The organism is Stenotrophomonas sp. SMYL20 (assembly GCF_036320045.1).
Taxonomy (GTDB): Bacteria; Pseudomonadota; Gammaproteobacteria; order Xanthomonadales; family Xanthomonadaceae; genus Stenotrophomonas; species Stenotrophomonas maltophilia_A.
Genome location: NZ_JAWIRT010000021.1, coordinates 1 through 56011 on the forward strand (window position 1 = coordinate 1; position 56011 = coordinate 56011).

The 56011-nt window shown below is 64.0% G+C and carries 56 protein-coding genes and 3 pseudogenes (1 of these 59 cut by a window edge); 20 read left to right on the top strand and 39 right to left on the bottom strand.

Annotated elements, in window-relative coordinates:
- Positions 1-233, top strand: a pseudogene (locus tag V3B48_RS15960) (IS110 family transposase); the annotation flags it as partial.
- Between the two features lie 45 nt (positions 234-278).
- On the opposite strand, the gene phaC reads toward V3B48_RS15960, so the two are convergent.
- Genes phaC through V3B48_RS15975 form a run of 3 tightly spaced genes read right to left on the bottom strand, consistent with a single transcriptional unit; the run spans position 279 to position 3056 of the window.
- Complete coding sequence (gene phaC, locus V3B48_RS15965) at positions 279-1346, bottom strand: class III poly(R)-hydroxyalkanoic acid synthase subunit PhaC (RefSeq protein ID WP_329894058.1); 1068 nt, start codon at positions 1344-1346, stop codon at positions 279-281.
- Positions 1343-2419 (bottom strand): class III poly(R)-hydroxyalkanoic acid synthase subunit PhaE, encoded by a 1077-nt coding sequence (phaE, locus tag V3B48_RS15970; RefSeq protein ID WP_049398210.1) that lies wholly within the window; start codon positions 2417-2419, stop codon positions 1343-1345. The genes phaC and phaE overlap by 4 nt, the downstream gene beginning before the upstream one ends.
- A 22-nt stretch (positions 2420-2441) precedes the next feature.
- A complete protein-coding gene (locus V3B48_RS15975) occupies positions 2442-3056 on the bottom strand; it encodes a CDP-alcohol phosphatidyltransferase family protein (protein WP_032130352.1) in 615 nt (204 codons plus the stop codon).
- A gap of 344 nt (positions 3057-3400) precedes the next feature.
- Between V3B48_RS15975 and V3B48_RS15980 the strand changes: the two genes are divergently transcribed.
- Complete coding sequence (locus V3B48_RS15980) at positions 3401-4051, top strand: class I SAM-dependent methyltransferase (RefSeq protein WP_049398211.1); 651 nt, start codon at positions 3401-3403, stop codon at positions 4049-4051.
- 343 nt (positions 4052-4394) lie between these two features.
- Here the strand turns inward: V3B48_RS15980 and V3B48_RS15985 are convergent, their stop codons facing one another.
- From V3B48_RS15985 to V3B48_RS16005, 5 genes are all read right to left on the bottom strand, one after another.
- The gene (locus V3B48_RS15985) at positions 4395-5759 is read right to left on the bottom strand and encodes an MATE family efflux transporter (RefSeq protein ID WP_329894059.1); all 1365 of its coding nucleotides are present in this window, start codon (positions 5757-5759) and stop codon (positions 4395-4397) included.
- A 118-nt stretch (positions 5760-5877) separates the two neighbouring features.
- Complete coding sequence (locus V3B48_RS15990; protein ID WP_125893944.1) at positions 5878-6507, bottom strand: DUF2239 family protein; 630 nt, start codon at positions 6505-6507, stop codon at positions 5878-5880.
- A gap of 125 nt (positions 6508-6632) precedes the next feature.
- Positions 6633-7121 carry an 8-oxo-dGTP diphosphatase gene (locus V3B48_RS15995; protein ID WP_049462146.1) on the bottom strand — a complete coding sequence of 163 codons (489 nt, stop codon included), beginning with the start codon at positions 7119-7121 and terminating at the stop codon, positions 6633-6635.
- Between the two features lie 42 nt (positions 7122-7163).
- Positions 7164-7673, bottom strand: coding sequence for a DUF1249 domain-containing protein (locus tag V3B48_RS16000; RefSeq protein WP_032130357.1), 510 nt, complete (start codon positions 7671-7673; stop codon positions 7164-7166).
- 148 nt (positions 7674-7821) lie between these two features.
- A complete protein-coding gene (locus V3B48_RS16005; RefSeq protein ID WP_006452040.1) occupies positions 7822-8643 on the bottom strand; it encodes a pyruvate, water dikinase regulatory protein in 822 nt (273 codons plus the stop codon).
- A gap of 145 nt (positions 8644-8788) precedes the next feature.
- On the opposite strand from V3B48_RS16005, the gene ppsA reads away from it, so the two are divergent.
- The 3 genes from ppsA to V3B48_RS16020 all read left to right on the top strand — a co-directional run bounded on the left by ppsA (position 8789) and on the right by V3B48_RS16020 (position 13106).
- Positions 8789-11167, top strand: coding sequence for a phosphoenolpyruvate synthase (gene ppsA / locus V3B48_RS16010; RefSeq protein ID WP_049422443.1), 2379 nt, complete (start codon positions 8789-8791; stop codon positions 11165-11167).
- A 160-nt stretch (positions 11168-11327) separates the two neighbouring features.
- Complete coding sequence (locus tag V3B48_RS16015; protein WP_049462144.1) at positions 11328-12101, top strand: hypothetical protein; 774 nt, start codon at positions 11328-11330, stop codon at positions 12099-12101.
- A gap of 111 nt (positions 12102-12212) precedes the next feature.
- Positions 12213-13106, top strand: a complete 894-nt coding sequence (locus V3B48_RS16020; RefSeq protein WP_049462143.1) for a mechanosensitive ion channel domain-containing protein — start codon at positions 12213-12215, stop codon at positions 13104-13106.
- A gap of 109 nt (positions 13107-13215) precedes the next feature.
- Here V3B48_RS16020 and V3B48_RS16025 read toward each other — a convergent pair whose 3' ends face one another.
- From V3B48_RS16025 to V3B48_RS16045, 5 genes are all read right to left on the bottom strand, one after another.
- Positions 13216-14331 (bottom strand): alkene reductase, encoded by a 1116-nt coding sequence (locus V3B48_RS16025; protein WP_329894060.1) that lies wholly within the window; start codon positions 14329-14331, stop codon positions 13216-13218.
- 139 nt (positions 14332-14470) lie between these two features.
- Positions 14471-15346, bottom strand: a complete 876-nt coding sequence (locus V3B48_RS16030) for an EcsC family protein (RefSeq protein ID WP_049398216.1) — start codon at positions 15344-15346, stop codon at positions 14471-14473.
- 159 nt (positions 15347-15505) lie between these two features.
- Positions 15506-16078, bottom strand: coding sequence for an oligoribonuclease (gene orn, locus V3B48_RS16035; RefSeq protein WP_107431636.1), 573 nt, complete (start codon positions 16076-16078; stop codon positions 15506-15508).
- A gap of 74 nt (positions 16079-16152) precedes the next feature.
- On the bottom strand, positions 16153-16677 hold the full coding sequence (gene tadA / locus V3B48_RS16040; protein ID WP_032129512.1) for a tRNA adenosine(34) deaminase TadA: 525 nt from the start codon (positions 16675-16677) through the stop codon (positions 16153-16155).
- Between the two features lie 75 nt (positions 16678-16752).
- Positions 16753-17112 (bottom strand): helix-turn-helix domain-containing protein, encoded by a 360-nt coding sequence (locus tag V3B48_RS16045; protein ID WP_121503573.1) that lies wholly within the window; start codon positions 17110-17112, stop codon positions 16753-16755.
- A gap of 78 nt (positions 17113-17190) precedes the next feature.
- On the opposite strand from V3B48_RS16045, the gene V3B48_RS16050 reads away from it, so the two are divergent.
- The 3 genes from V3B48_RS16050 (at position 17191) to V3B48_RS16060 (ending at position 18728) form a co-directional block, all read left to right on the top strand.
- A complete protein-coding gene (locus tag V3B48_RS16050) occupies positions 17191-17958 on the top strand; it encodes an NAD(P)H-dependent oxidoreductase (RefSeq protein ID WP_329894061.1) in 768 nt (255 codons plus the stop codon).
- 67 nt (positions 17959-18025) lie between these two features.
- The gene (locus V3B48_RS16055; protein ID WP_329894062.1) at positions 18026-18463 is read left to right on the top strand and encodes an acetyltransferase; all 438 of its coding nucleotides are present in this window, start codon (positions 18026-18028) and stop codon (positions 18461-18463) included.
- A gap of 58 nt (positions 18464-18521) precedes the next feature.
- Positions 18522-18728, top strand: coding sequence for a hypothetical protein (locus V3B48_RS16060; protein ID WP_005410107.1), 207 nt, complete (start codon positions 18522-18524; stop codon positions 18726-18728).
- 22 nt (positions 18729-18750) lie between these two features.
- On the opposite strand, the gene V3B48_RS16065 is transcribed toward V3B48_RS16060, so the two are convergent.
- Positions 18751-19248 (bottom strand): N-acetyltransferase, encoded by a 498-nt coding sequence (locus V3B48_RS16065; protein WP_100437636.1) that lies wholly within the window; start codon positions 19246-19248, stop codon positions 18751-18753.
- Between the two features lie 252 nt (positions 19249-19500).
- On the opposite strand from V3B48_RS16065, the gene V3B48_RS16070 reads away from it, so the two are divergent.
- From V3B48_RS16070 to V3B48_RS16080, 3 genes are read left to right on the top strand one after another with little or no spacing between them, the layout of a single operon-like run.
- The gene (locus V3B48_RS16070) at positions 19501-20172 is read left to right on the top strand and encodes a hypothetical protein (RefSeq protein WP_329894063.1); all 672 of its coding nucleotides are present in this window, start codon (positions 19501-19503) and stop codon (positions 20170-20172) included.
- 40 nt (positions 20173-20212) lie between these two features.
- Positions 20213-20866: a hypothetical protein gene (locus V3B48_RS16075; protein ID WP_329894064.1), complete on the top strand. Its 654-nt coding sequence runs from the start codon at positions 20213-20215 to the stop codon at positions 20864-20866.
- Positions 20863-22191: an XVIPCD domain-containing protein gene (locus V3B48_RS16080; RefSeq protein ID WP_329894065.1), complete on the top strand. Its 1329-nt coding sequence runs from the start codon at positions 20863-20865 to the stop codon at positions 22189-22191. The genes V3B48_RS16075 and V3B48_RS16080 overlap by 4 nt, the downstream gene beginning before the upstream one ends.
- A 54-nt stretch (positions 22192-22245) precedes the next feature.
- Here V3B48_RS16080 and V3B48_RS16085 read toward each other — a convergent pair whose 3' ends face one another.
- The 22 genes and pseudogenes from V3B48_RS16085 to V3B48_RS16190 all read right to left on the bottom strand — a co-directional run bounded on the left by V3B48_RS16085 (position 22246) and on the right by V3B48_RS16190 (position 44865).
- On the bottom strand, positions 22246-23100 hold the full coding sequence (locus tag V3B48_RS16085) for a hypothetical protein (RefSeq protein WP_329894066.1): 855 nt from the start codon (positions 23098-23100) through the stop codon (positions 22246-22248).
- Positions 23101-23542: 442 nt separating this feature from the next.
- Positions 23543-24550, bottom strand: a complete 1008-nt coding sequence (locus V3B48_RS16090; RefSeq protein ID WP_182266331.1) for an XVIPCD domain-containing protein — start codon at positions 24548-24550, stop codon at positions 23543-23545.
- Positions 24551-24607: 57 nt separating this feature from the next.
- Positions 24608-25144, bottom strand: a complete 537-nt coding sequence (locus V3B48_RS16095; RefSeq protein ID WP_032129521.1) for a hypothetical protein — start codon at positions 25142-25144, stop codon at positions 24608-24610.
- Between the two features lie 1503 nt (positions 25145-26647).
- Positions 26648-27160 carry a DUF4189 domain-containing protein gene (locus V3B48_RS16100; RefSeq protein ID WP_182266333.1) on the bottom strand — a complete coding sequence of 171 codons (513 nt, stop codon included), beginning with the start codon at positions 27158-27160 and terminating at the stop codon, positions 26648-26650.
- Positions 27161-27218: 58 nt separating this feature from the next.
- Positions 27219-27971: pseudogene (locus V3B48_RS16105) on the bottom strand (type IV secretion system protein); the annotation flags it as partial.
- A 50-nt stretch (positions 27972-28021) separates the two neighbouring features.
- Positions 28022-28558 (bottom strand): DUF4189 domain-containing protein, encoded by a 537-nt coding sequence (locus V3B48_RS16110; RefSeq protein WP_223276932.1) that lies wholly within the window; start codon positions 28556-28558, stop codon positions 28022-28024.
- 697 nt (positions 28559-29255) lie between these two features.
- Positions 29256-29771, bottom strand: a complete 516-nt coding sequence (locus tag V3B48_RS16115; protein ID WP_197615133.1) for a DUF4189 domain-containing protein — start codon at positions 29769-29771, stop codon at positions 29256-29258.
- Positions 29772-29996: 225 nt separating this feature from the next.
- A complete protein-coding gene (locus V3B48_RS16120; protein WP_329894067.1) occupies positions 29997-30368 on the bottom strand; it encodes a hypothetical protein in 372 nt (123 codons plus the stop codon).
- A gap of 471 nt (positions 30369-30839) precedes the next feature.
- A complete protein-coding gene (locus V3B48_RS16125) occupies positions 30840-31355 on the bottom strand; it encodes a DUF4189 domain-containing protein (RefSeq protein ID WP_182266334.1) in 516 nt (171 codons plus the stop codon).
- Between the two features lie 41 nt (positions 31356-31396).
- Positions 31397-32548: a type IV secretion system protein gene (locus tag V3B48_RS16130; RefSeq protein WP_229298144.1), complete on the bottom strand. Its 1152-nt coding sequence runs from the start codon at positions 32546-32548 to the stop codon at positions 31397-31399.
- A gap of 79 nt (positions 32549-32627) precedes the next feature.
- A complete protein-coding gene (locus tag V3B48_RS16135; protein WP_049398226.1) occupies positions 32628-33425 on the bottom strand; it encodes a hypothetical protein in 798 nt (265 codons plus the stop codon).
- 59 nt (positions 33426-33484) lie between these two features.
- Positions 33485-35923, bottom strand: a complete 2439-nt coding sequence (locus V3B48_RS16140; RefSeq protein ID WP_032129524.1) for a VirB4 family type IV secretion/conjugal transfer ATPase — start codon at positions 35921-35923, stop codon at positions 33485-33487.
- Positions 35924-36004: 81 nt separating this feature from the next.
- Positions 36005-36313, bottom strand: coding sequence for a VirB3 family type IV secretion system protein (locus tag V3B48_RS16145; protein WP_006374695.1), 309 nt, complete (start codon positions 36311-36313; stop codon positions 36005-36007).
- Positions 36306-36716, bottom strand: a complete 411-nt coding sequence (locus V3B48_RS16150; protein WP_006374697.1) for a TrbC/VirB2 family protein — start codon at positions 36714-36716, stop codon at positions 36306-36308. Before V3B48_RS16150 ends, V3B48_RS16145 begins: the two co-directional genes overlap by 8 nt.
- Before the next feature lie 580 nt (positions 36717-37296).
- A pseudogene (locus V3B48_RS16155) lies at positions 37297-37761 on the bottom strand (lytic transglycosylase domain-containing protein); the annotation flags it as partial.
- A 15-nt stretch (positions 37762-37776) separates the two neighbouring features.
- Positions 37777-38820, bottom strand: a complete 1044-nt coding sequence (gene virB11, locus V3B48_RS16160) for a P-type DNA transfer ATPase VirB11 (protein ID WP_032129526.1) — start codon at positions 38818-38820, stop codon at positions 37777-37779.
- A gap of 14 nt (positions 38821-38834) precedes the next feature.
- A complete protein-coding gene (locus tag V3B48_RS16165) occupies positions 38835-40100 on the bottom strand; it encodes a TrbI/VirB10 family protein (protein ID WP_032129527.1) in 1266 nt (421 codons plus the stop codon).
- Positions 40097-40876: a TrbG/VirB9 family P-type conjugative transfer protein gene (locus tag V3B48_RS16170; protein WP_006374751.1), complete on the bottom strand. Its 780-nt coding sequence runs from the start codon at positions 40874-40876 to the stop codon at positions 40097-40099. The genes V3B48_RS16165 and V3B48_RS16170 overlap by 4 nt, the downstream gene beginning before the upstream one ends.
- Positions 40873-41928 carry a type IV secretion system protein gene (locus V3B48_RS16175; protein WP_032129528.1) on the bottom strand — a complete coding sequence of 352 codons (1056 nt, stop codon included), beginning with the start codon at positions 41926-41928 and terminating at the stop codon, positions 40873-40875. Before V3B48_RS16175 ends, V3B48_RS16170 begins: the two co-directional genes overlap by 4 nt.
- An 89-nt stretch (positions 41929-42017) precedes the next feature.
- A complete protein-coding gene (locus V3B48_RS16180) occupies positions 42018-42464 on the bottom strand; it encodes a hypothetical protein (RefSeq protein WP_032129529.1) in 447 nt (148 codons plus the stop codon).
- Positions 42465-42891: 427 nt separating this feature from the next.
- On the bottom strand, positions 42892-44571 hold the full coding sequence (locus tag V3B48_RS16185) for a type IV secretory system conjugative DNA transfer family protein (protein WP_049463033.1): 1680 nt from the start codon (positions 44569-44571) through the stop codon (positions 42892-42894).
- Positions 44572-44607: 36 nt separating this feature from the next.
- Positions 44608-44865, bottom strand: coding sequence for a hypothetical protein (locus V3B48_RS16190; protein WP_006374755.1), 258 nt, complete (start codon positions 44863-44865; stop codon positions 44608-44610).
- Positions 44866-45100: 235 nt separating this feature from the next.
- Between V3B48_RS16190 and V3B48_RS16195 the strand changes: the two genes are divergently transcribed.
- Entirely contained in the window at positions 45101-46312 is a 1212-nt protein-coding gene (locus V3B48_RS16195) for an MFS transporter (protein ID WP_032128597.1), read from the top strand.
- Positions 46313-46328: 16 nt separating this feature from the next.
- Here the strand turns inward: V3B48_RS16195 and V3B48_RS16200 are convergent, their stop codons facing one another.
- Complete coding sequence (locus V3B48_RS16200; protein WP_197615118.1) at positions 46329-46808, bottom strand: MerR family transcriptional regulator; 480 nt, start codon at positions 46806-46808, stop codon at positions 46329-46331.
- A gap of 89 nt (positions 46809-46897) precedes the next feature.
- On the opposite strand from V3B48_RS16200, the gene V3B48_RS16205 reads away from it, so the two are divergent.
- From V3B48_RS16205 to V3B48_RS16220, 4 genes are all read left to right on the top strand, one after another.
- Positions 46898-48136, top strand: coding sequence for an NADH:flavin oxidoreductase/NADH oxidase family protein (locus V3B48_RS16205; protein ID WP_329894068.1), 1239 nt, complete (start codon positions 46898-46900; stop codon positions 48134-48136).
- Between the two features lie 93 nt (positions 48137-48229).
- Positions 48230-48706, top strand: a complete 477-nt coding sequence (locus tag V3B48_RS16210; protein ID WP_032128600.1) for a hypothetical protein — start codon at positions 48230-48232, stop codon at positions 48704-48706.
- A gap of 103 nt (positions 48707-48809) precedes the next feature.
- Positions 48810-49079 (top strand): hypothetical protein, encoded by a 270-nt coding sequence (locus tag V3B48_RS16215; RefSeq protein WP_032128601.1) that lies wholly within the window; start codon positions 48810-48812, stop codon positions 49077-49079.
- A 125-nt stretch (positions 49080-49204) separates the two neighbouring features.
- Positions 49205-49450: a hypothetical protein gene (locus V3B48_RS16220; RefSeq protein ID WP_197615117.1), complete on the top strand. Its 246-nt coding sequence runs from the start codon at positions 49205-49207 to the stop codon at positions 49448-49450.
- Positions 49451-49495: 45 nt separating this feature from the next.
- Here the strand turns inward: V3B48_RS16220 and V3B48_RS16225 are convergent, their stop codons facing one another.
- Complete coding sequence (locus V3B48_RS16225; RefSeq protein ID WP_197615116.1) at positions 49496-51025, bottom strand: FAD-dependent monooxygenase; 1530 nt, start codon at positions 51023-51025, stop codon at positions 49496-49498.
- Between the two features lie 82 nt (positions 51026-51107).
- Between V3B48_RS16225 and V3B48_RS16230 the strand changes: the two genes are divergently transcribed.
- Both V3B48_RS16230 and V3B48_RS16235 read left to right on the top strand, forming a co-directional pair.
- Positions 51108-51752 carry a TetR/AcrR family transcriptional regulator gene (locus tag V3B48_RS16230; protein WP_049398239.1) on the top strand — a complete coding sequence of 215 codons (645 nt, stop codon included), beginning with the start codon at positions 51108-51110 and terminating at the stop codon, positions 51750-51752.
- 73 nt (positions 51753-51825) lie between these two features.
- Positions 51826-53967: a TonB-dependent siderophore receptor gene (locus tag V3B48_RS16235; RefSeq protein WP_197615115.1), complete on the top strand. Its 2142-nt coding sequence runs from the start codon at positions 51826-51828 to the stop codon at positions 53965-53967.
- Between the two features lie 56 nt (positions 53968-54023).
- Here V3B48_RS16235 and V3B48_RS16240 read toward each other — a convergent pair whose 3' ends face one another.
- On the bottom strand, positions 54024-54305 hold the full coding sequence (locus V3B48_RS16240; protein WP_049398241.1) for a hypothetical protein: 282 nt from the start codon (positions 54303-54305) through the stop codon (positions 54024-54026).
- Between the two features lie 208 nt (positions 54306-54513).
- Between V3B48_RS16240 and V3B48_RS16245 the strand changes: the two genes are divergently transcribed.
- Positions 54514-55188 (top strand): response regulator transcription factor, encoded by a 675-nt coding sequence (locus V3B48_RS16245; protein ID WP_049398287.1) that lies wholly within the window; start codon positions 54514-54516, stop codon positions 55186-55188.
- Positions 55188-56011, top strand: the 5' portion of a protein-coding gene (locus V3B48_RS16250) for a HAMP domain-containing sensor histidine kinase (RefSeq protein ID WP_049463026.1). It continues 526 nt past the right edge of the window; 824 of the gene's 1350 nt are visible here — the first part of the coding sequence; the start codon lies at positions 55188-55190; its stop codon lies off the right edge, out of view. Before V3B48_RS16245 ends, V3B48_RS16250 begins: the two co-directional genes overlap by 1 nt.

Consider the following 56011-nt stretch of genomic DNA (forward strand, 5'->3'; position numbering starts at 1 on the left):
AGGGCGCGCCAGTGCTGCGCCAGATGCTCTACATGGCCGCCATGGGGCTCAAGCGGTGTCGTCGGGGGCAACCGCTCTACGACGAGCTGTCAAAACGCGGTCACCCCAGCACCGCCGTCTTCAACATCCTGGCCAGAAAGCTGGCCAGGATCGCCTGGGGTGTCTTCAAAAGCGGCCGGGACTTCGATCCGGCCATGCTGAAGGTGGGTCAAGCCTGCTTCCAGCAGGCTTGACCACGAACATAGGATCTCGACTCTACAAAAAAAAAGAAACCGGCTTTACGCGTCGCGCGCTTTCAGCCAGCCATCGATCGTGGCCGGCACTTCGCGCTGCGCGCGACCGGACACGTAGATGCCGATATGGCCGCCACGGAAACTGGACTCAGTGTAATCCTCGGTGCCCAGGCGTCCACGCATCGCGCGCGAGGCATCCGGCGGCACCAGATGGTCCTGCTCGGCGTAGATGTTCAGTACCGGCAGGGTCACCTTCGACAGATCCACCGCCTCTTCGCCGATCCGCACCGTGCCGTTCATCAGCCCGTTGCCCTGGTAGAACTGCTTGATGAAGTCGCGGAACGCCTCGCCGGCCAGGTCCGGTGAATCGAAGATCCACTTCTCCATCCGCAGGAAATCCTCCAGCGCAGCCTTGTCATCGAGGATGTCGAGCAGGCCGAAGTACTTCTGCACGTTCAGGCGGAACGGCTTGAGCATCAGGTAACTGGCATTCATCAGGTCGGCCGGGATGTTGCCCAGCGTGTCAACCAACAGGTCCACATCCACCTGCCGCGCCCAGTGCGAGAGCATGTTGTCGGCGGTGTGGAAATCGACCGGGGTGACCATGGTGATCAGCTTGCCCAGCTTCTGCCGGCGCAGCGCGGCGTAGCACAGCGCGAACACGCCGCCCTGGCAGATGCCGAGCAGGTCGACCGGTCCACCAATGCGCGCGCGCAGCGCATCGACCGCGCCATCGATGTAGCGCAGCAGATAGTCCTCCAGGGTCTGGAAGCGCTCCGAGCGATCCGGGTAACCCCAGTCCAGCACGTAGACGTCCTGCCCCAGCGCCAGCAGCTTCTGCACCAGTGAGCGATCGGCCTGCAGGTCGACCATGTACGGCCGGTTGACCAGCGCGTAGACGATCAGCAACGGCGTGCGCCGGGTCGGTGCCTGTTCGCCGACGAAGCGGTACAGCACCACCTTGCCGTCGCGCCAGACTTCCTCGCGGGCGGTGACGCCATAGTCCACGTCTTCCACCTGCGGCAGCAGCTTCAGCCCTTCCATCAGCTTGCGCTGCATGGCCAGGGTTTCCTGCATCAGGTCATCGGCGTTGAAGCCCAGCGGTCCTTTCATCGGTCACGCGTCCGCGTGGAAGTACGGGGCGCTGCCTTTGGTGCAGCCCTTTTCGCAGGCGCCTTTTTCGCAGCCGCCTTCTTTGCCGGCGCGGCCTTCTTCGCGGCCTTGCGCGCGACCGGCTTCACCTTCGCCGGCGCCGGCTGTGCCACCGGATCGACCTCGCCCGTACCGGCCATGGCCACCACCTGTGCCTGCAGGCGGCGCAGGCTGCGCTCCAGCTCGGCGATGCGGCGGTGCGCGGCGTCCATCTCACTGCGGGTCGGCAGGCCGATCCGTTCACTCATCTGTTCCACCTCGCGCTGCAGGCCGGCGCGCAGCCGCATCTGCGCGTTGCCCAGCGCGGCGTATACCTGCTGGAACGGCTCGGACATGGCGACCTTGGCGTAGGCCTCCTCGGCCACTTCGATCCACAGGTCGAACATCGCGCGGGCGCTGGTCAGCTGGCTGCCGGGCTGCTCGTGCTCGGCCAGACGCTGCTCGAACAGCGCGAAGGCCTCGTCCAGTGCCTGCTTGATCTGATCGACGTAGGCGCGTGAATGCTGCTGGTATTCCTCCTGCGCCCGCAGCAGCGCCTGCCAGCGCGCCTGGTGCTCGCGGCCGGGCCCGAACGCCGGGCTCTGCAGCCACGGACCGGCCTGCAGCTGGAACTGCTGCAGCCAGGCGGCAAACTCCGGTACAGCGGCGCCAGCGTGGGTGCTGCCACGGGCGCCCTGCAGCATCCACTGCAGCATGCCGTCGCCCTGCCCCTGCACCGCCTCGCGCCAGGCTTGTGCCACGTCGGCACTGCTGGCGTCGCGGCCGGCGAAACGCGCGGCCACTTCCTGCATGGTTCCGTACCAGCTGCCCGCCTGTTCGCGGAAGCGGCGCACGGCATCTTCCGGCGCGCCCTGCCCCTGCTCGGGCAACAGCTGGCCCCACCAGTCGAACAGCCGTTGCCAGCTGCCGGGGTCGTCACCTGCCGGCGCACCGGGCGTGCTGGCGTGGCGCAGGGCATCGCCCCAGGCGCCGAAGTACTGCCGGGCCAGGGTCTCGAAATCGCTGCTGCCGGCGTCGTGGGCCGAGCTGGTCATCGCAGGCCTCCGCAGGGCTGGCTCATGGCTTGGGAATGCGCAGGGTCTTGCTGATCATCAGCGACCCGGACAAGGCGAACAACAACACCATCGGGTGCAGCTGCCACGGGCCGATCTGCCACTGGCCGAACCAGATGTTCTGGCCGATGGCATCGGTACCGGCGGCGATCGCCAGCACGATCACCAGCACCAGGCTGGTCGGGATCGGGGTGCCCTCGAAATACGCGACCTTGCCCTCGTCGCCGGCCAGCGCCTCTGCGGTGACGTTGTAGCGCGCCAGGCGGCTGACGCCGCAGCAGACGAAATAGCTCAGCACCAGCCAGTCCCAGCCGCCCTGCATGCCGCAGGCGTAGGCCAGCGCCGCCGGGGCCACACCGAAGGAGATCACGTCGGACAGCGAGTCCAGCTCGCGGCCCAGGGTGGAGCTGGACTTGCGCCAGCGCGCGATGCGCCCGTCGAGGGCGTCGAAAATGAAAGCCAGCGGGATCAACGCCATGCCGAACAGCAGGTAGCCGCGCTCGCCGTCCTGCAGGAAGCGCATTGCGGCAAAGACCGCACCGGTGCCGCAGAAAGCATTGGCCAGGGTGAACCAGTCGGCCAGCTGGAATTCGCGCAGCATCGAGAAGTGACGTTTCATGGAGTCTCACGGAGCATCAAGGCCCACAGGTTACCGCGAGCGCCGCCGCTGGCGACAGCGTTGGCAGGCCCCAGCCTTCACCGCTCCCTCACCTGTCCTCACCGGCGGTGAATTTTTCGCCACCCATCTTGACAGCCTAGGGGAGTGGCGCCTGTCGCGGCTTATCCACAAAGTTGCCCACGCGTAATCCACACCCCCTGTGGACAACCAGATCTCACCGACTGCGACGCTGGACATTTCCTCATCACCCCGAAGCGGGGTTTCCCTACTTCCCAAGCCACAAGGTCGGCGCTATGGTCACCGGCGGACCCGCCGCCGCCACGTCCGAAACTCTGCAACGGACGATGATGATGCTGGATGCTCCCACTCTGGCCGCACAGCTGCGGCAGCCCCATGGCGAGGCCGCGCTGGCGGTGGCCGACTCGATGAACCGCAGCAACGGCGCACTCAACCTGGCCGCGATCGGGCTGCTGGCCGTCGGTACTGGCGAACGGGTCCTGGAGATCGGCCCCGGCAATGCGGCCTTCGCGCCGCTGATGCTGCAGGCCACCGACAGCCACTATCTGGGTATTGAGCTGTCCACCGCCATGGTCGAGGCCGGCAACCAGCGCCTGGCCAGCGCCGGGTTGGCCGAGCGTGCCGCGATGCGACACGGCGACGCTCATGCGCTGCCGGTCGCCGATGCCGCGATGGATGCCGCGCTGGCGGTCAACACCCTGTACTTCTGGCCGAACCTGGCGCCGGTGCTGGACGAGCTGGCGCGGGTGCTGCGCCGGGGCGGCCGCCTGTGCCTGGCCTTTGGCGACGCCAGCTTCATGCGCAGCCTGCCATTTGCTGCCGACTTCCAACTGCATGAGCTGGACGCGGTGGAGCTGGCGCTGCGTGTGTCGGGCTTCCGCGTCTCGGCCTGGCGCAGCCACCGGGAATCCGCAGCCGGCAATGACGGCCAGATCCGCGAAAAGCACTTCCATCTGCTGCTTGCACAGCGGCGCTGAAGTGGTAGAGCCGGCCGCTGGCCGGCTGCCCCGGCCGTTCCGCGTTGCCGGCCAGCGGCCGGCACTACCCAGCCCGCACCCGCCGCCAGCGAGCGAAACAGAACACCTGCATCACCAGTGGCCGGCCCACCGCAGCCGCCGCGACGGCGACGATCCGGCCGCGTGGTAGAGCCGGGGGGGGGGGGGGGGGGGGGGGCGCGGGGGGGGGGGGGGGGGCCGCGCGGGGGGGGCGGGGGCGGGAGCGCGGCCGCCCCCGCCGCCCGGGCGCCGCGCCGGCGGGGTGGTAGCGCCGGCCGCTGGCCGGCTGCCCGGACCATTCCGGGTTGCCGCCCAGCGGCCGGTATTACCCGCCTTGCACCCGGCGCCGCCAACGCGCGAAACAGAACACCTGCATCACCAGCATGGCCACCAGTCCCAACGGCCACGCCCACCACAGCCCCGGCAGCCCATGCCGCGCCTGCAACCACACCGCCAGCGGCAGCTCCAGCAGCAGTACCGCCGCCATGCCCAGCAACGCTGGCAACATCACCGTGCCACTGCCTCGCATCACTCCGACCAGCACCGTGCTGCCCCCCATCGCCAGCACGCCCCATACCACCGTGCGCAGCTGCGATGCGGCCAATTCGCGCACCTCTGCGGCCGCCAGAATCAGCCCGGTCAGCCAGGGCGCCAGCGCCATCACCAGCAGCACCACCACGCTCAGCATCGCCAGCCCAAGCAGCACACCGGTGCGAGCGATGGCGGGCAGCCGTGCCGTACGCCCCGCGCCCATCGCATGCGCCGCGAGGATGGTGGCGGTGATCCCCAGCGACATCGCAGGCAGTTGCACCCAGCTCATCAACTGGTTGACCGCACCGTAGGCGGCCGTGGCCGTGTAGCCGTAGCGGTTGATCCAGCCCAGCAACACGATTTCGGCAATGGCCAGGCTGAGCATCTGCAGCGATGACGGTACGCCGATGCGCAGCATCGCGCGGATGAGCACGCCATCGAAACGGATGGCACGCAGCAGCTCACGTCCCGGCGCCAACGGGTGCCCCATCCTCTGCCACCGCCACATAAGCCAGGCCAGGGCCAGCAGCGAGGCAAACGCCGCCGAGACTGCCGCACTGGCCGAACCCAGCTGCGGCAGGCCGACCCAGCCGAGGATCAGCAGCGGCGTGCACAGCAGGCCGACCACCGTTGCCAGCAGCAGCGCATGCAGCGGTGTCTTCGCATCGCCCACCGCGCGGCTCACCGCAGTGGCCAGCCACAGCAGGAAGAACACCGGTGCCGTCAGCAACAGCACGCGTGCGTAGACAATGGACTCACTGAGGACCGCTGCCGGCGTGCCCAACGCCACCAGCAGTTGTGGCGCGAAGCCGCCGCCCACAGCCATCACCAGCACCGACAGCAGCAGGATCAGCGCCACCGCGCTGCCAGCCACCGCGCGTGCCTGCTGCGGGCGGCCCGCGCCCCAGGCCTGGCCGATCAGCACCATCGCACCGGTCGCCAGGCCCATTACCAGGGCCAACAGCAGGAAGAAGACCGGAAAGAACGCAGCCGCTGCGGCCACTGCCTGTGTGCCAAGCAGATGGCCGAGGTAGATGTTGTCCAGCGTGCCTGCGGCCAGCTGCAGCGCATTGGTCAGCAGCATCGGCAGCAGCAGGGTCAGATAGGTGCGCCACAGCGGGGGTGCTGCCGGAGGTATCGGATGTACAGGGGTGCTCATGGGGTTCTCTGGGCAAGGCGCCGCCCTGCCCGGCGTTTCCGCCAGCAAAGCAAGCACAGGGAAAGCAGGCCGTGGCCCGCGGTCAGGTGGCGCCGTCGCTCAGCAACGGCGCGATGGCTCAGCCGTCGGCGTGGTCCGCAGGATCGTCGAAGGCCAGGCGCAGAGCGTGGGCGCACACATCCGCGGGCCAACTCCGCAACGCCGCTTCCAGGCCCGCGCGGTCATGCGCGAACAGGACACGGATCGCCTCCTCGAAACCCGGCAGGTCACCGGCGATGGTCTGCAGGAAGTGATAGGCACGCTCGCTGTCACGACGCTGGCGGTCCTTGTCAGCACCGGCACGGCTGGCCGCCTCCACCAGCTTGCGCAGCACCACTGAGGCACCGCCAGGCTGCTCGGCCAGCCACGCCCAATGGCGCGGCAGCAAGGTCACTTCTCGGGCGACCACACCCAGCTTGGGGCGGCCACGGCCACGTGGGGTTGCGGGCGCCTCTTCGGCCGTGACGTCGGCATCCGTCTCCACGGCGGCGGGAAACGCTTCGTTTACCCGCGCCAGGAGTTCTGCGTCGCTGCCACGCGTATCGAAATCACGGGTGCGGCCGGTGGCGTTGTCGAACACCAGCAGCGGACCGGCAGCGTTGTCGACACGCAGTTGCTTCAGCGCCAGCGCGGCCACTTCCGGCGTACCGGAAGCGACCAGGCGATGGCCGTCGAAACAACTGAAGGGAGGAAGTCGGGACGCAGGCATGGCAACGGCATCAGAGGCGATGTGCGAATATTGCCCGGGTAATTCTCTCCCGTCAATATTGCCCGGGTATTAATTTGCCAGAAGAGCGTGCCGACCAAAGGTTGGCAGCTACCCGATTTCCCGGCTCACAGGCGGCTGAAGGACCAGCTCACCATGCGCCCGTCCTTGTACGGCATCACGCCGTGGAACGGGCGCGGGTCGGCGTCGAACACCAGCGGCAGGAAGTTGCGGTCGCCCTCCCACATCGGCAGGGTGTCCAGCTTGTCCAGGTCCACCCACTCCAGCGTGCCTTCGTGGTTGCCGCCGTGCGGGGTGCCCTCGAATCCATCGATGACGAACACGAAACCCAGCCAATCCTCGCCGTGCTTGCCGAAGCCTGGCCAGCTGATGGTGCCGCGCAGGCGCATGCCGGTGCAGTCGATGCCGGCTTCCTCGGCGATCTCGCGGCGCATGCTGGCCGCCACATCCTCGTCCGCTTCGATCTTGCCGCCCAGGCCGTTGTACTTGCCCAGGTGGTGGTCACCGGGACGGGTATTGCGGTGGATCATCAGCACCTGGCGACGATCAGGCGACAGCACGTAGCCCAGGGTGGCGACGATCGGGGTGTACGGCATGGGGCAGCATCCAGCGGCAGGTCAGCCGTGGATTATGGCCGATCAGCGCACCAGCGACAGGCGACGCTCGGCAGGCGCACTGGCGCCGTCGGGATCGCGGCGCAGGGTGGCGACACCGTGGCCACGCTCGGCCAGGTATTCCAGCCACTTGCCGAGGAAGGTGTTCATCCGCATGCGGTGGCTGATCAACTCCGCCGGCGGCGGATACAGGCCCATCGTGTCCTGCCAGCGGCGGCCGACGTAGCAATGGGTGGTCTCGGCCTGGCGCGCGTCACGGTACAGACGCACATAGGCCGACGGATCCGGCTCACCGGTGACCGGGTCGGCCAGGTCGTAGGTCAGGCGCAGTTCCACCGTGTAGCGGTGGCACTCGATCACGTCCAGGCGGACATCCAGGCCGTCGCCGATCGAGGAAATGTAGCTGCCCGCCACCAGTCCGGCCGGTTCGAACAGACGCACCAGATGGCGGTAGTTTTCCGCGTACAGGCCCATGAGCCAGCTCAGCCGGCTCAGGCGGGGAATGCGTTCGGTGCGGGGCAAGGCTCGGGCCATGGGTCGATCCTACACGTTGGTGCTTCAACGTGGGGGCGCGCACGTGCAAGCCAACCCCTGGGTAGTGCCGGCCGCTGGCCGGCAGCCCTGCATCGCGGCCGAGGGTTCATCGACCAGCCGGCCAGCGGCCGGCTCTACCAGATGAGGATCAATACAGCTCGCGCTGCAGCCCCAGCGTGGCCAGCACCTTGCTGGAAATCTCCTCGATCGAGGTATGGGTGGTGCTCAGGGTCGGGATCCGCTCCATCTGGAACATCACCTCGGCCGCAGCCACCTCGCGCTTGCAGGTGTCCAGGTTTGCGTAGCGCGAGTTCGGGCGGCGCTCCTGGCGGATCTGCTGCAGCCGGTCCGGGTCGATGGTCAGGCCGAACAGCTTGCGCCGGTAGTTGCGCAGACGTGGCGGCAGGCGGTCGCTTTCCAGGTCTTCGTCGGTCAGCGGGTAATTGGCCGCGCGCACCCCGTAATGCAGGGCCAGGTAGATGCAGGTGGGCGTCTTGCCGGCGCGTGACACCGCCACCAGGATCACGTCGGCATCGTCGTAGTTCACCGCGATGCCGTCGTCATGGGTCAGGGCAAAGTTCATCGCGTTGATGCGGCGGTGGTAGGTGTCGAAATCGACCATGCCGTGGGCCTGGCCGACCCGGGCCAGGCGCGGACTGGCCAGTTCACGCTCCAGCGGCTCGATGAACGGTGCGAACACATCCAGCATCAGCGCCCCGCTGTCGGCCAGGATCAGGCTCAGGCTCTGGTCCACGCAGGAGTTCACCACGATCGGCCGGACCTGGTACCGCTCCCCTGCCGCCTGGATCCGGGCGCAGGCTTCACGCGCTTTTTCGGGGTCGTCGACAAACGACATGCGGTCGGTAATGAAGCTGAACCCGGAGAACTGGGTAAGCAGGCTATGCCCAATGGTTTCAGCGGTGATACCGGTTCCATCGGAAACGTAGAACACCGGACGGATGGTCGACATGCGCGCTTTTACCCCCTACGAAGCCTAAAAAGGCCGCCAGCACAAGCTTGTGCCGACGGTACTCTGCCCGGCATCATATCGGCTTCTTCCTACGGACGCGGCCATTCCAGCCCGCCTCGGGCGATGGCCAAACGGAGCATCGCGCTTGAACGAGAACATCCTGTGGTTGCACGAACTGCGTCTGGCCGATCTGGCCCGCGTAGGCGGCAAGAATTCGTCGCTGGGCGAGATGATCGGCAACCTGGCCGGTCTGGGCGTTTCGGTGCCGGGCGGTTATGCCACCACCGCTGAAGCCTTCAAGGACTTCATCGCGCACAACGATCTGTCCAAGCGCATCTTCGACAAGCTGGCCACGCTGGACGTCGAGGACGTCAACGCGCTGACCGCAGCGGGCAAGGAAATCCGCACCTGGGTGATCGATGCCCCGCTGCAGCCGCAGCTGGACCAGGACATCCGCACTGCCTACGCCCAGTTGAGCGCCGACAATGGCGGCGGCGACGTGGCCGTGGCCGTGCGTTCGTCGGCCACCGCCGAGGATCTGCCGGATGCCTCCTTCGCCGGCCAGCAGGAAACCTTCCTCAACGTCACCGGTGCCGACGACGTCGTGCACAAGGTCAAGGAAGTGTTCGCCTCGCTGTACAACGACCGTGCCATCGCCTATCGCGTGCACCACGGTTTCAAGCATGAGGACGTGTTCCTGTCCGCCGGCGTGCAGCTGATGGTGCGTTCGGGCGTCGGTTCCTCCGGCGTGCTGTTCACCCTGGACACCGAGTCCGGCTTCCGCGACGTGGTGTTCGTCACCTCGTCCTTCGGCCTGGGCGAAATGGTCGTGCAGGGCGCGGTCAACCCGGACGAGTACTACGTCTACAAGCCCACCCTGCAGGCCGGCAAGCCGGCGATCCTGCGCCGCTCGCTCGGCAGCAAGGCGATCCGCATGGTGTATTCGGATGTTCCGGGTGAGCGCGTCAGGATCGAGGATACTCCGGTCGAACTGCGCAACACCTTCTCGATCAGCGACGAGGACGTGCAGGAACTGTCCAAGCAGGCGCTGGTCATCGAAAAGCACTACGGCCGCCCGATGGATATCGAGTGGGCCAAGGACGGTGTCAGCGGCAAGCTGTTCATCGTGCAGGCGCGCCCGGAGACGGTGAAGTCGCGCAGCCACGCCACCCAGATCGAGCGCTTCGCGCTGACCGAAAAGGGCGGCAACGTGCTGGCCGAGGGCCGCGCCGTCGGCGCCAAGATCGGTTCGGGCGTGGCCCGCGTGGTCAAGACGCTGGACGACATGAACCGCGTGCAGCCGGGCGACGTGCTGATCGCCGACATGACCGATCCCGATTGGGAACCGGTGATGAAGCGCGCTTCGGCCATCGTCACCAACCGTGGTGGCCGTACCTGCCACGCCGCGATCATCGCGCGCGAGCTGGGCGTGCCGGCCGTGGTCGGTTCGGGCAACGCCACCAAGGTCATCGAAGATGGCCAGCTGGTCACCGTCAGCTGCGCTGAAGGCGATACCGGCTTCATCTACGAAGGCAAGCTGGGCTTCGAGCGCACCACCACCGATCTGGGCAACATGCCGCCGGCACCGCTGAAGATCATGATGAACGTGGCCAACCCGGAACGTGCCTTCGACTTCGGCCAGCTGCCGAACGCCGGCATCGGCCTGGCCCGTCTGGAAATGATCATCGCCAGCCACATCGGCATCCACCCGAACGCGCTGCTGGAATACGACCGCCAGGATGCGGCAACCAGGAAGAAGATCGACGAGAAGATCGCCGGTTACGGTGATCCGGTCAGCTTCTACGTGGATCGCCTGGCCGAAGGCATCGCCACCCTCACCGCCTCGGTCGCACCGAACGCCGTGATCGTGCGCCTGTCGGACTTCAAGTCCAACGAGTACGCCAACCTGATCGGCGGCAGCAACTACGAGCCGCACGAAGAGAACCCGATGATCGGCTTCCGCGGCGCCAGCCGTTACGTCGATCCGAGCTTCTCGGCCGCCTTCGCGCTGGAGTGCAAGGCCGTGCTGCGCGTGCGCAACGAAATGGGCCTGGACAACCTGTGGGTCATGATTCCGTTCGTGCGCACCCTGGAAGAAGGCCGCAAGGTCATCGAGGTGCTGGAACAGAACGGCCTGAAGCAGGGCGAGAACGGCCTGAAGATCATCATGATGTGCGAAGTGCCGTCCAACGCACTGCTCGCCGATGAGTTCCTGGAGATCTTCGACGGCTTCTCGATCGGCTCCAACGACCTGACCCAGCTCAGCCTGGGCCTGGACCGCGATTCGTCGATCGTCGCGCACCTGTTCGACGAACGTAACCCGGCAGTGAAGAAGCTGCTGTCGATGGCGATCAAGTCGGCACGTGCCAAGGGCAAGTACGTCGGCATCTGCGGCCAGGGCCCGTCCGATCACCCGGATCTGGCCGAGTGGCTGATGCAGGAAGGCATCGAGTCGGTGTCGCTGAACCCGGACACCGTGGTCGATACCTGGCTGCGCCTGGCCAAGCTGAAGGCCAACGGCTGATCCGGCTGTAAGGCTGAATAAGGAAACCCCGCCTCGGCGGGGTTTCTGCTTTTGGGGACCAACTGGACCGATATGTCATTTGCAACTATTCCAGTAGGCGCCCTGAAATGGCCGACGCACACTGGAAGGACTGGAATCACTTGCCGGCAAGGTTCGCCCCATGACCATCCCGTTCGCACTTGGACTGTTCAACTACTCCGGCCCACTGGCAGGAGCGCAGGATTTCCAGAAGTTTCACGAGTTGGCTATATCCATGCTCGAAAAGCGTGGAGTAGAGGTCACCTACTTTGCGTCTGATGGAAAGGGCCACAGTAGCAAGTTGGCGAAGCTGGGCAATGCAGCACATCGAAGACTTCTGGCCAGTAGCTTCAAGGAGCTGACCCTCCTCAGCGTTGTCGCTGTACCCAAAGGAAGTGACGCGCCCGCGTATGATCTGACGGCATCAGTGGATTTCGCTTCCAGTCGTGAGCTTGGAACGGAATTCGTTCTGTTCTCCAAGGACGCTCGCTTTCCTCTGGAACCGCAGTCCTTCCGGGAGCTCCTGGTGGGGCTGATCGCTCTGTATGACTGGGACTTTGGCTACGTCACCCACCCGCCCTTCGAGCGGAGCCCGCAGGCCTACATCATGAGCTACTGCGATGGCACACAGCCGCAGGACGAAGAAGACCGCAACCAGATCTGGTATGACGCCCCGCCAGAGGTGCGCATGCACAAGGCCCGCAACATCTTCCCGCTTAGCCTGCTGAATCCAGTGCAGTTGGGTGTGTCCGTCGCGCCCGGCAAGACACTGGCGGCGATACTGCAAGGTACTCCCGGCTGCACGTTGGACGAACTGGTGCCCGGCCGCCTCTGGCTCAGTACGGTAGAACCGCACCTGGTACAAGGACTCCGCTCGCTGCTCAAGGGTACGGGCGCGTTGATCGAAGGCGGCTGACATCACGTTCATCCTGCGATGCCGATAATCTGCCCGCATGCAACCCCGCCTCTGCGGGGTTTTCAGTTCTTGGCGTTCTTGAGCGCCGCGCCCGTTCGACAAGGAGCCCGCATGATTGCTACTGCCCCACCCGCCCCCGCCGCAACACCCTGGTTCCACTCGCTCGATTGGGAACGCCTGCTGGAGACCTACGGCGTGCCATTGCTGGCCGCGATCGTGGTGCTGCTGGTCGGCATGTGGGTGGCACGTCGCTTGTCCAATGCAATGCCGCGCGCCACCGCGCGCATGGGCGTGGACCCGATGCTGGGCAATTTCCTGCGCAACGTGGTGTACGCCGCGTCGCTGGTGATCGTGGTGGTACTGGCAATCGGCACGCTGGGCGTGCAGATCACCCCGCTGCTGGCCGTGCTTGGCACCGCCGGCCTGGCGGTAGGCCTGGCACTGAAGGATTCGCTGTCCAACATCGCCTCGGGCGTCATGCTGGTGACGCTGCGCCCGTTCCGCGTGGGCGATGTGGTGACAGTGGCCGGACAGACCGGCACGGTGCGCGAAGTGCGCATCTTCCAGACCGTCATCACCGGTGCCGACAACCAGCACACCACCATTCCGAACACGCTGATCACCGCTGCGCCGATCATCAACCTCACCGCCGAGCCGACCCGCCGCGTCGAACTGGTGGTGGGCATCGGCTATGAAGACAACATCCAGCTGGCGCGCGACACCGCGCTGGCGCTGATGAAGGCCGACCCGCGCGTGTTGCAGACGCCGGCACCGGACGTGGTGGTGTACGAGCTGGGCGCGCACGCGATCAATCTCGGCATCCGCTGCTACGTGAAGTCGGCCGACTGGTTCGGTACCAAGGTCACGCTGCTGGAACAGCTCAAGCTGGGCTTCGACAAGGCCGGCATCAACATCCCGTATCCGCAGCAGGACATGCACCTGTACCTGCATGGCAAGGATGGCGGCGTGGTCGAGGCCGACGCGCTGGTGCGCGACAAGCCCTGATCCGGAGTGCCGACCAACGGTCGGCACCCACCCCATGTCCATATGCTGGTAATGCAGACCGCTGGCCCACGCACCGGTAGTGCCGGCCGCTGGCCGGCAGCCTCCGGGATCAGGCGGCGACGCTTTCTTCCAGCGTCGCGTAATCGGTGAACCCGACCGCACCACCGCCGAAGAACGTTGCGCGATCCGGCGGGTTCAGCTCCGCCCCCAGACGCAGGCGCTCCGGCAGGTCCGGGTTGGCGATGAACGGGCGACCGAAGCCGATCAGGTCGGCCCAGCCTTCAGCCAGTGCCTGCTCGGCGCGCTCGGCGGTGTACTTGCCGGCGTAGATCAGGGTGCCCGGGTAGATCAAGCGCAGCGCCTGCTTGAACGCCACTGGCATCAGCGGTGCGTCATCCCAGTCGGCCTCGGCGATGTGCAGGTAGCCCACGCCCAGCTCGCCCAGCAGGTGTGCCGCCGCCAGGTAGGTGGCCTGCGGCGTATCGTCCACCGCGCCCTGCAGGGTAGTCAGCGGCGCCAGGCGCACGCCAACGCGCTCACCACCGGCTTCTGCAGTCACCGCCTGCACGACCTCGCGCAGGAAACGCAGCCGGTTCTGCAGCGAGCCGCCATAGCCGTCGCTGCGCTGGTTGGCCTGCGAATCGATGAACTGGTTGATCAGATAACCATTTGCACCGTGAAGCTCGACACCATCGAAGCCGGCGGCCAGCGCATTGCGGGTGGCCTGCGCGTAGTCGGCGATGATGCCTGGAATCTCGGCCTCGGCCAGCGCGCGCGGCATCGAGTGCTGGATCATCTCGCCCACGCCCGCTTCCGGGCCGGCGCCGGTGGGGTCGACAAACACCTTCACGCCCTCGGCCAGCAGCGCCGACGACGACACCGGCGCGGCACCACCGGGCTGCAGCGCGACGTGCGAGACCCGACCCACGTGCCACAACTGGGCGTAGATGCGGCCACCAGCAGCGTGCACGGCGTCGGTCACCTGGCGCCAGCCCTGCACCTGCTCGCCACTGTGGATGCCCGGGGTCCAGGCGTAACCCTGGCCCTGCGGGCTGATCTGGGTACCTTCGCTGACGATCAGGCCCGCGCTGGCCCGCTGCGCGTAGTAGGCGGCCATTTCCGCGGTGGCAACGTTGCCGTCGGCAGCGCGCGACCGGGTCATCGGCGGCATGACGATTCGGTTGGGCAGGGTCAAGGCGCCCAGGCGGTGGGAGGTGAACAACATGGCGGACATCTCTTGCGGGGGGAGTGCCAGCAAGAATGGGGACCGCCTGCGAAAGGCAACAGGCGTGTTGTGGCAAAACAGTTGTGCCCGGCAGGCAAGGATGGCCTGGCATGAAGGCTCATCCATGCATGGCGTGGATCTACTCCAGGCGGGGTTCCATCCTGATCGTGCCATGCGCTACGCGGTCATAGCAGGTGCGCACCACGTCTTCGCCGTACTTGCGCTCCAACCGGCGCACGATGAAGTGGCCGCGCGCCATGTCCTGGTAGTAATCGGTGAACATCGTATTGAGCGTCGCACCGGCAGCGGCACCCACGATCGGCACCGCCTGTGCGGCGAATTTCTCGGTGACCACCACGCCGAAGCGCGCGGCTACCTTCTCCACCATCTTTGCCAGCAGCTTGCCGGCTTCCTTCGGTGCCACGCCCAGGGTGAGGTCGCGGCCGGTCACCACGCGCCCGGCCAACTCGGCCGACAGGTGGCGCATCACATCGGTGGTGAAGCCACGGGCCAGGTAGTAACCGGTCTCGCTGGCGTCATCGCGCGGCGAGTTGCCACCCAGCGCGAACACCTCCAGGCAGGCCTGGCGTGTGCTGAACTCGGACAGGTCGAACCCCTCGCTACGGGCCACGTCGGCTACCGCACGCATCATGATGGTGGTCGACACCGGCAGCTCGATGAACAGCGCGGCAAAGCCAAAGGCGCCGCCCACCGCACCGGAGGTCGCTGCGGCCAGCTTGTGCCAGCGGGTGGACGCCCCCTTGCCGGGGGTGTTGTCCATGCTCCACAGCGCCGCCTGCGCCGACTTGGTCAGCGCCGCCTGCACCGCGCCGTGGATGCGGTTGGAGACCGAGCTGGGCAGCGCCTTCACCGCGAACTCCAGCGGCGTGCCGACCAGATTGGCCATGCGCGCGGTCAGGGTCGGCGCTTCCAGCAGGGCCACCGCCCGCTGCAGGTCAGACCAGTCGCGGGCGTCATGGGCAATGTCGCGGGGAAGCAGGATGGGCTCGTTCATGGCGCTGATCTTAGCGCCAGGGAGTTGAACGGAGGGTGGTGCCGGCCGCTGGCCGGCAACCTGATACACGTCACGAAGGCCGCTGAATTGCCGGCCAGCGGCCGGCACTACCAGTTCGCGTGTCACCCGGTAGCGCCGGGCCCTGCCCGGCGTCGTTGTTCAGGCAACCGGCAGCCCCGACAGCGCGCCCATGAACTGGCGATAGTGGCGCAGCTCGGCAATCGAATCGTGCACGTCGCTCAGCGCGGTGTGGTTGCTGTTCTTGCCAACGCCAGCGGCCACGGTCGGCGCCCAGCGCTTGGCCAGCTCCTTCACCGTGGACACGTCCAGGTTGCGGTAGTGGAAGTACTTCTCCAGGCGCGGCATCTGGCGGTGCAGGAAGCGGCGGTCCTGGCAGATGGAGTTGCCGCACATCGGCGAGAGGCCGGCCGGGATCCACTGCGCCAGGAAATTCACCGTCTGCGCTTCCGCTTGGGCAAGGGTCACCGTGCTGTCCACCACACGCTGCCACAGGCCCGAACGGCGGTGCTGGTTGCGGTTCCACTCGTCCATCGCTTCCAGCGTTTCCAGCGGATGGTGGATGGCGAATTCCGGACCTTCGGCCAGCACGTTGAGCTGGGCGTCAGTGACTACGGTGGCGATCTCGATGATCGAATCGTTGTCGGTATCCAACCCGGTCATTTCCAGGTCGATCCAGATCAGTCGTTCGTTGGCCGCGCCGTTGTCCGCCATGTGTCGCCTCGTTGCTGGGCAGGCGCGCGGCCTACCGGTGATGGAAAGAGGCGCCCATCATACCCGTTCGCCCCTCAGCCCTCGCTGGCGTGGTCTTCCAGCAACAGCGGTGGCTTGCCACGCTTGGCGCGGAAGTAGTTGGTCAGGCGCATGCTGGCTTCCTTGGCCAGTACCCCACCGTGGATCTCCACCCGGTGGTTGTGGCGGGCATCGCCAATGAGGTCGAACACGCTGCCGCAGGCACCGGTCTTGGGGTCGCTGGCACCGTAGACCAACCGTGCAACGCGCGCGTGCACGATCGCCATTGCGCACATCGCACACGGCTCCAGGGTCACATACAGCGTGCTGCCAAGCAGGCGATGGTTCGCCAGCAGTTTTCCGCCCGCCCGCATGGCCACGATCTCGGCGTGTGCGCTGGGGTCATGCGAGGCGATGTTGAGGTTCCAGCCCTCGCCCAGCAGTTGGCCGTCGGCACCGACCAGCACTGCACCCACCGGGATCTCGTCGAACTCGCGTTGTGCGCGCTCGGCCAGCGCCAGCGCGTGGCGCATCCAGTGTTCGTCGGTGTCGTGCACCGGCACACCCAGGGCGTCGGTCATGGCGGTTCTCGCGTGTCTGCAGGGCCAGGATGGCCGCCGGGGCCGCATTGTACGCCCGCAGCCGTGCAGGCGCCGCTAGCGCGCGTCGAAGCGCTCGCGGGCAGCGTCCAGCGCCGGGAAATTGTGCTCGGCCCAACGGTCCAGCGCGGTCAGGGTGTCGACCAGACTGCACGCAACCTCGGTCAACCGGTACTCCACGTGCAGAGGCTTGCCGCCCAGATCGCAGCGCTCGATCAGGCCGTTGCGCTCCAGCTGTCGCAGGGTCTGGGTCAGCACCTTCTGCGAGATGCCTTCGATCTTCCGCAGCAGCGCACCATTGCGTTGCGGGCCCTCGGCCAATGCCGGCAGCAGCAGCATCACCCACTTGCCGGAGATCAGTGCCAGCGCATCGCGCGCCGAGCAGTCGGCGGCATAGACATCACCGGGAAAGGCCATGGTTACCTCAAAGTGCGTAATTGCCGGGGCATGCCGGCATCGCGAGGATGGTCGCACACTCCACGAACACCTCGCCCCATGCGCGCCCTGATCCTGCTGGCCCACCCCGAACCCCGTTCCTTCAATGCCCACCTGGCCATGCAGGCGGCCGAGCAGCTGCGGCACGACCATCTGCAGGTGGACATGGTCGACCTGTATGCAGAAGGCTTCGATCCGCTGGAAGCGGCCTGGCACCATCCACGGCGCCTGCAGCCCGAGCGCTTCGATGCCCAGCGCGAACAGCGCTACAGCGCCGAACACGACCAGTTGCCCGCCGATGTGCGGCATCACCTGCAGCTGCTGCAGGCCGCGGACCTGGTGATCCTGCAGTTCCCACTGTGGTGGTTTGCGGCGCCGGCCATCCTCAAGGGCTGGCTGGACCGCGTGCTGGTCTACGGGCCGATGTACAACAGCCGGCAACGCCACGAGCGCGGCGTGATGCAGGGCAAGCGTGCGTTGCTGAGCGTCACCACCGGCTCTTCGGCGCGGGCGTGCGCGGTCGATGGCCGCGAAGGCGATACCCGGCTGTTGCTGTGGCCGTTGATGTACAGCCTGCGCTACGTCGGCTTCGAGGTGATGGAGCCGCATATGGTGCACGGCGTGCGTTCAGGGCTTGCAGCGGAACGCATTCAGGCCCACGACGAAGCATTGGTTGCAACCACCCTTTCCTACCGCGAGCGACTGTCGCGATGGCGGCAGTGGCCGACCGTGCCCTTCAACAACAGTGAGGACTTCGAGGATGGTGTGGCGCTGCGCGCGGAAGCGACTGCCTACAGTCCCTTCATCCGCCATCGCAACGCCGGATGAACCCGCACCTGCAGGCACGGCCGGAAAGCTTCATACTTCGCATTCCTGCAAGCACCTTGGTGAACATATGACCACCCTCCGTCCCTCTCGCGCTGACGACGGCGCCGCCCTTGTCGATCTCTGGCGCCGCGCCGTCGACGCCACCCACGACTTCCTCAGCACTGAAGATCGCCTGGCGATCGATGCCGAAGTCGCCGGTTTCCTGCCGCAGGCGCCGATGACCGTCGCCGTCAATGCACAGGACCAGCCGCAGGGATTCATGCTGATCGACGGCACCCACATGGAAGCGCTGTTCATCGATCCGGACGTGCGCGGCACCGGTATCGGTCGGCAGCTGCTGCAGCACGCACTGGCCCTGCACCCGCAGCTGAGCACCGACGTCAACGCACAGAACGCGCAGGCCGTGGGCTTCTACCTGCGCATGGGCTTTGTCGAAACCGGTCGTTCGCCGCTGGATTCGCAGGGCCGCCCGTATCCGCTGATCCACCTTCGGCATAAGGCCTGACATCCGTTGGCAGCAGCTGCGTGTTAGCGTGGCTGCTTTCGATCAAGGAATGCCGTACATGGATGGTGCAAAAGCCCTGTTGACCCTGTTTGCGCTGGGCATCAGCCTGGTCTGGATCCTGGTGCCGTTCGCCATCTTCGCCGTGCGCAACCTGCTGCGTGAGGTACTGGTCGAGCAGCGTCGTACCAATGAACTTCTCGAGCATATCGGCGGCTACCGCATTCCGAAACCGCAACCCGAACCGACCGTCTGGCGCGCGCCCTGAGCGGGCGCACGCCCGCCGTGGCTCAGGCTGTCGCCTCGAAGGCCGGTGAGTACTGCACCTCGCCCTGAGCCAGCGGAGGCTGCAGGCAAAGCGCCTGGAAGTACTCCGCCGGCACGCCCGGCAACACCAGGCCCGGCTCGGCACGGAAGCCGAAGCGCCCGTAATAGGCCGGCTCGCCCAGCAATACACAGCCATGCGCACCCTGCTGACGCAGTGCTTCAAGTGCGGCGCGCATCAGGGCCGCACCGATGCCCTGCCCCTGCCACGCGGGCAATACCGAGATCGGGCCCAGACCAAACCAGCCCGTGCTGCCATCGCTGACCGTCACCGGCGACAGGGCAATGTGACCGACCACCTGGCCCTGAGTTTCGGCGACCAGCGAAATGCTCAACTCCCCGCGGGTGCGCAGGGCGTCGACGATGAACTGCTCGGTGTGGCTGCTGTGCGGGGCTTCGCGGAAGGCGGCCTCGGTGAGTGCATGGATGGCGGCGTGGTCGGCCGTGGTTTCGGTGCGGATCATGCAGTTCAAGAGAACGCCTTTGATAACGTGATGAATGCGTGAATTATTGATTTACGTCGCAGATTCAACCGCGAACAGGCCCTGCCAGCAAGGCCAACGCGACACCCGAATCCCCTGTGCTGCAGTCGATTCGCCGGAATACACCGCATCGGGCGCGTCAAAAAGCCGTCGCGACGGTAGCACATCGTTCCCGACACGCTCCATAATCGAGAAACCTGTCACCCAGGAAGGATATATGGACATGGACGCACGATGCAGGATCAGGCCATGGGAGTAGCGCTCCCTGAAAGGAATAGGCAGCCGCTGCTGGCGTTGCTCGCCCTTATCCCACTGGCCGCATGCTCACCCTATGCTGATGCCGAGCGCGACGTCGCTGCTGGTGGACGCGGCTTGGCCAAACTCAACCCTGCACCAAAGCAGGGCTACGAGCTGGTACTGACACTTAAGGATGCCCCTGGTCCCTTTGCGGTGGTCGAGGGCGTTGCCCAGTACGACGCACGCAACTATGCAGCATGTGGGCGGATCGTACCTGCAACGGGCACTGCGGGCCGCATCACCAGTCAGGAACCTATCGCACTGCGCCAGGTGGGCGAGAACGAATACCGCGGCACGTTCTACCTCGACCGAATGCAGGACGAGGATTACTACGGGCGTGGTGTCTGCCATTGGGCGCTGACGGGAGTCGGTGCGATGTTGCGCGCTACGACCGGCGAGGCGGATACGCGATTCCTGACGTTCATCGACAAGGAGCGCATGGAGAACGAGTCTCCTCTGACGCTCTACTACCCAAAGTTGATCTATCCACTCGCCGCCACCGTCGCCAACTATGGCGCCAGTGGCGAGGAGAATCCATCAGAGTACAGCGAAGATCTACGCGACGCGCTGTTCTCGACCACCACCACTGTGCAGAAACTCGCGCCATGAGCTGCCAGTTCAACCATTCCTACCCCCAAGGAGGCCGACATTGCGCCACAAGATGATCCCGTGCCTTGCTCTGCTTCTATTGACCGCCTGCAATCCGGAGACCGCCATGAACCAGGAACGTGCCGCTGCTGAAGCCGATGTCGCCCAGGGTGGGCGTGGCCTCGCCAAGCTCAACCCCAGCCCGCACAAGGCCTATGAACTAGTACTGCGCCTGAAGGATGCACCCGGTGAGTTCGCGGTGGTTGAAGGTGTCGCGCAGTACGACGTGACCAACGAAGACCAGTGCGGGCACATCGAACCGGCCACCGGTACCGCCGCACGCATCACCAGCCAGGAGCCGGTGGAGCTGCGCAAGGTCGCCGACGGCGAGTACCGCGGCACCGTGTACCTTGATCGCATGCTGGACGAGGACTACTACGGCCGTGGCGTCTGCAAGTGGGAATTCAGCGGCGCCGGTGCGATGCTGAAAGCCACTGGCGCCGAGGGTGAAACGCGCTTCCTGTCGTTCATTGAGGCAGCGCCGTTCGTCAAAGGCGAGACCGAAACTCGCCACTATCCTCGTGCAGACTATCCGCGCGTGAACGAGATTCCTGACTACGGCGCAAGCGGGCAGGAAGATCCCACCAAATTCCGCCCTGAACTTCAGAATGCGCTGTTCTCGGCTTCACTTGAAGCCAATGAGGTCCGCCAATGAGCCTCAGCAGCCAAGACTACGCGGGCATTTCCGACGACGTGTACAAGGACCGTGCGGTCGGTCGACGCGCTCCTGGCAAGGAAGAGCTCGTAGCGATCAACGGGCATGAGTACAAGATCCTCGAGCACGTCGATAATCGACTGAACGGCTATCAGGGAACGATCTACCAGCGAGTCGACACCCATGAAATTGTCGTCGCACATCGCGGCACCGAACAGATCGCACGCGATGCAATTCTGACCGATGGTGGCATGGTCGTTGCCCGCACCAACGTGCAGGCTCCGGACGCCATCGCGCTGACTCAACGCGCCCTCGCCTATGCCAAGAAGGAAGGGCAGGATCTCGGACAACGTCCGCCCGAAGTTACCGTCACAGGCCACTCCCTCGGCGGTGCCCTGGCCCAGATCACCTCGCACCACTTCAACGTCAAGGGCGAGACCTTCAACGCCTACGGCGCGGTCAGCCTCAGCTACCGCATTCCGGAAGGCGGCAACACCATGATCAACCACGTCATGGCCTCCGATCCGGTCAGCGCTGCCTCGCCGCACTTCGGCCAGGTCCGCATCTACGCCAAGCCCGATGAGATCAAGACGCTGGCAGCGAACGGCTTCAGCAACCACGCCCTGCGTGATCTGATTCCAGACCGTCCGATCATCGCGGCCACCAGTTCATTCGGCGCGCACAAACTGGGCAACTTCCTCAACGAAGGCTCGGTGCTGAAGCACCCGGAAACGCAGAAGCTGGCGAAAGACAACGCCAAGATGATCGAGGAGTACCGCGACGACGTGGAATCACTGCGTCGTGGCGTCACCCGCGCGGCACGCGGCATCCCTGGCGGCGCCATCGATCTGTACGACCACATCCGCGGCCCGCTGCAGCCCGGTGAACCAGCACGCCGCGAAGCAGAGAAGAACGGCCATCACACCAGCATGCTGCGCATGGACGATGCCAATCACCTGGGCAACCCGCTGTTCAACGACGCGATCCGTGGCGTGCATGCGCAGGACGTTCGCGTCGGCCGCGTGCCGGATGTGATGAGTACGCAGTTGGCCGGTAGCCTGGCGGCGGAGATGCACGCTGCAGGCGGCAAGCGCATCGACGAGGTGGTGATGAATGCCGACGCCTCGCGCAGCTTCGCGGTGCAGGGCCAGGGCGGCGACCCGGCGCATCTGCGCGTGTCGGTGGACACGGCCGTGGCGATGAACACCCCGCTGGAGCAGAGCAGCCAGCGCATTGATCAGCAAGCTGCGGGACAGCGCCTGGCACAGGACCGCGATCAACAACTGGAACAACAGCAGAACCAGACCCGCAGCATGCAGGCCTGATGAACAGCGCGGGAGCCGGTCAATCCAGCTCCCGCGTCACTTCGGCCCTCTGCCTCAGGGGCTGGAGGCCGCGACCGGCGCGGACGCACTGGCGGTCACGAACAGATCCGGCCCGGAATCCGGGAAGCCACCACAGGCGCGATCGCCCGGTGCTACCGGATCACAGGGCCACTGCGCCCGCGCGACCTTCTCACGCAGCTCGAAGCGATCACCAGTCCAGACCACGAAGGCCAGGTGCTCGCGGTTCCAGTCACTGTAGGCACGCGGACCGCCCTTCTGCGCCGTCTCCGGGTACTGCACGAACCAGCGCATGGCCGGGCCATACTGCAACTTGCTGTGGTCCAGGCTGATCCGGCCCTCGCGCGACAGCTGCCGTGCACGATCGGCCTCCGTCAGTTGGGGCATGGCCGGCATGGCATCGGCGGTCACATCCCTCGGCGCGGCGTCCCCGCGAACCTGGTACACACGCTGGGCCACATAGGCCTCGCGGCAGTCACCCGCTGGCACACGTACCGGCTCCGCGCCGTACTCATCGCGGTTGGCAACCCGGTCGCTGCAGGTGAACGGTGCCGACACCAGATAGAACGTGCTGTCGGCGTCGCGTCCTTCCAGCGAGCGCACCCAGATGTCGCCCATCCGCGCGATGAAGTCCGGGCGCTGGCCGTAGCCCGGCACCGCCTTGAACCAAACCTTCTGTTGCACCTCACGCTCGCGCCAGCTGCGCGGCAGGTGGATGTCCTGCTGGGGCAGCGCGACCAGCAGCGCGGCCAGATGCGCCGGCATCGTGCCTTGGCAGGCGCCGATCAGCAGCTCGCCCTGGGCCGCCAGCCGCCCAGCCAGATCCACCGGGCAGCGGGCACCAAGCGCACGCTCGGTCGCCTGCTCGGGCGGCAACGGCGCGATGACCAAGGCGGGTGGCGCGGGAGCTACCGCCGGGACGGCTGGCTCGACGACAGCAGGCGGTGCAGCGACAGGCGCCGCCGCGGGTGCAACGGGCACAGGCGTCGGGTCTGCAACCGGCGCCGCGGCAACGGCTTCAGACGGCATGGGTGCTGCAACAGACGCCGTCCCTGCAGGCACGTCAACGGTCGGCTCGGCAGCCGGGGGCGTCTCCACGACGGGTGCCGCGGCCTCCTGAGCCTGTGCCGACGCTACGGCAAGTCCAAGTGACAGCAGCCAGAGCGGCGGCAGGCGGCGCACGGATGCATTGCAGCGGGCAGCGGCGTGCCGGGCATTCGAGGGAACGATTCGCATGTGGTGTCCTTCCGAGTGGGTTTCCATGTCGGCGCCACAGGGCGCCACGCGTCGTACGTAAAGCGCCGGCGGGTCCCCTGCCCGCCGGCATCAGGTGTTACAGGGATCGAGAACGCTGCTCCTGCTCGCGGGCGAGCGCGGCCGCCGGGTCCTGCTGGGCGACACTGGCAGCCAACTGCTGGCTGCTCTGCGCCAGCGGCTGCTGGGCGGCCTGCTCCCGGTCAACGGACGCACGCAGCATCGCCGGATCTCCCAGCGTGCCCTGCACCGCAAACAGCGTGCGCCCGTCGTTGCCCGCCAGCAGATGATCGATACGCGACAGGCCGGCCTTCTGCGCGCTCAACGCCAGCGCGCCGGCGGCGTTGTCCAGTTCCTGTTCACTGCGCAGTCCGCTCTGCACCCCCATCTGCTGCAGGTGCTGGCGTGCCCCCTGGAACAGGGCGTGTCCCGGCTCGCCCGGCTGCGACATGTCGCGCAGGGTGGCCTGCTGCGCCGGCGCCCCTACTTCGCCCCGCTCCAGCCGCGCCATCACATCAGGCGTCAGCTTCTGCTGCCACGCATCGAATCGCTGCTGGCGGGCCTCGATGCCGTTAAGGCCACCATTGATCGCGCGCGTCGCTTCGCGCACATCCTCGCGCGCCGCCTCCGGCACGCGCGTTTGCCACTGCCACACCGCAATACGGCCCGCATGCTCAGGCTGCGCGGCCAGTTCCGGTTGATTCACCAGATCCAGATCCAGCGCCTTGCCGGCACGCTCGTAATTCTCTTTGCCGACCAGCGGCAGATAGCCGCGACCGTGATACTTCAATGCGTCGCCGGGCGCATCATTGCCCATGCGCCCGCCGTACATCAGCTCGGCCAGATTCTCCGGACGGCCGCGCAACGCGTCCTGGCGGGCGTCCTCAAGCGCGCCATTGCCATTGCGCCACGCCGCTTCCACCGGGATCTGCGAGATACCCCGGGTGAAGTTGAAACTTTCATTGAGCCGGCTCAGGCCACGGGACTCGTGCCCGGCCTGCGCCATGAAGTTGGCCAGTTCCCGGGACGAGGTGATGCCGGCCTCCGTGGCCTGCCGCAGCAACTGCGACTCTCTATCCTGCGACACGGTGAAACTCCTGCTCGATCATCGTTGGGTACTCCCGCCTCCTCACAGGCATGGCACTCAGGGCAAGCTCACGTCGGCGACAACGGACGGATCGAAATCCTCGAACCGCACCCGACCAAGTTCGGCCGCCGAGAAATCGCGTGTATGACTGGCCTCGGTCTCGGTGTCGACCACCCTGCGCTGCACGCCATGCACCCAACAGGCCTCGTCGGCCGGAACGTAGCGGAACGTGTAGATGCTGCTCCAGCGCTCACGGCTCCCGCCGTTGGTGATCACACTGAACGCGCCATCCTCGATGGTCACGTACGCGAAGGGGTCGCCGGCAATGCCCCCACGGGTGGAGCACGGCACCAGCTTGTCGTTGCGCGCGGCCAACTGCCATCGGCCCGCGGCGTCACCCAGCAGCAGCAACAACACCCGGTTAGGACCGTGCTCGCCGGGCACCAAGCCGTCGGGTGCCGGTTGATCGATCACCAGCAATTGGTCGTCGATCCCGTTGCCGGTGAGATCGCCGCGTACCGCCTCCAGCAGGTTCGCGCCGGACGGAACGAACGCCAAGGCATTGTCCATGTGTACGCCACTCCCCTTCTGCATCCCCTGCGACTCCTTCAATCCTGACTTTCCAGTACCCGCGCGACGACCGGGAAACCATGCGCTGCGCTGCAGGCTCCGGTTTCCACCATGGCGGATGATAGCCCCGGCCCTGCGGCGTCTGCGATGGTCGCAATCAACATCCGCATCGTGGGTCGTCAGAGTCCTCATGGACGGAAAAGCTCCTGCGTTCGATGGCACCGATGCGTCGGGATTTTGACGCGCACGCAGCTTACTTCGAGGAGGCGGGGCTCGTCGAAGGGGGCTTGGGATGAAAAGCGCACTTGATCACATAAAACCGCGTTCTTCGTAAGCGGTTACCTACTTGGTGACCGAGTCGACGATCCTGCTCTCAGGTAGCGCCAGCCGTCAGGCTGACTTGCCCCGATAGATTCACTCAGAACTCGCGAAAAACCGGGTTCGAGCACTCCGAGTAGGCAATGATGCAACTGCCTCCTCCAACATCCTTGCAACTGCGAAGTGCGCGGGCCTTAACGGTGTCCATATTCACTGCGGTATTCACCGAGCCCCGACCTTTTCCTGACGATGGCGCGGAAAATGCTACGCATTGGTTGTAGTAGCTAACAGTGGTCCTACAATCCCTCGAACCCTCGGCCGCGCACTTTCTAATTGCTTCCGATTCGGCGAGCTCCTTGCTGCGCTTGTTTGCCGAGGTTCCAACCAAATTCGATGTCGGAGATTCTGCGACCGCTCCCCAGGTCGTAAGCCACTCTCCGGTCGGCATCGGTGGCGCGTCTACGGGAGCGGCGGCTGAGCCGGTAGATGCGCCGGGTATCGGCGCACACCCTTGCACTCCCTGTCCCCCGATCGGATAGAACCCGGGAGGACAACTCCCACCTTCAGCCAAGACGGCAAACGGAACGAGAGCCAGTGCAGCACAAGCCAGAAATCCGCAACTAATTCGCATTGAAAACTCCGCATTTACTGTCAGACATTCGTCGTTGTAGCATTACCACGTTGTCCAGTCTGCACGGGCGCATCAACGGCACTGCCAAACCTGGGCATCGAGCTCTGAGCGGGCGCCTCGAATGCGTGATTGTTACTTGGAGCACTGGGCTTGTAGGATGAGCCTCCCGTAGATCCGGGCGGTTGACCCTGTGGTCCTGGTTGCGCGGCCGGCGAGCCACCAATCTGCGAATATGCCATGAAGCTACCCAAGGTACCCTGGAAGAACATGGCCGCCATTGGGGATAGTCAGAATAGTGTTCGTCAGGATCAAGCCCACGCCCCCCCCCTTCTGCGCCGCGCAGCGTCATCCGCAATGCTCTTCGCCAAAGTCCTCATCGACGGGAAAGCGCCTGCGATTGAGGGCCAGATGCGTCAGCATTTTTGACGCGCACGCAGCCCACTTCTTCGGGCATGGGACCGAACTCCCGAATTCAGCTTCGAGAGTTCATTTCATGATGGCCCCAGCCACTCAGATCCCTCTACCAAAGTGCGATAGGTGTTGGACGTCGGATGTGTCAACCCAGCTCCATAGAGCAATCAGAACTCTTGGAAGATTGGCTCACTGCAATCCGTGTACTTGATCGTGCACTGCCCACCGCCGTGAGCAGCACAGTACTTCAGAACCTCAGTGGAAGCGGCCTCTCTCGTTGGACCACCGGCCATTGAAATCAATCCTTTAGAGCCTGGAGCCGGATCCGCATAAGCGACGCACTGGTTTTTATACGTTATCCCTACAGAGCAATCTTTCGCACCATATGTCGCACAGCGGGACTGAGCCTCAGCGACGGCCTCGGCCTTTGATCTCTTTCCAACCGAAGCTCCCACATCACCGGTCACAACAGATCGGGATATGGCTCCCCAGGTCTTGATCCACTTACCTATCGCACGCGGCCCGGAACTCCCCTCACCCTGAGAGGCTGGAATCGGGGCACAGCCACCCGCACCCTGCCCGCCAATCGGATACTGACCTGGCGGGCAGCGCCCCTCCCCATATGCAACTAGTGGGGCAAGGAACAGGAGAATCAGCAATAGAAAATTATTCATTCTCATAAGAAACCACTCGACAGCAGATCAAGAATTTGCGCCAACTTCCCGGCGACGCATCAAGTTAACGATTCACCCCGCGAAGGCCCGTGTCGTGAATCGTTGGCGCTGAGTTCTGTGGCAAGGTCATGCGAGCTGTCCCGGCAGCCGCATCCTGACCCGCCGTCGGAGCGTCAGTACTGTTAGAGGGCTTCGGAGGAGCGTAATAGCTCCCTGCCGGTTGGCCATTCGGACCAGGCGACACAGCCCCAGCACTGCCACCTATCTGCGAATATGCCATGAAGCTACCCAAGGTGCCCTGGAAGAACATGGCCGCCATTGGGGGCGCAGTCAGAATCAGGGTCGTCAGGATCAATCCCATGCCGCCCTGCTGCATCGCCTGACTGGTCATGCCGTCGCTGGACGCGCCCATCAGCGGAAACTTGTTCACCAGCGCTGTCACCCAGAACGAGGCGGACACGCGAATCACCATCTCCAGTGCGATCGACACCATTGCCGCCAGCACCGCCAACATGGTTCCGATGCCATAGAACAACCATCGCTGGAACAACTGCTTGGTCTGGTCGAACAGAAGGCAAAGAATGAACAACGGCCCGAATCCGATGAACAACGCTATTGCTACTTCGTAGCGCAGAAGCATTGAACCCGCAGTTACCGCTGGACCGCCGGTGCCGAGGCCGATGAACCACATGGCCCGGGTCTTGTCTTCCTGCAATCCAGGGTCATTCAGAATCTTGATGCCATCAATACTGGACAGCGCCACCTGCATCCAAGCCAGACTCTTGTCGATCTGCTCTTCCGGTGCCTGGTCTTTTCCGGCTAATCAGGCATTTCTACGTTTTCAGCCAGAAACTCATAAGCGCAACCTCAGAAGCTCTCAAACTCAGGCTCGGTGCATCCAGAATAAATCACTTTACAGCCATCGCTCCCCTGTTTTAAGCACGCATCCACAGCCATCTTACTCGCAGCATCAACAGATGCCGCACGCGCAAACGTGGAGCCACCAAATCTTGCATCACTGGGGGATACGAATGCTGCGCATTGATTATTGAACTCCAATACCACCCTGCAATCCGTAGCCCCCCGCTGTGCGCAATTAGCAAGGGACTCCGAAGCCGCATCCCTCTTCTTTCGCTTACCGAGAGCCACGCCGACATCGCCCCCCTTCGCTAAAGCGATGGCCCCCCAAGTCTTGATCCAACGCCCTGTCGCAACAGGCGACGCTTGGCCTGCTCCAGTGGTACCACCTGGGATGGGAGCACAGCCGCCGACTCCCTGACCGCCAATTGGATACTGACCAGGAGGACACCTACCTTCTGCATTGGCCGTCTGTGGCAATTGGCAGGCAATGATTCCCACACCCAGCAGGAGTACTACACCTGAATAGACACGAATTGACTTCATTTCCGGCCTCTAGTTCGAAGCTAAGCCTTTACGACCAGTATCAGAATTGCCTGACCCAACTGTGGAGTTGCTGCCAGTGACTACGACATTGCTCCCAACTGAAGTCGATCCACCCGATTGACTGCCACCGCTCGTCGACGGCTTGTCCGGCGTGTAATAACTACCCGACGGCTGCCCGCTCGGACCCGGCGCCTGCGCAACAGGGCTGCCACCTATCCGCGAATATGCCATGAAGCTACCCAAGGTGCCCTGGAAGAACATGGCCGCCATTGGGGATAGTCGGAAGAGTGTCCGTCAGGATCAAGCCCACGCCCCCCCTTCTGCGCCGCGCAGCGTGACCCGCAATGCTCGTCGCCAAAGTCCTCATCGACGGAAAAGCGCCTGCGCTTGAGGGCCAGATGCATCAGCATTTTTGACGCGCACGCAGCCTACTTCCAGTAGGTGTTGCTCGTCGAACGGGACTTGGCTTGTTCACCAGCGCCTTTGTTCAGAACGAATCCGACGCCAAAATTACCATGTCCCAGACGAGGGAAACCCCATACAACTGCACTCAGGTGATTAGTGAAGACACCTAACCCTACCAACTAGATCAGCTGCTCCAGCTCGCCGACAAATGAGATGGCCTGCTTTTCGGCAGGCCATCTCCATCATGCAAAGGCCGATTCAAGAATCTCACCTGTGATTCGACTGACATAGCTCAGAAAGATTCAAATATTGGCTCAGCACAATCCGTGTACAACACCTTGCATTGCCCTCCACCGTTCTTCGCACAGTAGGAGAGAACCCGACTGGTCGCCTCCTCTCTTGAGCCGGCGACTGAAATAGAAACTATTCCCTTACTGCTCGGCTCAGGGTCAGCATATGCGACGCACTGGTTCTTGTACGTTGTATCGATCTTGCAGTCTTTCGCTCCATGTGTCGCGCACCGAGCAAGCGCTTCTGAGACAGCCTCTCGCTTGGAACGCCTTCCAACGGAAGCCCCCATATCGCCCGTGCTTGCCGCCCCCGCAATAGCCCCCCAAGTCTTGATCCAACGCCCAGTAGCAATGGGGCCGCTCTGGACGCCACCGGTACCAGAGCCCGGAATAGGTGCGCATCCACCTACGCCCTGACCACCAATGGGGTACTGCCCTGGCGGACAATGCCCTTCCGCTCTCGCCTCACCCGTCACAAACAAACATAGGAGCAAGCCGACAAGAATGAGAGGAAACATGTATTTCACACTTCTACTCCGTACGCATGGGGCTATTGATTGCCGGGATGTGCAGCTCTGAGACCGGTTTCGGCAACCCTGGAGGATTCCGACGACGGAAGGGTTGAACGTGCGGTCGCATGTCGATCATGCGCACCACTGTCCTGGCCGGACTGCCCCTTCTCCGGAGCGGCCGGCGTGTAGTAACTACCCGGGGGCCCGGCGCCTGCGCAACCGGGCTGCCACCTATCTGCGAATATGCCATGAAGCTACCCAAGGTGCCCTGGAAGAACATGGCCCGGGTCTTGTCTTCCTGCAATCCAGGGTCATCAGAATCTTGATGCCATCAATGCTGGACAGCGCCACCTGCATCCAAGCCAGACTCTTGTCGATCTGCTCTTCCGGCTTCTGATCCTTGCCAGTGACAACGTGGGTGATCAGGCCCTTCACGTCCTCGGTCAGGAACTCATGAAGATCGCGCCCGAACATGCCCATGCTGGTGGCAACGGCCACAATCAACGCTGCGCGCGCCATGTTGGTTACCAGGACCATCATCGAGTCGCGGCTGCGGCCGGTGATTATCCGGTAGTCTTGCGGCCCTTTTCCACAGCGCAGCAAACGGGCATCCCGCCCCCTAAGAAAGATGCGCCTTTCGCATCGCATTCTGGATGCCGTCGTTCTCGATCAAACTTCTCGGCGTGCAGCTTCTTCAGCCGCAGGCTCTCACCCCAGACTCTCGAGTCGCTTGGCGTCAAGTGCTTTCATGCCACCAAACTTCCTCACCGCAGGTCGGAACGACGCCTTTTCACGTCTAATCCCCTTGCCATTGAGGATTGGTCTCCAAGCCGCCTCGCACTCAATCCCGGGGCGATGCGAGATCCAGCATCTGATCCGCTGTCACTCATCCTTCCGCCACCACGCACCCGAGTTACGGAAGCCGATTCGCCTCTACACCAAACGCCCGAGTCAGCGCGCAACTACCGGGCACCTCACCATTTCGACCTGCCTGACATTAAATCTTCCAGATTCTTTCCATAAAGGACTGTGCCAGGACGCCAGTCGGACGACCACAGACTCGCGATAGGATTTTTAGAATTCCTCGAAGATCGGCTCAGAGCAAGCGGAATAGACGGCAGCACAATCGCTCCCTCCTTTCGAGGCACAGAGGCGGGAGGCAAACTCTGTGGCACCCTCGATCGTTGCACCGGTACCAAACTGCGTGGTTCCACCTGTGCCCGAGCTGGCGACAACGGCGGCCACGCATTGATTCTTATATGTAATTGTAACCTTACATCCCACTCCGCCGGATTCAGCACACTTCCTCTGCGCTTCCTCAGCGGCCTCCGTCTTCCGTACCCGCCCTGTTGAGGAGCCAGAGGCGCCCGACGGCGCCAATGATATTGCGCCCCAAGTCTTGATCCATTTACCCGTCGCTCTGGGCCCACTGGTAGCTGCACCTTCGCCTCCAGGAATCGGGGCGCAACCACCGACTCCCTTCCCTCCGATCGGGTACTGCCCAGGAGGACATCGCCCCTCAGCCTGAGCCTCAAGGGCCGATGTGGCGAACATGAACACCAACGGCGCTAGCAAATGGATCATTCTCATCAGGCAACTCTCCTTACACAGACAACGCGCATCTCCGCGAGCTAAATAGGTGCCTTGGCAAATCGGCCTGTATCCGACGGCGTATCGGCAACATGTGGAGATCCAGTTGATCTACCCATCTGCCCCACTCCGCTTGCTCCATGCCCGGTGCTCCCCTTCTCTGGAGCCGGAGGCGTGTAGTAACTACCCGGCGGCTGCCCACTCGGGCCCGGCGCCTGCGCAACCGGGCTGCCACCTATCTGCGAATATGCCATGAAGCTACCCAAGGTGCCCTGGAAGAACATGGCCGCCATTGGGGGCGCAGTCAGAATCAGGGTCGTCAGGATCAGTCCCATGCCGCCCTGCTGCATCGCCTGACTGGTCATGCCGTCGCTGGACGCGCCCATCAGCGGGAACTTGTTCACCAGCGCCGTTACCCAGAACGAGGCGGACACGCGAATTACCATGTCCAGTGCGATCGACACCATTGCCGCCAGCACCGCCATCGAGAACATGGTTCCGATGCCGTAGAACAGCCATCGCTGGAACAACTGCTTGGTCTGGTCGAACAGAAGGCAAAGAATGAACAACGGCCCGAATCCGATGAACAACGCCATTGCTACTTCATAGAGCAGAAGCATTGAACCCGCAGTTACCGCTGGACCACCTGTGCCGAGGCCGATGAACCACATGGCCCGGGTCTTGTCTTCCTGCAATCCAGGGTCATTCAGAATCTTGATGCCATCAATGCTGGACAGCGCCACCTGCATCCAAGCCAGACTCTTGTCGATCTGCTCTTCCGGCTTCTGATCCTTGCCAGTGACAACGTGGGTGATCAGGCCCTTCACGTCCTCGGTCAGGAACTCATGAAGATCGCGCCCGAACATGCCCATGCTGGTGGCAACGGCCACAATCAACGCTGCGCGCGCCATGTTGGTTACCAGGACCATCATCGAATCGCGGCTGCGGCCTGTAACGATTCGATAGCCTTGGATCAGCACCCACAAGGTCATGAGGGTCAGCGCGATGCCGCCCACCCACGCCATCATGTTGTCCATCAGGTCGAAGCCGAACTTGCCGATCCTGTCCCGCAGGTAGTCCAGGATCAGCTTGAAGAACACGAAATCGCCAATCGACTGGACACGCGCGACGTGCCCCATCAGATCCTGGAATCCGCCCGAAAAATCAAAGTTGGCAATCGACCTGATCGTCATACCCACATTCCCTTGGTAATACTGCAATCACATGAGGGGCGACGCAGACGCGCGCACCCTTGGTGCTCCATTCCATGCATCAGTCGATGGACAGCGCTGCCTTCAGCGCGGCCGTCTTGACCAGATCACTGGCAATGGTCTTCATCGGGTCGCCCTTCAGCGCTGCCTGTGCAACGACCTTCTGATTGGCTTCCATCACCTCGATGTAGGCATCGTAGGCCTTCTGCTGTGCCTCGAAGGACTTTGCCTTGGCTGCCATGTCGTTCGCGGTGCGCAACGTGTCGTTCTGCGTTGCGTTGACGTTGCCGAGCAGATTGCTGACATTTCGCTGCTTCTCGATTGCATCGAGGCTATCGAAGAACGACGGCATCGTCTTGAGCATGAAGTCCACCGCATCGTTGTACTTGCGGTTCTGCATCATCCGGATGTTCACGCAGATCTGTTGCTGCTGATCTTTCCAATCGCCCTTGAAATTGAAAACGACCCGGGTCGCGAGAGTCTTCAAGTCGGTGCCGATTCCGCAGGTCTCGGCAACCAGATAATTGGGTGGCACCGGCGTCAGCGGGGCGGAATCCGGCAACCCGAAGGAATTCACGATGCCCTGGATCTGGACCATCGTCTCCTGGTACTCCTTGATCGTCTGCGCCCAGTCCCGTGCCCACTGGGTGTTCTCCTTGACGAACTGGTACTTCTCCTGGAAACGGGCCTGGTACGTATTGATCTGATTGAGGATGTGCTGCCACAGCGCAGGACCCGTTTCCTGCACCGGGCCGATGGCGCCCGCATTGGTCGCTGAGAGGGCCAAGGCAACGCCGAGCACCTTGGCCATCGGCTTGAGTACCTTGCGGGCGCTGGCCCGACGCTTGACGTTGTTCATGGGAAAACTCCTGTTGTTCTGATTGACGTCCACTTGCCTGTCTCCTGCTCGCACGGCCATCAGGCCGCGTCGGACCGGGGTTCCTTTCCCGACCCCTTCCGGTTCTTGTAGAAATCTTCCAGCCACTGCTCCGGGCTGAGCTCGTCTACAGTGACGCGATTGCGGACCGCGGCCGTCTGCAGAACCCGATGCATGACATCGATGTTGTCGGTCGAAGCCGAGATCACCGACAGGATGTCGTCCATGCCGCGCAGGTTGAGCTGGCACACGCTGGAGGCATGGCCCTGCTTGACCAGGAAGCAGCGCGAGCGCTCGTCCAGTGCAGTCACCACCCTGAACTCGGCCTCGGTCAGCTTCAGGCCGTCCATGTAGTCGCTCTTGCTGGCATTCGGGTTCGGCAGCAGGATCAGGGTAGCGGTCTGCTCGATCAGGGCGGCGGAGATATCGCTCTTCAGCGCATCTTCCGGGCTCTGCGTAGCGAAGATGCCGAGACCGTTCTGCTTACGGATGGTCTTCTGCTTGTTCTTCGCGAACTCCTTCAGGCCACCTTCGCCGTCCAGGATCTTCCAGAATTCGTCCATCACATAGATCAGCGGACGACCGTCGATCAGCGACTCCAAGCGGTGCAGCAGGTAATTGATCACCGGCACGCGCACTTCAGGATTGTCGATGATGTCGGTGTAGTCGAAGCCGATGATGTTGGCCTTGCTCAGGTCAACGGTATCGATCGGATTATCGAACACCCAGCCCAGCGAGTTGCCCGAGGTCCAGCGGCGCATGCGCGCGTAGAGGCCATCGTCGCCCATATTGGGCAGGCTCTTCTGGAAGTTGGTCATGCTGCGCAGGTGCATCGGCGTATCGAGCATGCTCTCCACCGCGCGGTAGATATCCTCTTCCTCACGGGCGCTGTACTCGCGCTTGCCGGCCAGCACCTTGATCAGGTCAGCCAGGAACTGCAGGTTGGCTTCGTTGTTCTCGCACTGGAACGGGTTGAAGCCGGTCGGTGCGCCGTTCTCCAGGGCCAGATAGTTGCCACCGCAGGCGCGCACGAAGATCTCCGCGCCGCGATCCTTGTCGAAGAAGAAGATGGTCGGCGACGGCTCGTACTTCTGCACCTGGCTGAGCAGGAAGTTGATCAGCGCGGTTTTACCGGTACCGGACTTGCCGATCACCATGGTATTGGCGATCGCCTTCTCACCCAGCGAATTCTCCGAGGGATGGGTCGCATGGAAATTGAAGTAGTACGGCTGGCCATTGGTGGTCTGCAGCGTGGTGACGCAGTCGCCCCACGGGTTGTTGTGCTGCTTACCGGTGGCGAAGTTGTGCAGCGGCGACAGGCCCAGGAAGTTCAGCGAGCTGACATTGGCCAGGCGTGTGCGATAGCGCCAGTTGCCCGGCAGCTGCGAATAGAACGACGAGGTAACCGCCAGGTCTTCCTTGGTCGATACGAACCCGGCGTTGGACAGCTCGGCTCGGGTCGAGGCGACGTTCTGCGAAAGCTTGGCCTGCGTGTCGCCGTAGACCGCCATGATGAAGTGGTATTCACCCAGTACGAAGTTGCCCGACGACAGCTGATCCATGGCCTGGTCCAGCTCGACGATCTGGCTGACCGCCTTGTCGCCGGAGGAGATCATCATGCCCTTGGTGCGGTCGAGCACCTTCAGCGCGTCCTGGCGCCCCATCGGGCTGAACGAATGGGTGATGACGTATTCGTAGTCGAGGTACTTCAGGCCGTTGAGGATGCCCGGGTAAGTCCCCTCGGCATACTCCTTGATGTTCAGAATGGCGCCGTAGTGATTGGCACCGTTGGGAGTATTGATCGCAAAATCACCGGTCTTGGCCGAGAACATGTGGCGACTGACCGGCAGGTAATCCTTGATCGGTGCCGACAGCACCGGCACCGGCTCGTCGATGCGATTGATCAGGTAACCGAACAGCTCCAGCGTTTCCGAGAACACCACGCCATTCTTGGCTTCGTACATACCCAGGCGATACGGCGCGTAGTCGCGGATCACGGCCTCGACGTTGCCGGCCAGTTCCATCAACTTCTCTACCGCCTGCTCCTGCTCGGCGCGCAGCTTCTCCACGTTCGCCGACTTTTCGACGAAGCGTTTGCCCGCCACCACCGGGCGATAGATCATGGTCAGGTACAGCTCGTTCTGCATGATGCGCTGCGAGGACAGCATGCCCATGTACTGGTCGGAAACGTCCTGGTTGAAGCGCTGCCTGTAGTTGCTCTTGCCCTTCAACGTGCGACGGCGACGGATGTCGTGCACCCAGAAAGCGACGTTGACAAAGTCAGGCGCGCGCAACGTCTGCAGCAGACGGTTGAACGTGTTGTGGCGATGCTCGAGCTCCCACTCCTCTCGGCCGACAAACGGCAGCCCTTCCAGATGCCAGGTCAGCAGGTAGTCGCCGCCCGTGGTCTTGACCACGTTCGGGGCGACATGCGACGACAACGGGATGAACTCACTGATGGAGGTATCAGGGCTGAACATACGACTGCTTCCAAAGAGGTACTGCCAAGAAGTTTCAAGAGACCTGGCGGGCGCGGATGCCCGCCAGGCCGGATCCGGACCTCAATCCATTCGGGCCGGCTTGTTGCGGTAATGGTTGGGGTTGAGCACCCACATGCCATCGTGCTCCTGCACGTTGCGCACCTTCAGCTTGAACATCAGGCGCAGGCCCAGCAGGCGGAAGATCATTTCGTCACGCTTGGCCATGTGCCGCATGATGAAGACCGCCACCGGAATGGTGAGCAGGAACCAGAAGTTCGTGTACATGCTGAGCAGCAACAGCCCGCCTGCCACCATGAAGAATGGCAGGTAGGGAACGCCCAGGAACATCGCTGGACGCGTGCAGCCGCGGAACACGACGTTCTTATGCACTGTAGTACTGGATCACGTGGTTGATCAGGTAGGAGGTGCTGGTGCCACCACCGCACTTGCCGTCGCTGCCATCACCCAGCAGCATGCGCGCGATCTGGCCTGCGGCGCCGATCAGCACGCCACCGATCAGGATCGGGGCGACGTCAGCGATGCGCTTGTGCGCGAAGGCGATCTGGTAACCAGCGAAGATCACCGCGATGGTGACCACGGCGATCGAGGCGATGTTCAGCAGGCCGTTGATGTTGTTGAAGAAGCTGCAGACCTTCTTGTCGGTGCCGCCGAAGTCGGTGGCGCCGTTGGCGAAGACTTGCGGGGCAAACAGTGCGCCGACGAACAGAGTGGCCATCAGCAAGGTCTTCAGCGTGCGCTGGGCCTGGACGAGGTCGAGATTGGATCGCTTCATGGATTGATTTCCTTGTTGATGGACTAACACAACTGAATCGACCAGCCGGGGGACTGGCCGTACCACGACTTCGTCAGAACACGAAGGCCGCATCCCCTGCGGGAATCTGCTGCACCGGTGCGGACTGTGCCGGTGCGTTATATGAACTGCCATTGCCGGCCACTGGCTGATTGCGCTCATTCCAGGGCCGCAACATCACAGGGCCCTCGTTGCTGCCACCTGCAGCACCTGGCAACTGCTGCGGCATGGCCATCGCCTGCGCCGGACCCTGCTGAGGCAGCTGCTGCGGCATGCCACCGGCCTGTTGCTGCGGATAGGCGGCCCCTTGGGTGGGCTGCGCCTGCGGCTGCATCATCCGATCCACCGAGCCCAGTACCACTTTGGAAAGCGCCTGGTCGGCGATGTTCAGCAGGCTGCCCCGCGCCATTGCACCGGTGGACGGATACACGACATACGCACGTGCCGGGTCTTCCGACGGCACGTACACCGGGCCACTCGCCTGCGCAACGATGCGCGCCTGCGCCGGCGAAGCGAGCTGCGGGTGATGCTCGACCTTCACGCTGCGGCGTTCGCCGCGACTCACCACGTCGATCGGTGCAACACCATTGCTGGCAAGCTGCTGCCCACGGCGCATCGAGTCATAGACCTTCTGCACATAGCCATGGCGGAAGCCAGTCTCGAAATTGCCCGAGTAGTAGCAACTGAATGACTTGCCCCAGTCACCACCGGAGCGCTTGTAGCACTCGGCGAGGATCCGAGAACCCGCTTGCAGGTTCGGGCATTGCTGGAAAGCCTTCTCGTAGGAATCCAGACCGTACTTGCCGAGGTTATAGCGGTTGACCTGGGCTAGCCCGATGGAGAAGTTGTAGCCTTTCTCTTCCAGCATCCGAACCGTCGCCAGTGCCTCGTCCAGCGCCTTGGGCTGGCGCACCAGAGCGCCACCGACTACGCCGATGGCATAAGGGTTGCGTGACGATTCAACGTTGATGACGTGCTGCATCACGTCCATCGACACCGCCATCTCCGGGCACGCCATCATCTCCAGTCCTGGCAGCATCCTTCAGCCCTCCTGCCCCTGGGCACGCCCAGGATTGAAATCGATACCGGTGATGTAGCGCGAACCGGCGTGCGCCTTGATATGCACGACGATGTCGATGGTCATCATCAACAGTCGCTTGATCACGTTGAACTCCAGGCCCGAACCTTCGGTGGAGGCCTTCACCATGAGGGCCAACTGGTCCCAGGTCTGCTCCGGACTGCCTGCATGGCAGCTGGTGATCGAACCCGGGTGGCCCGATGCGCAGTTGCGGATGAAGTAGAACGCCTCGTCACCGCGCAGCTCGGCCAGGATGATGCGCTCGGGCTTCATGCGCAGGCAGGCTTCCATGCAGCTCTTGGCACTGACATTGCTGGTGCTCTGCCCACCCTTGGAGTACAGCAGGTGCACCACATTGGGTTGGGTCAGAAACAGCTCGCGCGCGTCCTCGATCGTGACCAGGCGTTCGTTGTCCGGAATATGATTGACCAGCGCTTTCATGAAGGTGGTCTTGCCGCTACCGGTCGCACCGGATACCACGATGTTCTTGCGGTACATCACCGCACGCCGGAAGAACTCGGCGTACTCGCGCTGCTGACGCAGCTCCAGCAGCTCGCGATCCTGCTCGCTGATGCTGCCATCGCTTTCCAGGATCTGGTTGAAGAACCCATCTTCGTGATACTGGCTGAGCGACTTGGTGTGCTTGGACGGCAGACGGATGGTGATCGACACCTTGCCTGCATCGCACGCCGGCGGAATCACGAACTGGGCACGCTGGCCGGTGGGAAACGTGAGCGAGACCACCGGATCGGCATCAGTGATGCGCTGGCCGGTGTTGCTCTCGTTCACCACCGCCGTGCAGAACTGCCGGGCCCGCTCGAAGGTCAGGCTCGGCACATCCACCCGCTGCCACCCCGCCCGGGTTTCCAGGTACAGCTCACCGGGACGGTTGATGCAGATTTCCGTCACTTCCGGGGAAGTCATGTACTCGGCGATGCCCAGCACTTCGTACTGATAGCGCAGGAAATCGCTGGAGACGAGGGCAAGGGGTGACACTTCAGCGTCCATGATCGTTCGTTGGGTTACCGGCGAGGATGCAGCACGCTCGTGAAGTCGACGTCCTTGGCGACGTACACATTCACGATGGTGCCTTGGTTGATGGTCACGGTCGGCGGGCGACGTTGGCTGAGCGACTCGTTGGCCAGGCGTTCCATGGTGCGCGCGGTGGCGCTCTCATAGGGCGACTGGATGGTCATGCCGTTGTTGGCCACCGTGGTGGTCTCCGGGCCATGTTCGGCGGCGGCATACTTGAACGCATCAGCCAGCAAGCTGATCATCAGCGCCGAGGCGATACGACTACCCCAGTGCGCGCTGTACTGGCCCGGATGACCGGCGCCACCCAGCTGATCCACGCCCGGGCTGGACATGGCCACGTCAATACCGTTCGGCGTGGTGATGCGGTCCCAGATCACTTCCACCCGCTTGCCGGTAGGACCACCGCCATAGGCGCCATAGATCTTGGAGCCCTTCGGCAGCAGCAGATTGCGGCCGTTGATCGAGTACACCGGCTCTGTCACCAGGCACGAGGTGTAGCCCGCGATATCAGTGATGATGCGGGTTTCCAGTACACAGCGCAGATAGGTTCCTCGCACCAGCAGCGCATCGGGGCTGCGGATGTAGCTGGCATTGGACACGTCATCCACGTCGGGGCCACGACGCACGCGCGCTGGCGCTGCATTCTGCTGCCCGTTCATCTGCTGAAGCATTGCCCGCGTGTATTCGTCCATGCCCGCCTGCTGCGAGCGCTCCTCATCCTGTGAACTGCCATTGCCAACGAAACCGTCGGCACTGGCACCCATCCGACGTTCGGCAAGCGTCGGACCACGAGGGCCCGCGGAGCGATCTTCCAACGTCACTGGCGGCTCAGGGCGGCTCGGCCCCAATGGAGGCGGCGGCAACATCGGAATCGGATCAACGGGCTGCATTGCCTGCGCCGGACCCGGATCGGTCTGGACAGCATCCGGCAGTGTTGGCGTGCTCGCGCGCGCAACATCCGGCACCTTCGGCGCATCGTCCTTGTCTTGGCCCTTGCGGAACAGCAGGAAGCCCATGGCAACAAGCAGCACCACGATACCGCCCAGGAACAGCAGCGCCTTGCGGTTCAATCGCTGCTCTTCAGCCGAGCGCAGCTGCGGCGCGGCCGCGTCCAGATCCGGTGCAGGCTCAGCCTGGGTCGTGCCGAAGTACGGATTCGTCTGCGCCTCCGGAGCAGCCTGTGCACCGTACGGACTCTGGCTCTCGTCGCGTCCGTTGTTCGGGTCGTTTCCGGGAGTGTTCTGCTGGCTCATTTCTTCACGTTCCTTCGCAGGCCGACGACGAAGTCGCCGTGGCGGATGACCAGGTACGGGTAGGTCCCGTGCACGATCAGCGTATTGCCTTCAACCGTGGTGTTGACCACGAAGTCTTCACCGTATTCCGTTTCACGACCGAACACGGCCGGGAAGATACCGGTCTTGTACTCCGGCGAATTCGGTAGTTTCAGGTAGGTGAAACGGCTGTCGTCGTAGGCGTTGACCGGGATCAGCCAACCCATCTTCTTCGCCTTGCTGGTCGAATAGGAGTAGTTGAAGTTGTACTGGCGGTCCTTGGCCAGTTCAGAGCTCAACAGCGGCTGCGCCTCCTCTTCCACCGCTTCCTGCGCGACGCCGAACACGGTGTCGTTCGGGTAGGTGAAGGCGATCTTGTACTGCACGCCAGCACGACGGGCCTGTTCCAGCTGGCGCCAGTCAGTGGCCACCACCTTGAGCTCGAAGATGTAGGAATGGGTCTCGGTGCGCACCATCATGTTGGTGTCGACGTCGACGTTCTTCGGCTTGAGATAGAACACGTTCTCGCGACGGGTCAGTTCCCAGCCGCTGCTGAAGCCGGTGCTGTAGTCGAGGATCTTCTCGTTCGGGCTCAACTCGATCTGGGTGGTCAGGCCCAGGCCGGTGCGAACCGGATAGATGCGGTCCTTCTCGTACTCGTAATGGTCCACCGCCTGCGCCATCGCCGCTGCTGAAAACAACAGCGACAACATCGACAGCAGCGCCAGTGCGCTTCCCCTGATATTTCGACTACTCATCGGTTGCTTGCTCCATCAGCAGTTCCGGTGGAATTGTTCTGCGCCGGCCTCATGGCCGGCTGTCCGGGCATTGCCTGCCCCGGCATTGCTTGCCCCTGCACCGGCTGACCCGGCATGGGCTGCCCCTGTACGGGCTGACCCGGCATCGGCTGGCCCGGCGTCGGGCCATTGGCCGGGACGGCGACCGGCTGGCCGGTGGCCGGATCGATCATCGTGGCCGCGGCCGGGTTGTTGGGATCGTAGACACCCTGGGCCTGCTGCGCGGCCTGTGCAGCCTGCTGCGCCTGCGCCTGCATGGCGCCGTCATCCGGCACCGGGACGCCACGGGAATAGTCGTTGTCGACGCGATACTCGGTGACCTGGAAGGCCAGCGGATTGAGGATGCGATCCTGCTCGGACAGCGCCAGGTTCTGGTTGTAGCCGAAGCGCATCGTCACCAGCTGGTTGTCCAGGTAGGTGGCAACGCCAGTGCGCTTATCCAGCAGGCTGCGCTGGATGCGCACCGAAGCGCCGCGGAAGCTGCCGTTCGCTTCGGCGCCCAGCGGCGTGATGCTGAGGATCTTGACCCGGATGGCACGCTCGCGGCCATACATCACGAACGGGTTCTGCGGGTTGTTGCCGGCATAGCGCACGCGCATGGACTGCGCCACCGGATCGGTGGACATCACGAACACCAGTTCCCAATCGCGCAGGCCCATCACCGCCGAGTCGTACGACTCGCGCGCCAGTACGTACTGGGCCACATTGCTGCGATTGATCGCTTCGTTGCTGGTAATCGTCTCGCCCTGGAAGGTCCCGCTCAGGCGTGCGACCGTCGCGGTACCCGTGTACGCATCGGCCATCACCAGGAACGGCACCTTCTCCTTCAGCGGCAGCATATAGTAGTAGCCGCCCGCCAGTGCGAGCGACATCAGCAACGAGCCCGTGGCGACCCACCAGGCACGGCGCTCGCTGCGACGCGCCATGTCGGCCACGGTGATCTCGTAGCTGACCGCCTTGGCGACCGACTGCTCGACCTTGGGACTGTTGCCGGGATCCTTCTTGCGGAACATGGATTCTTCCGTACTGCTGAAACATCAATGGGCATGGAGCCCCTGCGACAGGCGCGGGGAGCGGCACGTTCGATGGTTTCGAGGTGGACTCAGGTGCCGCTGTTGGAATCAGCGCCCTGCGCCGACGCGGTGGGCGTCGAGCCAGCGCTCTGCACAACGATCTGGTTGCCAACAATGGAGACGGAGATGCCTTGCGCCGAATACGCCGAAGTCAGATCGATCACGGCCTGCTGCGCATTGGTGGTGTCGATCTTCGAGACCGCGCCATACAGCGTGAAGTCCGAGCTGAGGCGGTAGTCCAGTGTTCGTCCGGAATCCTTGGCCCAGCGCTCGAGCATGGCTTTGAGCGTGCCATCCATCGGCGAGGCCTGGTAGACGTAGCTGGAATACAGCGGGATCTCAGTCGTCGCCACGGCAAAGCGGTTGACCGGCTTCCAGCGCCCACCGAAATCGGGGGCGGACTTGGTGGCACACCCTGCCACCATCAGCGCCGCAACTGCGGCGATGGAGATTTTCGCGATAAACGCCTGATTCATACGGGCTTCACTTTGACGTACGAAAAAGCAGTCCCGAGCGTTGGTTCCCTGGCCGTCCGGCGCTGCATGGCGCACGCCGGAATCGGGGAGACGCGCTGGCATGCAGCACACCTGCCCCGGCTCCCCTGCAGCCCGAAAGCTGCCAACCAGGTCGCGGGGCCGCCAGACGTTGCCGACGACACACCCGCACACCCTCACCAACGTCGAAACCATCCTTGTTTCCATGGCACAAACTCCTGGCCACCCTGCGTTACAACTTTTGCCATCCAGCACACACTTCTGGATGACGCACACAGAGTTACACAACCACGCGTCAATTCCATGTCAGACAAGTCTGAAAATCCATGAACAGATGCCGAATTTTTGACTCATCTCACGATTTCACGTCGGTGAATATGAATCTACGTCACAAATTTAGCGACGTGAATTAGACGTTAAGCATCGGAACGTCGACCTTCGGCAGCAGCCGCGATGTGAAATAGCGATCCTTGTAATAGCGGATCTTGTCGCACTTCACCGGATGCGGTATGCCCTCGTAGAGGAATACTTCCTTGTCCGGCCCCATCGCCTTCAGCTCCTGCGGCAGCATCAGTGCACGCCGCTCTTCGGTGAAGTTGTGGGTCTTCTCACGGGCATGGGTGACGTTCTTCTTGCGGACGGTGGTGTAGCCCAGCATGTCCGAGTAGTCGTTGGCGTCCTGCTGCTCGCGCGGCGCGTACAGGATCTGCAGTGCGTGGTTGGTGATGATCGTGCGTGACACTTCCCGGCCGTACGTGGCATCAAGCTGGGACATGCTCTGGATGATCGGCAGCAGGCGGATGTTGTAACCGGCCATGTAGGACACCGCCGAGGCGATGATCTCGACCTTGCCGATCGAGGTGAATTCGTCCATCAACAGCAGGCACTGGTACTTCAGGTCCGGGTTGGACTTGGGCAGTTCCTTGGTGTTGAGGTTGATCAACTGGCTGAAGAACAGGTTGATGATCAGCCGGCTCTCGGCCAGCTTGTTCGGCTGGATGCCGATATAGATGGTCATCTTCTTCCTGCGCACATCGGTCAGCAGGAAGTCGTTGCTGCTGGTGGCCTTGTCCAGCACCGGATTGATCCAGGGATTGAGCGGCTCCTTGAAGGTGCCCAGGATCGAGGCGAAGGTCTCATCGGCCTGGGACAGCATGTTGGCGAATGCCGAACGTGCGTTGCCACTAAGGAACGACCGCTCCGACAAGGCCTTGAGGTACTTCTTCAGATCGGTGCCGTCGCCCGATGACAACCGGTAGACCGCGCCCAGCGTCGGCGTGCCCGAGCCGCCCGGGAAACCACTGCTGCGCTCGTCATCCCAGTTCTCGAACAGATACAGGGTGAAGGCCATGAACGCATTGCGCGCCTGGCTGACCCAGAATTTCTGGTCCTCGGCCCCGTCCGGATACAACATCGCGGCGATGCTCATCAGGTCCGAGACACGGAACGCCGGGTCATCGGAAACATAGCTGAGCGGGTTCCAGCGGTGCGTGCGCCGATCTTCGGCGAAAGGATTGAACAGGTAGATCTCCTGCCCTTGGCTGGCACGCCAGCCACTGGTCAGGTCGAAGTTCTCCTGCTTGATGTCCAGCACCACCAGCGATTCGCCGTACTCCAGCAGGTTCGGGATGACGACGCCCACGCCCTTGCCTGAACGGGTGGGCGCTGCAAGGATCACGAACTGCTGGCCGTCCAGCCGCACCAGCTTGCCGCCATGGCTGCCAACCACGATGCTCTGGCCGGTCTTCTTGAACATGCCGTGCTTGGACAGGTCGGCGCCGGTGGCAAAGCGCGCGTCGCCGTGCAACGAGCGCTTGTCCTTCTTCAGCAGCAGCACCAGGCCGGTCACCAGCAGCACCAGCAGCGGCAGGCCGAAGCCGAGATAACCGGCCCACTTGATCTTGCCCACGAACGGCGCGACCTGCGGCTGGCCAATGGCGTGGTAATACTGGTAGTACGTGTTCCAGGTGAACAGCTTGGTGTCCAACCCCAGCAACAACAGGGTCAGGTAACCGGAAAACACGAAACCAAGCAGCAGGGTCGCCAGCGTGATGATGGCGATGAGCAGATACTTCTTACTGGGCAACACCCGGATCCTCCATGATGCGCACAAGGGCGCGACGGCCTAGCGGCGGCGCCAGCGCGACGCCTTCTTCCGCAGGTGGTTTTCGTTCTCCAGCCCGGGCTCTTCGCCCTCTTCACGCACCAGTGCCTGCAGGCGTTGGCGCGCTTCGGCCAGCGACATCAGGTCGGTCAGACGATCCCCATCGTCGGCGACGACCGCATGGCCGACCACATCGCCCGGAGCGTACACCGGCGCGTAGGACACCGCTACCAGCTGATAGCGACCGCGCGTCTCCAGCACATGCCTGAATTCCTGCATCGACATCCTCCTTATTCCAGCACTCCGCAGCCCCTGTGTTTCGCATCATGCCGACGTCCATGTCGTCATTACATGCAGGACGCCGACAACAATGCGCCGAACCTGCTTTCGTACCGAGCCCGTGCCGGGCTTGCCGCAACCCCACGGATCAAACGCTGATTTACCCTCAGCATGGCTGCTGCTGTTGCGGTGCAGCAGTACAATGCACGGCTCCCCGCCCCCATCGCGCCCCCGCATGAGCCCCAACTCTTCCCTGGCTGCGCGGCTGACGCCCCGTCAGCGCACCCTGATCATCCTTGCCCTGTCCCTGGGCGGCTTCGCCATCGGTACCAGCGAGTTCGCCAGCATGGGCCTGATGCTGGAGATCAGCCGTGGCCTGTCGATCTCCGAAACCCAGGTCGGCCACCTGATCAGCGCCTATGCCATCGGCGTGGTCGTCGGTGCGCCGATCCTCGCCTTCGTCGGCGCCAGCTTCCCGCGCCGCAAGCTGCTGCTGGCACTGATGGGCTTCTATGCTGTCGGCAACCTGGCCAGCGCACTGGCACCGAACTACGGCACGATGCTGATCGCGCGTTTTGTCGCCGGCCTGCCGCATGGCGCCTACTTCGGCGTGGCGATGCTGGTGGCCGCCGCGATCAGTCCGGCCGGCCAGCGCGGCCAGGCGATGTCGCGCGTACTGCTGGGCCTGTCGATCGCGATCCTGGTCGGCAATCCGCTGACCACCTGGCTGGGCCAGCAGCTGAGCTGGCGCACTGCCTTTGCCCTGGTCAGCGTGCTGGCCATCGCCACCGTGGCGATGATCGCGCGCTTCCTGCTGCCCGACCCGGACGAGGTGCGCACCTCGCCGATGCGCGAACTGCGTGCCTTCAACACCACCCAGGTGTGGCTGGCACTGGCGATCGGCGCGGTCGGTTTCGCCGGCATGTTCTGCGTGTTCACCTACCTGGCGCCGACCCTGGTGCAGGTCACCGGCGTGGCCGAATCGTGGATGCCGCTGGCGGTGGGCGTGTTCGGCATCGGCGCCATCATCGGCAACATCGCCGGTGGCTGGCTGGTGGACAAGTTCCACTTCAAGGCCGCCGCGGTGGTGCTGCTGTGGTCGATCGTGATGCTGCTGCTGTATCCGCTGGCCGCGCAATCGGTGTGGACCATCGGCCCGATGATCATCACCGTCGGCACCATGGGTGCGCTGGCTGCGGTGCTGCAGACCCGCCTGATGGACGTGGCCGGCGAAGCACAGACCCTGGCTGCCGCCTCCAACCATGCCGCCTTCAATACCGCCAACGCGCTCGGCCCGTGGCTGGGTGGCATGGCGATCAGCGCCGGCTTCAGTCCGGCCAGCACCGGCTATGTGGGCGCGGCCACCGCCATCGGCGGCCTGCTGCTGTGGTGCGTGGCGGTGATGCTGGACAAGAAGCGCAAGAGCGCCGTCGCCGGCAGCCTCTGAACATCGCGCCGGATCGTCAGTCGCTGCCCGTGCGGCGGCGGCGATCCGGCCGCAGCAACGCGGTATCGCCGGCCGCCAGGGTCGGCCGCGCCAGCTCACCACGCTTCACCCGGTCCAGCACCCGCTGCGAATTGGCCGCGCAATCGATGCCCTCCGGCCGCGCCTGGATATCTTCGATCAGGGCCAGCAGGTGCGCACGGCTCTCTGACAGGCGCAACTGCAGCGCTTCGATGTCGGCCACCTTCTGCTGCAGCATCGTGATCAGTGCCTCGTGCTGCCATTGGCCCATGTCCGGCGGCAACAGCGCGCGGATCTCTTCCAGGCTGAAACCGGCGCGCTGCGCACCGGTGATCAGTTCCAGCAGCAGCACCGCCTGCTCCGGGTAATCGCGGTAGCCGTTGGCCTGGCGCTGCACAACCAGCAGCCCTGCATCCTCATAGAAGCGGATGCGCGACGCGGCAAGGCCGGTGCGTCGCGCCAGCTCACCGATCTTCATCTGCCTGAATCCTCGACATGGAAGCCTGTTGACCTTCAATCAAACTTGAAGGTTAGCGTAGCGCCATTCCCCTGTCCTGGAGCTGTCCGATGTCGCTGTTCTCGCCCCTGGCACTACCCTCCGGTGCCGTCATCCGCAACCGCATCGCCAAGGCGGCGATGGAGGAAAACATGGCCGACGCCGACCACGCTCCCTCCGAAGCGCTGCTGCAGTTGTACCAGCGCTGGGCCGACGGCGGCGCCGGACTGATCATCACCGGCAACGTGATGGTCGATGGGCGCGCCATGACTGGGCCCGGCGGCGTGGTACTGGAGGATGACCGCCACCTCGACCGCTTCACTGCCTGGGCGGACACTGCCCGCTCGCGGGGTGCGCAGATGTGGATGCAGATCAATCACCCGGGGCGGCAGATGCCGGCCGCACTCGGTCAACCCGCGCTCGCGCCGTCGGCCGTTGCATTGCAGATGGGCGCGCTGTCCAAGCAGTTCGCACCGCCGAAGGCGATGACCGAGGACGACATCGACTCGGTGATCGCGCGCTTCATCCGCAGTGCCGAACTGGCCGAGCGCGCCGGTTTCAGTGGCGTGGAGATCCATGCCGCGCACGGCTACCTGCTCAGCCAGTTCCTGTCACCGCTGTCGAACCGGCGGGAGGACCAGTGGGGCGGCAGCCTGGAAAACCGTGCGCGCTTGCTGCTGGAGATCGTGCAGGGTGTACGCGCGGCGGTGGCGCCCACATTCGTGGTGGCGGTGAAGCTCAACTCCGCCGATTTCCAGCGCGGCGGTTTCTCGCCCGAGGATGCGCGCGCCGTGGTGGAGATGCTGGCCCCCCTCGGCGTGGATCTGGTCGAACTGTCCGGCGGCAGCTATGAAGCACCGGCCATGACCGGCGCCGCACGCGACGATCGCAGCGTGGCCCGCGAAGCGTACTTCCTCGAATTCGCACGCGAGATCGCCACGGTGGCAACGATGCCGTTGATGGTCACCGGCGGCATCCGCCGCCGCGAGGTGGCAGAACAGGTACTGGCCAGCGGCGTAGCCATGGTCGGCATCGCCACCGCACTGGCGATCGAGCCGGATCTGCCACAGCACTGGCAGCAGGGCCGCGACCCGGCGCCGACGCTGCGCAACATCAACTGGCGCAGCAAGCCGCTGGCGGCCAGCGCGCACATGGCGGCAGTGAAGTATCAGCTGGGCCGGTTGAGCCGGCGCCGCCCTACCGCACCCACGGTTTCACCGGCGTGGGCACTGCTGCTGGCACAGGCGGCCGCACAGTGCCGGACCCGCCGCTACCGGCGCTGGATCAGCGCCCGCGCCATCGCACATTGAGCCGCGCGGTCTTCTCATCGCTGCAGCGATGCGCCACCATCTGCAGGATCGGCGGCGGTCCGCCGCCGGACGCAGCACGCAGAAGGAACCACCGTGGCAGCAGGATCAACCAGGAACCGCGAAAAGCTGCTCGATGACCTGCTCTCGCTGGGCCGCAACTGGGCACTTGCCATCGCCATCGCCGGTGCCGGGGCTGCCGTCCATTACAACGAATCGGTCTACGAGGCCGGGCTCTGGCGCGGCCTGTTGCCCACGCTCTGCTTCCTGGTCGCGATCATCTGGATTGTGCTCAGCATCATCCGCTTCGACCTGACCATCCAGCAGCACTTCGAGCGCAAGTTGTCACGCTGGCTCAGCCGCCTGCTCTACGTGGTGCTGCTCGGTACCGGCATCACCGCCGTGTTCTTCGTCACCGAGCTGGCAGAGAACAATCATATTGCGCGGATGTGCGACTCGGTAGCCAACGAACCCGGCAGCCGCATCTACAGGTCGGCCGAATGCCAGCGCCTGTATCAGCACCGCGCTGCCTACCGGCAACGGCTGGAATCGGCCGAGGGTGAGTTCGACTGAGGCCTGCGTAGGCCCTGCATCGCGTGCGCAAAAAACACATGGCGTGGATATGTGATCGGGCACAGTGGCTGCGCCTCCCTTGCAGCAAACGAACGCCGCCGACATGCGCCACCCGCCCGCCCCTGCCCGTCACGATGCCATCGCTCTGCAGGCTGGCGTGCTCGGCAGTGTGCTGGGCGTGACGCTGTTCAAGGCGATCGCACTGTCAGCGCTGGCGAGTGGCTCTTTGATGGTGATCGGGCTGTGGCTGCTGGCCTGCGCGCTGCTGGCTGCCTGGGCACTGGCCGCCTGCCTGGCCTGCCTTGCGCTCAGCCGGCGCGTATTCGTGCTGATGCTGGCGCTGAGCATGATGCTGATGATCTGCGTCGCCTGACAGCAGCAGGCGCCGGACTATCGCGCATCTGTTATAGAATAACAAGTGTGATTGGTCGGATTGTCTGCGCCCGGTGTCACGGATTTGAATTCCATGGCCAGCCCGGCACCACCCGAGACCCTCCCATGAACCTGCAGCCCCTGCTCCGCACCACCCTCGCCGCCATCACTCTGGCCTCGCTCAGCGCCTGTGCAACCTATGACGACAGCAACATGCATCAGGCCTGCCAGGAGTCGCCGCATCTGAAGGACCTGCCGCGCGAAGTGGCTGCCCGCGAGAGCCGCTGCAACAAGAGCATGGAAGTGTGGTCGAGCGAGCGCAAGGGCAGTGACCGGCCGATCGACCTGAGCGGCAAGAAGAAGGATCTGTAACCGCACCCGGCGCAGCCCACATCGGCTGCGCCCCCGCCCTGTACATCAGTCAGCCTCCGGCAGTCCGAACCCGCGCTGCAACGCTTGGCGCAACCCTGCCTGATCACCTCCCGCATCGCAGGCCCACGCGACAATTCCATCGGGCCTCACCAGTACCGCCCCCAGGCCGAGCGCATCGTCCACCGGCGAGGCAATGCGGGTGAACGGCTGCCGCCAACGGCCGACGGGGTTGTACGAAGCGCCGTTCTCATCGAGCACAAGCAACACCCCCTGCCCCGTCCTCAGCACCTCTCCCATGCGGCGGCCATCGGCCAGCAGGAAGTCCGGCACGCTGCGACCGGCCAATGGATGGCCATCGCCCAGATCGAGCTGCTGCGACACGCCCCAGACCCGTTCGGCCAGATAGGTGGCGCCATCGCGGGTGCCGGCCAGATCGGCCATGACCGCCGCCAACGCGCGCGAACCGGCTCCAGGACGCATCAGCGCAACCTGCGCGCGCGACCAGTCCAGTACGTTGGCGCCAATTGGATGCCGTTCCGCGTGATAGCTGTCCAGCAGCGCCACGTCAGCGTCACCGCGTATCACGCTGGCCAGTTTCCAGCCCAGGTTCATCGCATCGCCGATGCCCAGATTCAGGCCCTGCCCTCCCAACGGGGAATGCACGTGCGCAGCGTCGCCTGCCAGCAGCACGCGGCCGTTGCGATAGGCGCTGGCCTGGCGCGCACCGTCGGTCCAGGTGCTGTGCAGATGCAGCGCGGTGATGGTCACGTCGCGGGCAGACACACGTCGCAGCAGCGATTGCGCTTCATCCAGCGCGAGAGGTTTTCGATGCCCGGCACCGCCATCGAAATCGGCAAGCGCGAGCACACCGGGGGGATTGAAATTGCACATGCCCTGCGCGGTGTACTGACGGCCCGGGGTCAGCACGCCGGGATCTTCCAGATCGACCTGCAGCGAATGACCGGTGAATTCGGGATCCGTGCCGATGAAACTGAAACCGCATTGCTTGCGCACTGTGCTGCGGCCTCCATCGCAACCTACCAGCCAGCGACCACGTACCGCCCCGTCAGCGGTCTCGATCTCCACTTCGGTTGCACCGGCGCGCACCGCCTGTACCGCACGCCCGCGTTCGATGCGCACGCCCAGCGTGGTCGCACGTTCGGCCAAGACCGTTTCCAGGGCCTGCAGCTCCACCGCCATCTGGCTGCCCACCGGCGACGGCAGGCGCCAGGTCCAGCGCGTGCGGTCGACGTCGTCCAAGGCAAACGGTATTCCGGCGAAGTGGCCGCCCAGCGCCCGCGGCTGCGCGAGCCAATGGGCGGTGCCGGGCGGCGGCGCCCCCTTCTCGGGCTTGAGCACCTGTGTCGCGGCGACCGCGTCCAACAGGCCGCGCCGATCCAATGCCTCCAGCGTAGGGGCGTTCAAGCCGCGGAGCCCGAATGGCAAGCGCTTCAACGGCGAACCGGCGGACCTGGCCTGTTCCAGCACCAGCACTGAACACCCGGCCTGGGCCAGTTCACAGGACAGGAACAGGCCCACCGGGCCAGCACCGGCAATGACGACGTCGTACAGCATGGGGAATCCTTGTGAGCGCCGGGTCGGCGCTCTGGCGGGTCAAATGTTACACTCGGTGTACGTTTCCACAAGTGAACCGCCCATGACCCCGCCTCCAGGTCGTCGCGAACAACGCAAGGCCGAGACCCGACAAGCGATTTCGGACGTCGCCACCGAGCTGATCATCCGGCGTGGCTTCGAGGCCGTCTCCATGTCCGAAATCGCCGAAGCCGCGGGCGTCTCACGCAAGACGGTCTTCAACTACTTCGCCAGCAAGGAAGACCTGGTGTTCGATCGCGATGAGGAGGCGCGCATGCTGCTGCGCGAGGGCATGATGGCGCGCAGCGGCATGACCCCGCTGGCGGCCTTCCAGTCACTGGTGCGCGAATTGCTGGAGGCTGGCCATCCGCTGCTGCGCATCAATGCCGGCGCTGCCGCCTTCTGGGGCACCGTGGCGGAGAGCCCGGTACTGGTCGCGCACGCGCGACGGCTCCAGGCGCAGTTGACTGACGACCTGGCGCGATTGATGGCCGACGCTGCCGGCCGGCCAGAACATGACGCCGAAGCGCGATTGGGCGCGGCCATGCTGCTGGCGTCGATGGTGGCGGCCTATGAGAAGGGATTGGCAAGCCAACTGCAGGGCGAGGACCCGCGTGAGGCCATGCTGCAGCTGATCGTGCGCGGCGCCACCGGGGTACTGGTGGCCTTGGCGGGCACCCCGTACACGGACCCCGGCGCGCGTCCATAACGCATTCGGGGGATAGGTCACGAAGTGTTGCAAATGCTAATCTTTCTCATTTGCAGACACGCCCCCTCTCCCGATGCCTTTTCCAACGCCCCTGCAACGCGCCTTGTGCCTGGCACTGACCCTGCCCCTGGCAACCCTTGCCCATGCTGTCGAGCCCTCCACTGCCGCGCCAAAGGACCTGGACAAGGTCGAAGTTCGCGGACGTGCACAGACCCTGTACCGGGTGGACGATGCTGCGGTCGGCACCCGCACGGATACACCGCTGGAGCTGGTCCCACAATCGATCCAGGTCATCCCGCGTGAACTGATCGACGATCAGGCCGCGCGTCAGGTGACCGACCTCTATCGCAGCATCAGCGGCATCAGCTACTTCAGCTATGCCGGGGTGACCCTGCGCGGCTTCCGCCAGGAGAACGTGCTGTATGACGGCCTGCGCGGCGACCCGTATGCAGGTTTCTCGGTCCCGCAGTTGTTCAACATCGAGCGCGTGGAAGTGCTGAAGGGACCGGCAGGTGCGCTGTATGGCGGTGGTGATGCAGGCGGCGTCATCAACTATGTAACCCGCAAACCGAAAGCCAGCGCCGGACGCAACATCGAGATCCAGCTGGGCGACAAGAACTTTCGTGCCGGATCGATCGAGGGTACCGGGCCGTTGAATGCCTCCGGCAGCGTGCGCTATCGCGCCGGGCTGTATGCCGACAGTGAAAAGGGCGTGCGCTGGAACACCGACAGCGAAAGCGTGATCGGCGACGCCTCGCTGGCCTTCGACATCGGCCGGACCGGCGAGCTGGTGCTGCAGTTCACCGACATCACCCAGAACCTCGGCGGCAACCGCCTGCGCGGCGTGCCGGTGAATGATGCGGGCACCTTCCTGACCGACCGCCGCTGGAACCACAACGAGGCCAGCGACTTCCTCGACATGCGCGCCAAAGTGGCGCTGGCGCAGTACCGCTTCGCACCACGTGACAATCTGGATGTGGACTTCGCCGCTCGCTGGTTCAGCAACAACGAGCACCAGATGTACCACGAGCCGATGGGCCTGATCGATCGTGACCGCGATGGCGTGGCCGAGTGGATGACCCGCCAGCTGCGCAACCAGATCCGCGACAACGAAGCATTCACTGCCAACGGCAATGCAGTCTGGCGGGTGACGACCGGCGCGGTTGAGCACAAGGTGTTGTTCGGTGCCGATGTGTACCAGCTGGATGCGGATTTCACTGCACAGACCGCCAGCAGCGCCGACCTTGCCCGTGGTGCGGGGCCGGTGCGCGGTATCGACCTGTTCAATCCCGTGTATGGCGCCAGTACCTGGCACGACTACAACCTGGCGGCCCTGCCCTGGCGCAGCACGTCCACCCGCAGCAAGCGCTATGGCGGCTATCTGCAGGACGAGCTGGCACTGGGCACACGCTGGCATGTGCTGGCCGGGCTGCGCTGGGATGGCTTCAAGGACGACGACCGCATTGCCGGCAGCAGTGTGGACGGCAACGATCTCAGCTGGCGGCTGGGAAGCACGTTCACCGTGCGCGAGGGCCTGAATGTCTACGCCAACGTGGCCAGTGGTTTCGTGCCGCAGAGTGCCGCCAACCAGAATCCGGCCGCTGGCGGACCGTTCGATGCCGAGCGCAGCAAGCAGTGGGAAGTGGGCATGAAGTCCCTGCTGGCCGACCGTGTGACCTTGAACATGGCCGCCTACCGGATCGACCGCAGCAATATCGTGCAGGCCACCGGCGAAGTGATCGGTGGCGTGAACCAGTTGGCCGCGCTCGGCCTGGTGCGCAGTACCGGCATGGAGCTGGATCTGCTGGCCGACCTCAGCGAGCGCTGGGTGCTGAATCTGACCTACGCCTACAACGATGCGCGGGTGAAGGATGCAGGCCCGAATGGCATCACCAACGCTTCCGGCGACCGATTCGCCAATGCGCCGCGCAACAAGCTGGGAATGTGGACGCGCTACGACCTGCCGTCGATCAATTCGGCCATCGGCTTTGGTGCTGACCATGTGGGTGAGCGCGTCAGTCTGGACGGGCAGACGGTCAAGGCCTACACCGTGTTCGACATGAGCTGGAAGACCACATGGAAGCAGTGGCAGTTCCAGGCCAACGTCAAGAACCTGTTCGACAAGGTGTACGCGGCCAGTGGCTTCATCGAACGCAACGGGCATTTCCCGGGCGAGCCACGGCGGGTGTATATGCAGGCGGCTTACAGCTTCTGACGCAGGGCTGGGAGCGGTGATGATGGGGAGGTGGCACCCCACCTCCCCTGTGGGTGTCAGTGCGAGCAGGCCACCAGCATCGAACGGGTGGCCATCTGGGTGGAAGTGAAGCCATTCTTGTTGCCCACCGCGATGGCGTTGCCGTCGTCGCCATCCTTGCTGAAGACTACATAGCCGCCTGGGCACATCTGTCCGGCCTTCTCGTAGCAGCCACTCCAGGCACTGGAGCCGCTGCAGTCGATGGAGACGCCGCGCCGGCCATCAGGGGTAACGGTCATCTTCGCGGTGGTACAGCCACTCAACGCGGCCACGAGCAACAACGGAACGAACAACTTCATGGGTACTCCAGGGGTTGGGGGGCAGCGAGTGGCCGCCAAGGCTGGAGTGCCTGGATTGCGCGAACCTTGCGCCGACAGCGTGTTTCCTGCGTCACCACAGCCGTGCGGAAGATCGGGAAGGCACGCCATGTTCACGCAATGTTCCTGTAATACGGTGCCGGCGCGTGCCGAACCGCCCTGCCACGCCCTTCCTGCCCAAGCCCTGCCGATGCACATCCTGCTGATCGAAGACGAAGCCGAACTGGCCGCCACCCTGAAATCCGCCCTGCAGCGCGAGCGCTACGTGGTGGACCTGGCCAACACGCTGGCACTGGCCCGCGAAGCGGCCCTGTGCGGATCGCACGATCTGGTGCTGCTGGACCGCACCCTGCCCGACGGTGACGGGCTGGGATTGATTTCCCTGCTGCGTGAGCGCAACCCAGGGGTGCCGATCATCGTGCTGAGCGCGCTGGGGCAGCTGCCGGACCGCATCGCCGGCCTGGATGAGGGCGCGGACGACTATCTGGCCAAGCCCTTCGCACTTGAGGAACTGTTCGCCCGCATCCGCGCTGCAGGGCGCCGGCCGAGCGGCATGCAGGTGGAACTGGTCAGCATCGGCCGGTTGGTGTTCGACCCGGCATCGGGTGAAGCCAGTGTGGGCGGGCAACGGCTTGAGCTGCCGCGCCGCGAGATCCGTGTGCTGACCGCGTTGGCCCGGCGCCTGGGGCGCACCGTGCTGCGCGAGTCGATTGAGATGGCAGTGTATGGATTCGATGACGGCATCCATTCCAACACGCTCGACTCGCACGTCTCGCGCCTTCGCCGCAAGCTGGCCGATGCCGATGCAGGAGTAGAGATACACGCCATCCGCGGCGTCGGCTATCTGATGCGGGAAGCCAAGTAATGGCGCGTCGTCCCTCGCTGAAGCGCCCGTTGATCGTCAAAACGCTGATCTATCAGCTGCTGGCGTTGCTGGTGGCGTTCTTCGCGCTGCTGATGGTGCTGATACGTGCCGACAGCGGTGGCTACTACACCATCCAGACCTTCGCGCCGGTGGCGGCCGACGCGGTGCACCGCGACCGCAATGGCGACCTCTACGTGCAGAACACGCCGGAACTGGCCGAACTGCTGAAGGTTGTTCCCGGTGCATGGTTCATCGCCGAGGATGAGCACGGCCACCACGTTACGTTCGGGCCTGTGCCGCCGGCCTATGCCTCGCTGGTTGGCGCACTGGATGGCATCCCCTTTGGCGACCTGCGCGGGCGCGACCGCAGCGATGGCCTGGCCGTCGTGGTCCGCCAGCACAGCGGGCCGGCCGGCAAGCTGACCATCATGGCCCATGGCGAAACCGATACGCTGACCTGGCAGATGGCGTTGGCGGCACACATCATCACCCTGCCGATCTTCCTGCTGCTGGGCCTGGCCACCATCGTCCTGACACCGATCATCGTGAGACGAGCCCTGGCCGGGGTGGAGCGCATCGCCCAGGAAGCCCGCAACATCTCCGCCAGTCGGCGCGGTGTCCGCCTGACAGAAACCGCGGTGCCGGTGGAGATCGCTCCGTTGGTGACGGCGGTGAATGAAGCACTGGAGCGGCTGGACGAGGGGCACGAGCGGCAACGCCGCTTCATCGCCGCCGCCGCGCATGAGCTGCGCACCCCCATTGCGATTCTGAGGGTGAAGGTCGATGCGGCCGACGACGCCACCTCGCGCAACCTGGCCGTGGA

Excerpts from the sequence above, each read along its gene's own strand:
- V3B48_RS16065 (WP_100437636.1), bottom strand. The coding sequence starts at position 19,248 with ATGATCCGCACCGAAACCACGGCCGACCACGCCGCCATCCATGCACTC.
- V3B48_RS16130 (WP_229298144.1), bottom strand. The coding sequence starts at position 32,548 with ATGACGATCAGGTCGATTGCCAACTTTGATTTTTCGGGCGGATTCCAG.
- V3B48_RS16165 (WP_032129527.1), bottom strand. The coding sequence starts at position 40,100 with ATGAGCCAGCAGAACACTCCCGGAAACGACCCGAACAACGGACGCGAC.
- V3B48_RS16170 (WP_006374751.1), bottom strand. The coding sequence starts at position 40,876 with ATGAGTAGTCGAAATATCAGGGGAAGCGCACTGGCGCTGCTGTCGATG.
- V3B48_RS16240 (WP_049398241.1), bottom strand. The coding sequence starts at position 54,305 with ATGAAGTTGTTCGTTCCGTTGTTGCTCGTGGCCGCGTTGAGTGGCTGT.
- V3B48_RS16050 (WP_329894061.1), top strand. The coding sequence starts at position 17,191 with ATGCGCGCCCTGATCCTGCTGGCCCACCCCGAACCCCGTTCCTTCAAT.
- V3B48_RS16115 (WP_197615133.1), bottom strand. The coding sequence starts at position 29,771 with ATGTTTCCTCTCATTCTTGTCGGCTTGCTCCTATGTTTGTTTGTGACG.
- V3B48_RS16045 (WP_121503573.1), bottom strand. The coding sequence starts at position 17,112 with ATGGCCTTTCCCGGTGATGTCTATGCCGCCGACTGCTCGGCGCGCGAT.
- V3B48_RS15980 (WP_049398211.1), top strand. The coding sequence starts at position 3,401 with ATGATGATGCTGGATGCTCCCACTCTGGCCGCACAGCTGCGGCAGCCC.
- orn (WP_107431636.1), bottom strand. The coding sequence starts at position 16,078 with ATGGCGGACAACGGCGCGGCCAACGAACGACTGATCTGGATCGACCTG.
- V3B48_RS16220 (WP_197615117.1), top strand. The coding sequence starts at position 49,205 with ATGAACCTGCAGCCCCTGCTCCGCACCACCCTCGCCGCCATCACTCTG.
- V3B48_RS16070 (WP_329894063.1), top strand. The coding sequence starts at position 19,501 with ATGCAGGATCAGGCCATGGGAGTAGCGCTCCCTGAAAGGAATAGGCAG.
- V3B48_RS16020 (WP_049462143.1), top strand. The coding sequence starts at position 12,213 with ATGATTGCTACTGCCCCACCCGCCCCCGCCGCAACACCCTGGTTCCAC.
- V3B48_RS16030 (WP_049398216.1), bottom strand. The coding sequence starts at position 15,346 with ATGAACGAGCCCATCCTGCTTCCCCGCGACATTGCCCATGACGCCCGC.
- V3B48_RS16055 (WP_329894062.1), top strand. The coding sequence starts at position 18,026 with ATGACCACCCTCCGTCCCTCTCGCGCTGACGACGGCGCCGCCCTTGTC.
- V3B48_RS15975 (WP_032130352.1), bottom strand. The coding sequence starts at position 3,056 with ATGAAACGTCACTTCTCGATGCTGCGCGAATTCCAGCTGGCCGACTGG.
- V3B48_RS16215 (WP_032128601.1), top strand. The coding sequence starts at position 48,810 with ATGCGCCACCCGCCCGCCCCTGCCCGTCACGATGCCATCGCTCTGCAG.
- V3B48_RS16235 (WP_197615115.1), top strand. The coding sequence starts at position 51,826 with ATGCCTTTTCCAACGCCCCTGCAACGCGCCTTGTGCCTGGCACTGACC.
- V3B48_RS16000 (WP_032130357.1), bottom strand. The coding sequence starts at position 7,673 with ATGGCCCGAGCCTTGCCCCGCACCGAACGCATTCCCCGCCTGAGCCGG.
- phaC (WP_329894058.1), bottom strand. The coding sequence starts at position 1,346 with ATGAAAGGACCGCTGGGCTTCAACGCCGATGACCTGATGCAGGAAACC.
- V3B48_RS16095 (WP_032129521.1), bottom strand. The coding sequence starts at position 25,144 with ATGCAGAAGGGGAGTGGCGTACACATGGACAATGCCTTGGCGTTCGTT.
- V3B48_RS16190 (WP_006374755.1), bottom strand. The coding sequence starts at position 44,865 with ATGCAGGAATTCAGGCATGTGCTGGAGACGCGCGGTCGCTATCAGCTG.
- V3B48_RS16015 (WP_049462144.1), top strand. The coding sequence starts at position 11,328 with ATGACCATCCCGTTCGCACTTGGACTGTTCAACTACTCCGGCCCACTG.
- V3B48_RS16180 (WP_032129529.1), bottom strand. The coding sequence starts at position 42,464 with ATGAATCAGGCGTTTATCGCGAAAATCTCCATCGCCGCAGTTGCGGCG.
- V3B48_RS16200 (WP_197615118.1), bottom strand. The coding sequence starts at position 46,808 with ATGAAGATCGGTGAGCTGGCGCGACGCACCGGCCTTGCCGCGTCGCGC.
- V3B48_RS16205 (WP_329894068.1), top strand. The coding sequence starts at position 46,898 with ATGTCGCTGTTCTCGCCCCTGGCACTACCCTCCGGTGCCGTCATCCGC.
- V3B48_RS15995 (WP_049462146.1), bottom strand. The coding sequence starts at position 7,121 with ATGCCGTACACCCCGATCGTCGCCACCCTGGGCTACGTGCTGTCGCCT.
- virB11 (WP_032129526.1), bottom strand. The coding sequence starts at position 38,820 with ATGGACGCTGAAGTGTCACCCCTTGCCCTCGTCTCCAGCGATTTCCTG.
- V3B48_RS16005 (WP_006452040.1), bottom strand. The coding sequence starts at position 8,643 with ATGTCGACCATCCGTCCGGTGTTCTACGTTTCCGATGGAACCGGTATC.
- V3B48_RS16080 (WP_329894065.1), top strand. The coding sequence starts at position 20,863 with ATGAGCCTCAGCAGCCAAGACTACGCGGGCATTTCCGACGACGTGTAC.
- V3B48_RS15990 (WP_125893944.1), bottom strand. The coding sequence starts at position 6,507 with ATGCCTGCGTCCCGACTTCCTCCCTTCAGTTGTTTCGACGGCCATCGC.
- V3B48_RS15985 (WP_329894059.1), bottom strand. The coding sequence starts at position 5,759 with ATGAGCACCCCTGTACATCCGATACCTCCGGCAGCACCCCCGCTGTGG.
- phaE (WP_049398210.1), bottom strand. The coding sequence starts at position 2,419 with ATGACCAGCTCGGCCCACGACGCCGGCAGCAGCGATTTCGAGACCCTG.
- V3B48_RS16110 (WP_223276932.1), bottom strand. The coding sequence starts at position 28,558 with ATGAAGTCAATTCGTGTCTATTCAGGTGTAGTACTCCTGCTGGGTGTG.
- V3B48_RS16150 (WP_006374697.1), bottom strand. The coding sequence starts at position 36,716 with ATGAAGCGATCCAATCTCGACCTCGTCCAGGCCCAGCGCACGCTGAAG.
- V3B48_RS16060 (WP_005410107.1), top strand. The coding sequence starts at position 18,522 with ATGGATGGTGCAAAAGCCCTGTTGACCCTGTTTGCGCTGGGCATCAGC.
- V3B48_RS16135 (WP_049398226.1), bottom strand. The coding sequence starts at position 33,425 with ATGAACAACGTCAAGCGTCGGGCCAGCGCCCGCAAGGTACTCAAGCCG.
- V3B48_RS16025 (WP_329894060.1), bottom strand. The coding sequence starts at position 14,331 with ATGTTGTTCACCTCCCACCGCCTGGGCGCCTTGACCCTGCCCAACCGA.
- V3B48_RS16230 (WP_049398239.1), top strand. The coding sequence starts at position 51,108 with ATGACCCCGCCTCCAGGTCGTCGCGAACAACGCAAGGCCGAGACCCGA.
- tadA (WP_032129512.1), bottom strand. The coding sequence starts at position 16,677 with ATGACCGACGCCCTGGGTGTGCCGGTGCACGACACCGACGAACACTGG.
- V3B48_RS16100 (WP_182266333.1), bottom strand. The coding sequence starts at position 27,160 with ATGAGAATGAATAATTTTCTATTGCTGATTCTCCTGTTCCTTGCCCCA.
- V3B48_RS16225 (WP_197615116.1), bottom strand. The coding sequence starts at position 51,025 with ATGCTGTACGACGTCGTCATTGCCGGTGCTGGCCCGGTGGGCCTGTTC.
- V3B48_RS16195 (WP_032128597.1), top strand. The coding sequence starts at position 45,101 with ATGAGCCCCAACTCTTCCCTGGCTGCGCGGCTGACGCCCCGTCAGCGC.
- V3B48_RS16140 (WP_032129524.1), bottom strand. The coding sequence starts at position 35,923 with ATGTTCAGCCCTGATACCTCCATCAGTGAGTTCATCCCGTTGTCGTCG.
- V3B48_RS16175 (WP_032129528.1), bottom strand. The coding sequence starts at position 41,928 with ATGTTCCGCAAGAAGGATCCCGGCAACAGTCCCAAGGTCGAGCAGTCG.
- V3B48_RS16125 (WP_182266334.1), bottom strand. The coding sequence starts at position 31,355 with ATGAGAATGATCCATTTGCTAGCGCCGTTGGTGTTCATGTTCGCCACA.
- V3B48_RS16245 (WP_049398287.1), top strand. The coding sequence starts at position 54,514 with ATGCACATCCTGCTGATCGAAGACGAAGCCGAACTGGCCGCCACCCTG.